This window comes from Arenimonas alkanexedens (genome assembly GCF_054781355.1).
Window position 1 is genome coordinate 55,982 of record NZ_BAAGUO010000004.1, and the last position, 52,829, is coordinate 108,810.

At 66.7% G+C, this 52,829-nt stretch carries 59 protein-coding genes and 2 pseudogenes (1 of these 61 cut by a window edge); 40 read left to right on the forward strand and 21 right to left on the reverse strand.

The genetic code is table 11. The features are described 5' to 3' along the window. On the forward strand, positions 1-128 hold the final stretch of the coding sequence (locus ACYVGY_RS09980) for a hypothetical protein (protein WP_460457347.1). Its footprint begins 994 nt before the window's first position; 128 of the gene's 1,122 nt are visible here — the last part of the coding sequence; its start codon lies beyond the left edge, outside the window; the stop codon is at positions 126-128. Between the two features lie 80 nt (positions 129-208). Here ACYVGY_RS09980 and ACYVGY_RS09985 read toward each other — a convergent pair whose 3' ends face one another. Genes ACYVGY_RS09985 through ACYVGY_RS09995 form a run of 3 tightly spaced genes read right to left on the reverse strand, consistent with a single transcriptional unit; the run spans position 209 to position 2,967 of the window. Then, the gene (locus ACYVGY_RS09985; RefSeq protein WP_460457348.1) at positions 209-487 is read right to left on the reverse strand and encodes a hypothetical protein; all 279 of its coding nucleotides are present in this window, start codon (positions 485-487) and stop codon (positions 209-211) included. Then, positions 487-1,803, reverse strand: a complete 1,317-nt coding sequence (locus tag ACYVGY_RS09990; RefSeq protein WP_460457349.1) for a TFIIB-type zinc ribbon-containing protein — start codon at positions 1,801-1,803, stop codon at positions 487-489. Before ACYVGY_RS09990 ends, ACYVGY_RS09985 begins: the two co-directional genes overlap by 1 nt. A gap of 15 nt (positions 1,804-1,818) precedes the next feature. Further along, positions 1,819-2,967 carry an SPFH domain-containing protein gene (locus ACYVGY_RS09995; protein ID WP_460457350.1) on the reverse strand — a complete coding sequence of 383 codons (1,149 nt, stop codon included), beginning with the start codon at positions 2,965-2,967 and terminating at the stop codon, positions 1,819-1,821. A 114-nt stretch (positions 2,968-3,081) separates the two neighbouring features. Between ACYVGY_RS09995 and ACYVGY_RS10000 the strand changes: the two genes are divergently transcribed. After that, complete coding sequence (locus tag ACYVGY_RS10000; RefSeq protein ID WP_460457351.1) at positions 3,082-4,323, forward strand: cation:proton antiporter; 1,242 nt, start codon at positions 3,082-3,084, stop codon at positions 4,321-4,323. Between the two features lie 107 nt (positions 4,324-4,430). After that, entirely contained in the window at positions 4,431-5,024 is a 594-nt protein-coding gene (gene trmY / locus ACYVGY_RS10005) for a tRNA (pseudouridine(54)-N(1))-methyltransferase TrmY (protein ID WP_460457352.1), read from the forward strand. 29 nt (positions 5,025-5,053) lie between these two features. Here trmY and ACYVGY_RS10010 read toward each other — a convergent pair. After that, a pseudogene (locus ACYVGY_RS10010) lies at positions 5,054-5,155 on the reverse strand (DUF1428 domain-containing protein); the annotation flags it as partial. 197 nt (positions 5,156-5,352) lie between these two features. On the opposite strand from ACYVGY_RS10010, the gene ACYVGY_RS10015 reads away from it, so the two are divergent. The 12 genes from ACYVGY_RS10015 to ACYVGY_RS10070 all read left to right on the forward strand — a co-directional run bounded on the left by ACYVGY_RS10015 (position 5,353) and on the right by ACYVGY_RS10070 (position 17,215). Then, positions 5,353-6,777, forward strand: coding sequence for a circularly permuted type 2 ATP-grasp protein (locus ACYVGY_RS10015; RefSeq protein ID WP_460457353.1), 1,425 nt, complete (start codon positions 5,353-5,355; stop codon positions 6,775-6,777). Further along, on the forward strand, positions 6,777-7,718 hold the full coding sequence (locus ACYVGY_RS10020) for an alpha-E domain-containing protein (RefSeq protein ID WP_460457354.1): 942 nt from the start codon (positions 6,777-6,779) through the stop codon (positions 7,716-7,718). Before ACYVGY_RS10015 ends, ACYVGY_RS10020 begins: the two co-directional genes overlap by 1 nt. Beyond that, positions 7,718-8,533, forward strand: a complete 816-nt coding sequence (locus ACYVGY_RS10025) for a transglutaminase family protein (RefSeq protein ID WP_460457355.1) — start codon at positions 7,718-7,720, stop codon at positions 8,531-8,533. The genes ACYVGY_RS10020 and ACYVGY_RS10025 overlap by 1 nt, the downstream gene beginning before the upstream one ends. A gap of 25 nt (positions 8,534-8,558) precedes the next feature. Further along, positions 8,559-9,302, forward strand: coding sequence for a peptidase (locus ACYVGY_RS10030; RefSeq protein ID WP_460457356.1), 744 nt, complete (start codon positions 8,559-8,561; stop codon positions 9,300-9,302). 8 nt (positions 9,303-9,310) lie between these two features. Further along, entirely contained in the window at positions 9,311-10,072 is a 762-nt protein-coding gene (locus ACYVGY_RS10035) for a hypothetical protein (protein WP_460457357.1), read from the forward strand. Between the two features lie 85 nt (positions 10,073-10,157). Further along, complete coding sequence (locus ACYVGY_RS10040; RefSeq protein ID WP_460457358.1) at positions 10,158-11,585, forward strand: SPFH domain-containing protein; 1,428 nt, start codon at positions 10,158-10,160, stop codon at positions 11,583-11,585. 12 nt (positions 11,586-11,597) lie between these two features. Continuing rightward, positions 11,598-11,918 carry a quaternary ammonium compound efflux SMR transporter SugE gene (sugE, locus tag ACYVGY_RS10045; RefSeq protein ID WP_460457359.1) on the forward strand — a complete coding sequence of 107 codons (321 nt, stop codon included), beginning with the start codon at positions 11,598-11,600 and terminating at the stop codon, positions 11,916-11,918. 94 nt (positions 11,919-12,012) lie between these two features. Continuing rightward, positions 12,013-12,945, forward strand: coding sequence for an alpha/beta fold hydrolase (locus ACYVGY_RS10050; RefSeq protein ID WP_460457360.1), 933 nt, complete (start codon positions 12,013-12,015; stop codon positions 12,943-12,945). Positions 12,946-13,092: 147 nt separating this feature from the next. Then, positions 13,093-13,587: a CIA30 family protein gene (locus ACYVGY_RS10055; RefSeq protein WP_460457361.1), complete on the forward strand. Its 495-nt coding sequence runs from the start codon at positions 13,093-13,095 to the stop codon at positions 13,585-13,587. 56 nt (positions 13,588-13,643) lie between these two features. After that, on the forward strand, positions 13,644-14,570 hold the full coding sequence (locus ACYVGY_RS10060) for a M14 family metallopeptidase (protein WP_460457362.1): 927 nt from the start codon (positions 13,644-13,646) through the stop codon (positions 14,568-14,570). A gap of 1 nt (position 14,571) precedes the next feature. After that, on the forward strand, positions 14,572-15,651 hold the full coding sequence (locus ACYVGY_RS10065) for a DUF1615 domain-containing protein (protein WP_460457363.1): 1,080 nt from the start codon (positions 14,572-14,574) through the stop codon (positions 15,649-15,651). A gap of 31 nt (positions 15,652-15,682) precedes the next feature. Then, complete coding sequence (locus tag ACYVGY_RS10070; RefSeq protein WP_460457364.1) at positions 15,683-17,215, forward strand: serine hydrolase; 1,533 nt, start codon at positions 15,683-15,685, stop codon at positions 17,213-17,215. A 46-nt stretch (positions 17,216-17,261) separates the two neighbouring features. On the opposite strand, the gene ACYVGY_RS10075 is transcribed toward ACYVGY_RS10070, so the two are convergent. After that, complete coding sequence (locus tag ACYVGY_RS10075) at positions 17,262-19,370, reverse strand: hypothetical protein (RefSeq protein ID WP_460457365.1); 2,109 nt, start codon at positions 19,368-19,370, stop codon at positions 17,262-17,264. 329 nt (positions 19,371-19,699) lie between these two features. On the opposite strand from ACYVGY_RS10075, the gene ACYVGY_RS10080 reads away from it, so the two are divergent. The 4 genes from ACYVGY_RS10080 to ACYVGY_RS10095 all read left to right on the forward strand — a co-directional run bounded on the left by ACYVGY_RS10080 (position 19,700) and on the right by ACYVGY_RS10095 (position 22,059). Continuing rightward, positions 19,700-20,335 (forward strand): alpha/beta fold hydrolase, encoded by a 636-nt coding sequence (locus ACYVGY_RS10080; protein WP_460457366.1) that lies wholly within the window; start codon positions 19,700-19,702, stop codon positions 20,333-20,335. 200 nt (positions 20,336-20,535) lie between these two features. After that, on the forward strand, positions 20,536-20,775 hold the full coding sequence (locus tag ACYVGY_RS10085) for a hypothetical protein (protein ID WP_460457367.1): 240 nt from the start codon (positions 20,536-20,538) through the stop codon (positions 20,773-20,775). A gap of 102 nt (positions 20,776-20,877) precedes the next feature. Then, positions 20,878-21,144, forward strand: coding sequence for a DksA/TraR family C4-type zinc finger protein (locus ACYVGY_RS10090; protein ID WP_460457368.1), 267 nt, complete (start codon positions 20,878-20,880; stop codon positions 21,142-21,144). A 45-nt stretch (positions 21,145-21,189) separates the two neighbouring features. Then, positions 21,190-22,059, forward strand: coding sequence for a transporter substrate-binding domain-containing protein (locus ACYVGY_RS10095; RefSeq protein WP_460457369.1), 870 nt, complete (start codon positions 21,190-21,192; stop codon positions 22,057-22,059). A gap of 12 nt (positions 22,060-22,071) precedes the next feature. On the opposite strand, the gene ACYVGY_RS10100 is transcribed toward ACYVGY_RS10095, so the two are convergent. From ACYVGY_RS10100 to ACYVGY_RS10110, 3 genes are all read right to left on the reverse strand, one after another. Next, entirely contained in the window at positions 22,072-23,157 is a 1,086-nt protein-coding gene (locus ACYVGY_RS10100; protein WP_460457370.1) for a diguanylate cyclase, read from the reverse strand. 84 nt (positions 23,158-23,241) lie between these two features. Continuing rightward, a complete protein-coding gene (locus ACYVGY_RS10105; protein ID WP_460457371.1) occupies positions 23,242-23,802 on the reverse strand; it encodes a BLUF domain-containing protein in 561 nt (186 codons plus the stop codon). A gap of 88 nt (positions 23,803-23,890) precedes the next feature. After that, entirely contained in the window at positions 23,891-24,226 is a 336-nt protein-coding gene (locus tag ACYVGY_RS10110) for a YkgJ family cysteine cluster protein (protein WP_460457372.1), read from the reverse strand. A 195-nt stretch (positions 24,227-24,421) separates the two neighbouring features. Between ACYVGY_RS10110 and ACYVGY_RS10115 the strand changes: the two genes are divergently transcribed. The 3 genes from ACYVGY_RS10115 (at position 24,422) to ACYVGY_RS10125 (ending at position 27,975) form a co-directional block, all read left to right on the forward strand. Further along, complete coding sequence (locus ACYVGY_RS10115) at positions 24,422-25,279, forward strand: PA4780 family RIO1-like protein kinase (protein WP_460457373.1); 858 nt, start codon at positions 24,422-24,424, stop codon at positions 25,277-25,279. 101 nt (positions 25,280-25,380) lie between these two features. Further along, on the forward strand, positions 25,381-26,574 hold the full coding sequence (locus ACYVGY_RS10120; protein ID WP_460457374.1) for a GGDEF domain-containing response regulator: 1,194 nt from the start codon (positions 25,381-25,383) through the stop codon (positions 26,572-26,574). A 51-nt stretch (positions 26,575-26,625) separates the two neighbouring features. Next, positions 26,626-27,975: a M24 family metallopeptidase gene (locus ACYVGY_RS10125; RefSeq protein ID WP_460457375.1), complete on the forward strand. Its 1,350-nt coding sequence runs from the start codon at positions 26,626-26,628 to the stop codon at positions 27,973-27,975. Between the two features lie 9 nt (positions 27,976-27,984). Here ACYVGY_RS10125 and ACYVGY_RS10130 read toward each other — a convergent pair whose 3' ends face one another. Next, entirely contained in the window at positions 27,985-28,635 is a 651-nt protein-coding gene (locus tag ACYVGY_RS10130; RefSeq protein WP_460457376.1) for a class I SAM-dependent methyltransferase, read from the reverse strand. 136 nt (positions 28,636-28,771) lie between these two features. Then, a complete protein-coding gene (locus ACYVGY_RS10135) occupies positions 28,772-29,731 on the reverse strand; it encodes a DUF808 domain-containing protein (protein WP_460457377.1) in 960 nt (319 codons plus the stop codon). A 137-nt stretch (positions 29,732-29,868) separates the two neighbouring features. Here ACYVGY_RS10135 and ACYVGY_RS10140 point away from each other — a divergent pair, with 137 nt between their 5' ends. Then, positions 29,869-30,435, forward strand: a complete 567-nt coding sequence (locus ACYVGY_RS10140; RefSeq protein ID WP_460457378.1) for a hypothetical protein — start codon at positions 29,869-29,871, stop codon at positions 30,433-30,435. 80 nt (positions 30,436-30,515) lie between these two features. Further along, positions 30,516-31,052, forward strand: a complete 537-nt coding sequence (locus ACYVGY_RS10145) for an SRPBCC family protein (RefSeq protein WP_460457379.1) — start codon at positions 30,516-30,518, stop codon at positions 31,050-31,052. Between the two features lies 1 nt (position 31,053). Here ACYVGY_RS10145 and ACYVGY_RS10150 read toward each other — a convergent pair whose 3' ends face one another. After that, on the reverse strand, positions 31,054-31,764 hold the full coding sequence (locus ACYVGY_RS10150; protein ID WP_460457380.1) for an rRNA pseudouridine synthase: 711 nt from the start codon (positions 31,762-31,764) through the stop codon (positions 31,054-31,056). Positions 31,765-32,071: 307 nt separating this feature from the next. On the opposite strand from ACYVGY_RS10150, the gene ACYVGY_RS10155 reads away from it, so the two are divergent. Continuing rightward, entirely contained in the window at positions 32,072-32,932 is an 861-nt protein-coding gene (locus ACYVGY_RS10155) for a pseudouridine synthase (RefSeq protein ID WP_460457381.1), read from the forward strand. Here ACYVGY_RS10155 and ACYVGY_RS10160 read toward each other — a convergent pair. After that, positions 32,929-33,789 (reverse strand): DMT family transporter, encoded by an 861-nt coding sequence (locus tag ACYVGY_RS10160; protein ID WP_460457382.1) that lies wholly within the window; start codon positions 33,787-33,789, stop codon positions 32,929-32,931. The genes ACYVGY_RS10155 and ACYVGY_RS10160 overlap by 4 nt on opposite strands. A gap of 49 nt (positions 33,790-33,838) precedes the next feature. On the opposite strand from ACYVGY_RS10160, the gene ACYVGY_RS10165 reads away from it, so the two are divergent. After that, positions 33,839-34,204, forward strand: a complete 366-nt coding sequence (locus ACYVGY_RS10165) for a DUF6164 family protein (RefSeq protein ID WP_460457383.1) — start codon at positions 33,839-33,841, stop codon at positions 34,202-34,204. On the opposite strand, the gene ACYVGY_RS10170 is transcribed toward ACYVGY_RS10165, so the two are convergent. Further along, on the reverse strand, positions 34,205-34,642 hold the full coding sequence (locus ACYVGY_RS10170) for a barstar family protein (RefSeq protein ID WP_460457384.1): 438 nt from the start codon (positions 34,640-34,642) through the stop codon (positions 34,205-34,207). Further along, a complete protein-coding gene (locus ACYVGY_RS10175) occupies positions 34,639-35,073 on the reverse strand; it encodes a guanyl-specific ribonuclease (RefSeq protein ID WP_460457385.1) in 435 nt (144 codons plus the stop codon). Before ACYVGY_RS10175 ends, ACYVGY_RS10170 begins: the two co-directional genes overlap by 4 nt. Positions 35,074-35,213: 140 nt before the next feature. Between ACYVGY_RS10175 and ACYVGY_RS10180 the strand changes: the two genes are divergently transcribed. Continuing rightward, positions 35,214-35,774, forward strand: a complete 561-nt coding sequence (locus tag ACYVGY_RS10180) for an NADPH-dependent FMN reductase (protein WP_460457386.1) — start codon at positions 35,214-35,216, stop codon at positions 35,772-35,774. A gap of 8 nt (positions 35,775-35,782) precedes the next feature. Further along, the gene (locus tag ACYVGY_RS10185) at positions 35,783-36,688 is read left to right on the forward strand and encodes an acyltransferase (RefSeq protein ID WP_460457387.1); all 906 of its coding nucleotides are present in this window, start codon (positions 35,783-35,785) and stop codon (positions 36,686-36,688) included. A gap of 3 nt (positions 36,689-36,691) precedes the next feature. Here ACYVGY_RS10185 and ypfJ read toward each other — a convergent pair whose 3' ends face one another. Next, the gene (ypfJ, locus tag ACYVGY_RS10190; protein ID WP_460457388.1) at positions 36,692-37,570 is read right to left on the reverse strand and encodes a KPN_02809 family neutral zinc metallopeptidase; all 879 of its coding nucleotides are present in this window, start codon (positions 37,568-37,570) and stop codon (positions 36,692-36,694) included. Between the two features lie 86 nt (positions 37,571-37,656). Further along, positions 37,657-38,832 (reverse strand): annotated as a pseudogene (locus ACYVGY_RS10195) (lytic murein transglycosylase); the annotation flags it as partial. Between the two features lie 78 nt (positions 38,833-38,910). On the opposite strand from ACYVGY_RS10195, the gene ACYVGY_RS10200 reads away from it, so the two are divergent. From ACYVGY_RS10200 to dbpA, 3 genes are read left to right on the forward strand one after another with little or no spacing between them, the layout of a single operon-like run. Further along, positions 38,911-39,582, forward strand: coding sequence for a glutathione S-transferase family protein (locus tag ACYVGY_RS10200; RefSeq protein WP_460457389.1), 672 nt, complete (start codon positions 38,911-38,913; stop codon positions 39,580-39,582). A 36-nt stretch (positions 39,583-39,618) separates the two neighbouring features. Next, positions 39,619-40,230 carry a rhomboid family intramembrane serine protease gene (locus ACYVGY_RS10205; protein WP_460457390.1) on the forward strand — a complete coding sequence of 204 codons (612 nt, stop codon included), beginning with the start codon at positions 39,619-39,621 and terminating at the stop codon, positions 40,228-40,230. A 34-nt stretch (positions 40,231-40,264) separates the two neighbouring features. Then, entirely contained in the window at positions 40,265-41,635 is a 1,371-nt protein-coding gene (dbpA, locus tag ACYVGY_RS10210; protein WP_460457391.1) for an ATP-dependent RNA helicase DbpA, read from the forward strand. Between the two features lie 72 nt (positions 41,636-41,707). On the opposite strand, the gene ACYVGY_RS10215 is transcribed toward dbpA, so the two are convergent. After that, positions 41,708-41,896, reverse strand: coding sequence for a hypothetical protein (locus ACYVGY_RS10215; RefSeq protein ID WP_460457392.1), 189 nt, complete (start codon positions 41,894-41,896; stop codon positions 41,708-41,710). Between the two features lie 229 nt (positions 41,897-42,125). Between ACYVGY_RS10215 and ACYVGY_RS10220 the strand changes: the two genes are divergently transcribed. Continuing rightward, entirely contained in the window at positions 42,126-42,839 is a 714-nt protein-coding gene (locus ACYVGY_RS10220; RefSeq protein ID WP_460457393.1) for a pseudouridine synthase, read from the forward strand. Positions 42,840-42,898: 59 nt separating this feature from the next. After that, the gene (locus tag ACYVGY_RS10225) at positions 42,899-43,726 is read left to right on the forward strand and encodes an FKBP-type peptidyl-prolyl cis-trans isomerase (RefSeq protein WP_460457394.1); all 828 of its coding nucleotides are present in this window, start codon (positions 42,899-42,901) and stop codon (positions 43,724-43,726) included. On the opposite strand, the gene ACYVGY_RS10230 is transcribed toward ACYVGY_RS10225, so the two are convergent. Further along, complete coding sequence (locus tag ACYVGY_RS10230) at positions 43,704-44,957, reverse strand: TIGR03862 family flavoprotein (protein ID WP_460457395.1); 1,254 nt, start codon at positions 44,955-44,957, stop codon at positions 43,704-43,706. The genes ACYVGY_RS10225 and ACYVGY_RS10230 overlap by 23 nt on opposite strands. Before the next feature lie 116 nt (positions 44,958-45,073). Between ACYVGY_RS10230 and ACYVGY_RS10235 the strand changes: the two genes are divergently transcribed. Both ACYVGY_RS10235 and ACYVGY_RS10240 read left to right on the forward strand, forming a co-directional pair. Further along, positions 45,074-45,559 carry an NUDIX hydrolase gene (locus ACYVGY_RS10235; RefSeq protein WP_460457396.1) on the forward strand — a complete coding sequence of 162 codons (486 nt, stop codon included), beginning with the start codon at positions 45,074-45,076 and terminating at the stop codon, positions 45,557-45,559. Between the two features lie 253 nt (positions 45,560-45,812). Then, a complete protein-coding gene (locus ACYVGY_RS10240; RefSeq protein ID WP_460457397.1) occupies positions 45,813-46,256 on the forward strand; it encodes a PA2169 family four-helix-bundle protein in 444 nt (147 codons plus the stop codon). A 190-nt stretch (positions 46,257-46,446) separates the two neighbouring features. On the opposite strand, the gene ACYVGY_RS10245 is transcribed toward ACYVGY_RS10240, so the two are convergent. Beyond that, positions 46,447-48,609 carry a M3 family metallopeptidase gene (locus ACYVGY_RS10245; RefSeq protein ID WP_460457398.1) on the reverse strand — a complete coding sequence of 721 codons (2,163 nt, stop codon included), beginning with the start codon at positions 48,607-48,609 and terminating at the stop codon, positions 46,447-46,449. A gap of 202 nt (positions 48,610-48,811) precedes the next feature. On the opposite strand from ACYVGY_RS10245, the gene ACYVGY_RS10250 reads away from it, so the two are divergent. Continuing rightward, a complete protein-coding gene (locus ACYVGY_RS10250) occupies positions 48,812-49,294 on the forward strand; it encodes a glutathione peroxidase (RefSeq protein WP_460457399.1) in 483 nt (160 codons plus the stop codon). Positions 49,295-49,312: 18 nt separating this feature from the next. On the opposite strand, the gene ACYVGY_RS10255 is transcribed toward ACYVGY_RS10250, so the two are convergent. Next, positions 49,313-50,074 (reverse strand): alpha/beta fold hydrolase, encoded by a 762-nt coding sequence (locus tag ACYVGY_RS10255; protein WP_460457400.1) that lies wholly within the window; start codon positions 50,072-50,074, stop codon positions 49,313-49,315. Between the two features lie 60 nt (positions 50,075-50,134). Continuing rightward, on the reverse strand, positions 50,135-50,911 hold the full coding sequence (locus tag ACYVGY_RS10260) for a ferredoxin--NADP reductase (RefSeq protein ID WP_460457401.1): 777 nt from the start codon (positions 50,909-50,911) through the stop codon (positions 50,135-50,137). A 150-nt stretch (positions 50,912-51,061) separates the two neighbouring features. Here ACYVGY_RS10260 and ACYVGY_RS10265 point away from each other — a divergent pair, with 150 nt between their 5' ends. From ACYVGY_RS10265 to ACYVGY_RS10280, 4 genes are all read left to right on the forward strand, one after another. Then, positions 51,062-51,271 carry a cold-shock protein gene (locus tag ACYVGY_RS10265; RefSeq protein ID WP_290778779.1) on the forward strand — a complete coding sequence of 70 codons (210 nt, stop codon included), beginning with the start codon at positions 51,062-51,064 and terminating at the stop codon, positions 51,269-51,271. A gap of 169 nt (positions 51,272-51,440) precedes the next feature. After that, positions 51,441-51,923 carry an FKBP-type peptidyl-prolyl cis-trans isomerase gene (locus ACYVGY_RS10270; RefSeq protein ID WP_460457402.1) on the forward strand — a complete coding sequence of 161 codons (483 nt, stop codon included), beginning with the start codon at positions 51,441-51,443 and terminating at the stop codon, positions 51,921-51,923. Between the two features lie 80 nt (positions 51,924-52,003). Then, complete coding sequence (locus tag ACYVGY_RS10275; protein ID WP_460457403.1) at positions 52,004-52,372, forward strand: CoA-binding protein; 369 nt, start codon at positions 52,004-52,006, stop codon at positions 52,370-52,372. Positions 52,373-52,436: 64 nt separating this feature from the next. Further along, positions 52,437-52,826 carry a hypothetical protein gene (locus ACYVGY_RS10280; protein WP_460457404.1) on the forward strand — a complete coding sequence of 130 codons (390 nt, stop codon included), beginning with the start codon at positions 52,437-52,439 and terminating at the stop codon, positions 52,824-52,826. Positions 52,827-52,829 lie beyond the last annotated feature (3 nt).

Here is a 52,829-nt window from a genome sequence, read left to right on the forward strand (position 1 = left end):
ATGACCAGCTCAACGGTACCCGCGGCCTGGACCGTTCGGTGGCCGGCGCTGGCTATAAGCTGCGCGCACGTGTCGCCGATGCGCGTGGCGGTGAGGCCCTGGGAATTGCGGTGATCGATCCCGGCTGAGGAATGCTGGCGGGTTTGCTGGGTGGGCGCTGCAATTTACCCAGGCGGGTGCGGGGGATCCCCTCCGCACCGCGCTGAAATCAAGAAGGCGGAGGCTGGCCCGATCCCGGGCTGCCTACGCGCTTCACGCGTGTGCGGTAGGCACTGACGTTGTCGCCGGGGACCCGCTTCTTCTGCGTCCCCTTGATCTCACTCACCTTGTGCTCCGACCCGGTCACGGGCTTGGCATCCACCGTGGTCTCACGCTCGAACGCGTGCGACTTGTCGGTATTCCGGTAGTGCCGATACAGGGCCCAATACAGCGCCGTGGCCCCAGCCGGGCCCAGCGCGAGCAGCCACATTCCACCGTCTTCGCTCATCAGGTTGCTCCTATCAGCATGGCGATGACGATCGCTTCAATGAAGGTGCCGGCCGTCAGCGCCGCCAGCAGCAGCTTCCAGTGTTGCACCGGCACGCTGCCCATGGTTTCGCCGGTGCGGCCGTTCACGGCGATGTAGTGGATCATGCTGCCTTTGCCGCCGGGCTCCTGGTAGGAGTACAGCCACACCGGCAGGTACATCGCCACCCAGCGGGTGCCGTGCACGTCCAGGCTTTCCTCTTCCCAGCGCACGCCGCGGTCGAACTTGCTGACCGAGCCCTGCACCTGGGCGCGGGCGATGGAAAGCAGCTGGTCCTCCAGGCGCGGGAGCAGGTGTTCCACGTCGCTGTCGCGCTTCTCCGAAGTGAAGCCCGACAGGTAGCTGGCGTTCCACTTAACCGCGTTCTTGGTGTCGAAGGGCAGGATGGTGTTGATGATGTTGTTGGTATTGACCTTGATGTCGAGCTTGCCGCGCTCGCGGGAGGACTCCAGCGGCAGGTCGTCGACGGTGAAGTCCACGTGCCGGTCCACCTGGTATACGTCGGCGTCGTAGTAGGTCTTCTTCTTGTCGCCGGTGCCGCGGGTGTAGCGGCGCGTCTGGATCTCGCCCTGGCCGGCCACGTCGGCGCTCGCCTTGCCGTCCACGATCATGTACGGCAGGTACACGCCCACGACGTTCTCGGGCGTGAACTGTTCCTTGAATTCCTTGAGCGCGAACATCCGCCGCTTGTCCACGAACTGGCGGATGCGCGCCACCGCGTCGTCCTTCTTGATGCGGAAGGGCAGCACGGCATCGGGCACCGCGCCATTCGCCACCTGTTCGTTCACGCCGAAGACGTGGCGACACCAGTGGCAGCGCGCGGTCATGGCGGTTTCGGTATTGACGGTGACCTCGGCGCCGCAGCCGGTGCACTTGAAGGTCATCAGGTGCGAGGTGTCGGCGGCGATGCCCTGCGCGCCGGACGAGATAATGGTGCCCGTCAGCTCGTCCAAACCTTCGCCCAGCCCAAAGGCTTCCTCCACGCCCTCGCCATGCCATTCGTTGCGGCAGTACAGGCAAATCAGCATGTCGGTGCCGGGCCGCTGCTTGATGTCAGTGGCGCCGCACTTGGGGCAGTGGTTCTGGCCGTCCTTGAGTTCTTCGGACGAGGTATTGATGGCGACCGGGTCGGGCGCCAGCACTTCATCACGAATAGGACCCGGCAACGTAGCCGGGTCGACCGGGAACGTGCCTGGCTCCGGCGGCACGTCCTGCGGTGAACCCGGTCCGTGACCGGGCGGCAAGGGCGGCGGGGTGGAACCCGGGGTCTTCGACATCGAGGGGGTCCCGGCTTACAGGCCCAGGGCCTTGGCCTTGAGCGCGTCGTAGTCGCCCTGCGTGATCAGGCCCAGGTCCAGCATTTCCTTGGCCTTGGTGAGCTTGGCGATCGGGTCGTCGGCGGCCGGCGCGGCCGGGGCCACCGGCTGCTGCAGTCCGCCCACGCCCATCATGCCCGTGGCCATGCCCACGCCCACCAGGCCCGCCGCGCCGCCGTTCTCGCCGGCCGACTGGATGCCCGCCGCAACGCTGGCCTGCAGGTTGGAATTGCCGCGCGACCCGGCCAGCGCATCGGCGCGCTGCACGGTCTTGAGCAGTTCCTTGGTGTTGGCGTCGTACTCGATGGAAATGATGGCGGTCTTGACGATGGCCAGGCCGCGATCCGAACTCCACTGGTAGGCGCCCTCGACCGCCGCCGACAGGCTCTTGGCGAAGCCGATCGAGTCCTGCTGCAGCTTGGTGATCCGGTTGCCCTTGCTCGGGTCGTTCGTATACATGCTGAAAGCAGGGGCCAGCGAGCCCACCACTTCATTGAACAGCTGGCTGGCGGCGGCGTTGTCAATGTCGGTGAAGTCGAACACCTGGCCGGGCTGCAGGTACTTGGCCGGCACGAAGTTCTTCACGAACAGGATCGGGTCGGTGATTTTCAGCGTGTACGAGCCGCGCGTGACCGCGCCAACCTGCGTATTGAGGAAGCCGTCGTCCCAGTAGATTTCCGACTGGGTGCCGAAGCGGTTGTCGGGCAGTTCCTTGAGCGAGACGAAGAAGGCCAGCTGCTGGCCGCCCGGCTGGCCGCCGAACTTGAAGCGCTCCCAGCTCTGCTTGATCAGCGGGCTGACGATGCCGTCGCCGGCGAAGACCGACTGCGAATTGATGTCGTCCGAACGCCATTCATAGCCGCCGGCCTCGGCCGCGAAGCCGGTGATCTTGCCGTCCTGCATCAGCAGCAGGCCATAGCCCTCGGGCACGACGATCTTCGAGCCGTTGCTGATGATGTTCGAGGAGGCCTGGGTGTTCGAACCGCGCCCGGCATTGGTGCCCTGCGGTACGGCTGCGAACAGCGCCGCCGTGGCCGGCAGCCCGGCCGGAACCGTGTAGAAGTCCTTCCACTGGTCGGCCAGAACGCCGCCGACCGCACCCACCACCGCCTGTACAAGACCCATGACATCTCTCCGCGATTCGAGGCCGGTACGGTACCGGCCATGCCCGTCAAACTATACCAACGCAGGGCGGCGCGAGGGCCTGCCGGTGGCGCGGCATGCGATTACACTCAGCCGATGGACAGCTACGAACTTGCATTGACCCTGGTGGGCCTGGCCCTGCTCGGCGCCGCCTGGCTCCCGTACTTGGTTAAAAGCAGCCCCCTTACCTTCCCGCTGATTTACGTTGGCCTGGGTGCGCTGGTTTATTCGTTGCCGCTGCCGCTGCCACCGGCCGATCCGGTCCGCTTCCCGCTGGTCACCGAGCGCCTGTCCGAACTCGCCGTCCTGGTCGCGCTTGTCAGCGTAGGGCTGCGTATCGACACCCGCTTCGGTTGGCGGCGGTGGAGCCTCACCTGGCGGCTGCTCGCCATCACCATGCCGCTCACCATTCTGGCCGGCCTGTGGCTGGGGCAGGCCTGGCTCGGCTATAGCCTGGCAACGGCGATGTTGCTGGGGGCGGTGCTGGCGCCCACCGACCCGGTGCTGGCTTCGGACGTTCAGGTGCACGGGCCGGGCGAGGGTGGGGAAGACCCGGTGCGGTTCGCGCTTACGTCCGAAGCCGGGCTCAACGATGGCCTGGCCTTTCCTTTCGTGGGGCTGGCAATCGCTCTGGCCCTGGCAACCTCCGGCGAGCCGATGGACTGGGGTCGCTGGCTGGCGCTGGACGTGCTGTGGAAAGTACTGGGTGGCGCGGTCATCGGCCTCGGCGTGGGCTATGTGCTGATGCACCTTATATTTCGCACCGAACGCCAGCCGACCTTGTCCGCCACCGGTGACGGGCTGACGGCACTGGCCATCATGCTGATCGTCTACGGCGTGGCCGAGCTATGCCACACCTATGGCTTCCTGGCGGTATTCGTCGGCGCCCTGGTGGTGCGGCAGAAGGAGCGCGACCACGACTACCATGGCGTGCTCGACACCTTTGCCCAGCAGTGCGAAAAATTGCTGATGGCGCTGATGCTGCTGTTGCTGGGCGGTGCCCTGGCCGGCGGCATCCTCAACGCCCTGTCCTGGCGCGAGGTGTTGTTTGCCTTCGTGTTCGTGCTGGTTGTTCGCCCGGTGGCCGGCTGGCTGGGCTTGCTCGGCACCGACCTGACGCGCGGCGACCGCTGGGCCATCGCCGTGTTCGGCGTGCGCGGCATTGGCTCGATCTACTATCTGGCCTTCGCCGTCAACCACGCCGACTTCCGGCGCGATGACGAACTCTGGGCCCTGGTCGCCCTGGTGGTGGTTATTTCCATCCTGCTGCACGGGCTTAGCGCGCGCCCCGTGATGCGCTGGCTGGACCGGCAGCGGCAGGGCAGCGCAAGGCGCTAAGACCGCGCTCCGTGCCCGGGAGGCGCGTCGCCCAAGGCAAGGGATGACGCGCGCAAAGGCCCACCGCATACTGCCGCCCAACGTGCCCCGTTACGGCCAGGACTTGAATGCGAACGTTTGTACTCAGAGCCAGGGCGGCGCCTACCGACAGCCAGAAACTGCTGGCGGCCGTCGGCCAGGACGCCCACACCGAGATTTTGGCGCACACGCTGATGAACGCCATTTTCGTGGCGCAGTCGCATCGGCCGGACGTCGTGGTGTATCTGGTGCTGGAAAGTACCCAGGATTTCTCGCGCAGCATCCGGTTTGAAGCGAGCGCGATGCATGACATCGGCGGCTTCGACGAAAGGTCGCTGCTGGGCAAGGTGGCCGCCGCGCTGGACGCTTCGCGCGGCATGGGCAAGGAGGAATCGCGGCCGGTGGCCTCAGGCGTGACGGTGCGCACCGTGGCCTTCGAGCGGCTGGTGCAGGAGTTGGCCGCCGATCACCAGCTGTTCGTGATGGACCGCAAAGGCAGCGCCATTCGCGAGCAGGCCTTCGAAGGCAATCCCTGCTTCCTGCTCACCGACCACATTCCGATGCCAAAAAAGACCTTCCACAGCCTCGAACGCCTCGGCGCCAAGAAGATAACCCTGGGCTCGCGGATGCTGTTCGCCTCGCAATGTGTCGTGTTGATCCACCACGCGCTGGACGAGCGCTAGCCGCTCGTGCCGGCAGCGCGACGCGGTGCCTAGCGGAGTTCTACCAAGGGTGTGAAGCCGCCATAGATCATCCGCGCACCGTCGAAGAGCATGGGGTTGAGCTTGGGATCCATGCGCGGGTCTTCCATCATTGGGCACCGCGATGACGAAGCCGTCTACGTAGTTCATGAATGCGTCCTTCGGGCGGGAATCGCGCTGTTTGGCCTGTGGCCAGGTGCTCACATCTTACGTCGGGTGAAATCTGCCCGCCGGCCGACCGGAAATCGACTGGTTTGACATCGCGGGGCAGGAGGGTCACCGTAAAAGCTCGTCAAATTCAGGAGATTCGATGCCGAGCGTGACGCCTCCATTCGATGAAATGGGCTGGCCGGACCAGATCAGGCCGCCATATTCGTTGATCGACGCCTGGCTCAAGTCCGCCACGGCCGACCAGCTGGCGCTCAAGCGCCGCGAGGCCGAGGTGCTGTTTCGCCGCATCGGCATCACGTTCGCGGTCTATACCGAAGGCGGCGACGCCGAGCGCTTGATCCCGTTTGACTTGATTCCCCGCGTGATGGCCCAGGCCGAATGGCAGCGATTGCGCCGCGGTCTCGAGCAGCGCGCCAAGGCGCTCAATGCCTTCCTGCACGACGTCTACCACGATCGCGACATCATCCGCGCCGGCCGTATCCCTGAGCGGCTGATCCTGCACAACGCCGAGTTCCGGCCCGAAATGAACGGGCTGGATCTGCCGGGTCGTATTTACTCGCATGTCTCGGGCATCGACATGGTGCGCACCGGGCCCGACGACTACTACGTGCTCGAGGACAACTGCCGCACGCCCTCGGGCGTGTCGTACATGGTGGAAAACCGCGAGGTGATGCAGCGCCTGTTCCCCGACCTGTTCCGGCAGGCGCGGGTGGCGCCGGTGGCGCACTACGCCGATGAACTGCTGGAAACGCTGCGCTCCGTGGCCCCGCCCAACTGCCAGGGCGAGCCGACCGTGGTGCTGCTCACCCCGGGTATTCACAACAGCGCCTACTACGAGCACGCCTTCCTGGCCGACGAGATGGGCATCGACCTGGTGGAAGGCGCCGACCTGCTGGTGCGCAACGACGTCTGCTACATGCGCACCACGGCCGGCCTGGCGCGCGTGGACGTCATCTACCGGCGCATAGACGACGATTACCTGGATCCGCTGGTATTCCGCGCTGATTCGGCGCTCGGCGCTGCCGGCCTGCACTTTGCCAATCGCGCCGGCAACCTCACCATCACCAATGCGGTGGGCGCGGGTATCGCCGACGACAAGGCGGTCTATATCCACGTGCCGGAAATGGTCCGCTTCTATCTGGGCGAAGAGCCGCTGTTGTCGAACGTGCCGACCCACGACTGCAGCAAGCCCCATGAGCTCAAGTACGTGCTCGAGCACCTCGACGAACTGGTGGTGAAGGCGGTGCACGGCTCCGGCGGCTACGGGATGCTGGTCGGGCCGCACGCCAGCAAGCGCGAGCTCGAAGACTTCCGGGCGCTGTTAAAGGCAAAACCCGAAACTTATATCGCCCAGCCCACCTTGGCGCTGTCCACCGTGCCCACCTTCGTGGAGTCGGGGGTGGCGCCGCGGCACGTGGACCTGCGGCCCTTCGTTCTTTCCGGCAGCGACAAGGTGCGCGTGGTGCCCGGCGGCCTGACCCGGGTGGCGCTGCGCGAGGGCTCGCTGGTGGTCAATTCGTCTCAGGGCGGTGGCACCAAGGACACCTGGGTCTTGGAGGAGTGATGCTCGCACGCACTGCCGGTGATCTGTTCTGGCTGGCCCGCTACATGGAACGGGCCGACTACGTGGCGCGCCTGCTGCAGGTGGCTGGCCACATGAATGCTGTGCGCGTGGACGCCAACCGCAGTAGCGAATGGCAGTCGGCGCTGGTGGCGGCGGGCTGCGAGGAGAGCTTCGCGGCCACGGGCGAGGCGGCGGACGAAGCCAGCGTCATCCGCTTCCTGGCCTTCGATCGCGCCAATCCCTCGTCCATCGTCAACTGCATCGAGACGGCGCGCCGCAACGCCCGTTCGGTGCGCACCTCGCTGACCACGGAAATGTGGGAGGCGGTGAACCAGAGCTCGCAGGAGCTGACGGGTTTCAATGACGGCCCGCTGGATGCAGATCGCCTGGCCGAATTCCTGGATTGGGTGAAGGCCCGCGTCAGCCTGTTCCACGGGGTGTGTTCGAACGGCATGCTGCGCCGCGACAGTTTCTGTTTCATCCGCACCGGGCAGTTCCTGGAGCGCGCTGACAACACTGCCCGCCTGCTCGACGTGAAATACCACGTGGAGCTGCCTGCGGTCAGCGACGTTGGCGGCGTGGTGGACTACTACCAGTGGCTGGCGATCCTGCGCGTAGTCGGTGCCCGGCGTGCCTACCGGGTGCTGTTCAAGGGCAGGGTGCAGCCGGCGCACGTGGCCGAGCTGCTGATCTCGCGCGACGTGTTTCCGCGCTCGCTGGCGTTTTGCTACGAGCAGATCACCACCCACCTGGACGCCATCAAGGCCCAGGACCCGATCCTGGCCGCCGACGCCTGCCGCCAGGCGCATGTGATGTATGCGCAGCTGCGCTTCGCCAGCATCGATCAAGTGATCGAGGATGGCCTGCACGAATACCTCACCGACGTGATCGACCGCACCGGCGAGCTCGGCGCCGAAATCGCCAAGGGGCACCTTTTCTGATGCAGCTTACGATCGCCCACGACACCCGCTACCACTACGCCCAGCCGGCCTGGCTGGTGGTTCAGGCCCTGCGTCTTTGGCCGGCGCCCAGCGCCAGCCAACAGGTGAAATCCTGGCGCGTGGAGGTCAACGGCCGGGTACTGCCGCCCACCAGCGTGGATGGGTTCGGCAATCCGGTGGCCACCCACGCCATCGACCACAAGGTCAGCCAGCTGCATCTGGCGGTGCACGCGGTAGTGATCACCCACGATCGCAGCGGGGTGCACGGCGACGATGCCGGCGGGCTGCCGCCCATGTTCTTCCTCAAGCCCACGCCGCTGACCCTGCCGTCGCCGGGCATCATCGCCCTGGCCGATGCCGTGGCGGGCGAGGGCGCCGCGCTCGAGCGCCTGCATCGCCTGGTCAACGCCGTGCGCGACCACGTGGACTACATCAGCGACACCACCCATGCCGGCACCAGCGCCGCCGAGGCGTTCGCGGCCGGCTCCGGCGTCTGCCAGGACCACGCCCAGGTGCTGATCGCCGCGGCCCGCCACCTCGGCTTCCCGGCCCGTTACGTCAGCGGCTACCTGTGCCCGATGGACGCGAGTGCGGCGGCGGCCAGCCATGCCTGGACCGAGCTTTTCGTGGATGGGCTGGGCTGGGTGGGCTTCGACCCGGCCAACCGGGTTTCGCCGGACGAACACTACGTGCGCGTGGCCTGTGGGCGCGACTACGCGGACGCGGCCCCGGTGCGCGGCCTGCACCGCGGCGGCGAGGATGAAACGCTGGAAGTGGATGTGCGCATCACCCAATCGGCGCAAACTACCCAATAGCGTTCCCGCTGTCCGGAGACATTGAGTGACTTACTGTGTTGGCTTGCTGCTCGACGAGGGCCTGGTGATGTTGGGCGATACCCGCACCAACGCCGGCTTCGACAATATTTCCTGCTTCTCGAAGCTGCAGAAATTCCACGTGCCGGGCGAACGCCTGCTCACTACCCTTACCGCCGGCAACCTGGCGGTTTCGCAGGCGGTGATGAACCTTGTGCAGGACGGGCTGCCGGATCCGGAAACCGGCCAGGTGGAAACCATCTACACCGTGCCCACCATGTTCCGCGCCGCGGCGCTGGTGGCCGAGGCCGTGCGCCGTGTGCACCGCACCCACGGCGAGGCGATGAAGCTGCAGGACGTGTCCTTCGACGTATCGATCATGCTGGGCGGCCAGATCAAGGGGCGTACCCTTCGGCTGTTCCATATCTACGCCGCCGGCAACTTCATCGAAGCCACCGCCGACACGCCCTACCTTCAAATCGGTGAGCACAAGTACGGCAAGCCCATGCTCGACCGCGCCGTTACCCGCGAAACCAGCCTGGTCGAAGGCGTGAAGCTGGCCCTGATCTCGATGGACTCGACCCTGCGCTCGAACCTGAGCGTGGGCATGCCGCTCGACCTGCTGGTGTATCGCAACGACAGCATGGACGGCGTGGTGCAGCAGCGGATGCAGGAAGACGACGACTACTTCGCGATGGTCCGGGAAAGCTGGTCGAAGGCGCTGAGTTCCGCACACCGGGCCATTCCGGCGCCGGAGTGGCTGTCGCCCTGAGGCCGGCCATGGAAAAGCTCGCCGCCAATTTCTGGAACCTTCGCGGCGTATTCCGCATCGCGGGGGTGGTCAATATCGGCACCCAGATGTCGGTGGTGAAGCGAGGCAAGGGGCGTTTCGTGGTGATCGACGGCTGCGCCCTCGACGACGCCCAGCGCGACGCGCTGCTCAAACTGACCGGGCAGGGGGAGCAGGTGGAGGCGGTCATCCACGTGCATCCCTTCCATACCCTGCACGTGGAAGCGACGCATCGATTGTTTCCCGCCGCGACGCTTTACGGCACGGCCCGCCACCGCGTCAAAGCGCCGGACTTGCCGTGGGCCGCCGCCCCGGTCGAACAGTGGGACAACGAGCATCCGCTGGCCGACCTGTTGGAGCTGTCCGTGCCCGAGGGCGTGGATTTCGCCTCCGCCGACGAACAAGTGCATGTCGGCTCGGTGCTGGTGCGTGATCGGAAGAGTGCCGTCGTGCACGTGGACGATACCTTCAACGTCGTGGCGGCCCCGGGCGTGATCGGGCGTCTGCTGCCGCAGTCCGCCCTGCGGATGCATCCCATGCTGGCGCGGGCCTTGAAGCCGACCGCCGCGTCCGCCGACGCCTACGCCGCCTGGGCGCGCAGCCTGGCGGCCCGGTGGGCGGACACACGCATCGTCTGTGCGGCGCACTCGGCGGTGCGGCGGCTGGACAAGGGTGGGTTCAAGCGGGAGGTGGAGGCGGCCCTGGAAAAGGTGTCCGGGACCCTGGAACGCCACCGCGAGCGCTACCGCTGACGGCGATCTGCCGCGCTTCCGGGCGCTATTGGGACTGCGGGAGCCGCCGTATACTGGCCGTCCTTGCCCGTCCCCGGAAACGTCCATGATCGTTGGCACCTCGCTGATCCTCATTGCCATCGCCGCCACTGTCGGCGTCGCCTTTATCGGTGTGTTTTTCTGGATCATCGCCCTGCGCCGGGTCGTGCCGGTGAACGAGGTGCACATCGTCCAGACCCGCAAGGACACGGTGTCCTACGGCAAGGGCTTCGCCAGCAATACCTATTACGAATGGCCTTCGCGGCTGCCGCTGGTGGGCCTGACCCGGGTCACGCTGCCGGTGTCGAACTTCTCCATTGACCTGCCGGACTACGCCGCCTACGACAAGGAGCGCGTGCCGTTCCTGGTGCATGTGATGGCTTTCTTCCGCATCAACGACTCGAACACGGCCGCGCAGCGCGTGGCCTCCTTCGACGAGCTAAAGGGCCAGCTCACCGCCATCGTGCAGGGCTCGGTGCGCACGGTGCTGGCCGGGCACGAGATCGACCAGATCATGCTCGACCGCAGCCGCTTCGGCGAGGCCTTCACCAAGGAAGTCCAGCCGCAGCTGGGTGGCTGGGGCGTGGAAGCGATCAAGAACATCGAGCTGATGGATATCCGCGACAGCAAGGACAGCGACGTCATCCACAACATCATGGCCAAGCGCACCTCGGGCATCGAGCGCGAGTCGCGCCTGGTGGTGGCCGACAACAGCCGCCAGGCCGAGATGGCCGAGATCGCCGCCAAGCGCGAAATCGAGATGTCGCGGCAGCTGGCGGCCGAGCAGGTGGGCCTGCGCACCGCCGAGAAGGACAAGAATGTCGGCGTGGCCAATGAGCAGGCCTCGCAGCAGGTGAAAGTGCAGCAGCGCGAAACCGCGGCCAAGGAAATGGACGTGGTGCAGGTCAACAACGTGCGCGGCGCCGAGATCGCCCGCGAGGTCGCCGTCATTACCGCGGCCCAGGCCAAGGAAGTCGCCATCGTCGAAGCCGATGCCGCCAAGCAGGTGGCCGTGGTTTCGGCCGAGGCCAAGAAGCAGGTCTCGATCGTGGTGGCCGAAGGCACCAAACAGCAGACCGTGCTGACCGCCGAAGGCCAGCTCGAATCCGCTCGCCGCAATGCCGAGGGCATCACGCTTGAGGGTAACGCCAAGGGTTCGGCCGAGACCGCCATCCTGATGGCGCCGGTGGACGCGCAGATCAAGCTGGCCGAGAAGATCGGCAGCGACCAGGGCTACCAGACCTACCTGTTGGGCATCCGCAACATCGAGGCGGCGCAGGCCGTGGGCACGGCCCAGGCCGAAGCCCTGAAGTCCGCGGACGTGAAGGTTATTTCCAATGCCGGCACCCCGGGCAAGGGCCTGTCGGGCGTGATGGACCTGTTCTCGGCGGACGGCGGCACGGCCGTGGCCAGCATGCTCGAAGGCCTGGCGCAGTCGCCGGAAGGCAAGAAGCTGCTGGAGAAGTTCGTCAACAAGCCGGATCCGAAAGCCTGACGAGGTGCCCCCATGAGTTGGTTCATCCTGATCCTGGCTGGCCTGTTTGAAGTGGCCTGGGCCGTGGGCCTGAAGTACACCGAAGGCTTCACGCGCCTGTGGCCGACGGTGGGTACCGCGGCCGCAATGCTGGTCAGCTTGTGGCTCCTGGGCATTGCCATGAAAGACCTGCCGCTGGGCACCGCCTATGCCGTGTGGGTCGGCGTGGGCGCGGTGGGTACGGCCATTCTTGGCATCGTTCTGCTGGGCGAGCCGGCCAATGCCGGGCGCTTGGTCAGCCTGGGGCTGATCCTCGCCGGCATCATCGGCCTCAAGCTCGCTACGCCGGGCTGAGGGCGTCAGCGCCGGCCCGGCAAGCGCTGAATTTCCCCGCCATCGCGTCGGCGCGTCATAATTCGCCCGGCCGAAGCTTACCCAGAGTGTGTAGATGACGAGTTCCACCGCCGCCCGCCCGATGGCGCATCTGGCGGCAGCCGCATGGATGCAGGACCTGGAAGCCCGGAATCGCGTGACGAGCTACGAGCAAGCGGCCACCTTCGTGCTGCCGTTCCAGGGCCATCGCCTGCAGGCCAGGCGTGGCGGGGTCGGTCCGGCCCTGTGGCTGATCCATGGCTTTCCGACCTCCAGCCGCGACTGGCGCGGTACCTGGCCGGGATTGGCGGAGGACCATGAGCTGTTCGCGCTCGACATGCTGGGCTTCGGCGCGTCGGCGAAACCGCGCGGTTTCAACTATTCCATCGCAGCCTCGGCCGACCAGTGGGTCGCCTTGGCCGAGGCCACTGGCGTGCGCGAGGTTGCGATCGTTGCCCACGACTACGGCAATACCGTCGCCCAGGAGCTGCTGGCCCGGCAGCGCGAGGGCCGACTCGGCGTCCGCATCCGGTCGATCGTGTTCCTAAACGGCGGCCTGTTCCCCGAAGCCACGCACCCGCTGCGCATCCAGCGGCTGCTGGCGGGGCCGCTGGGACCGCTGGTCGCACGCCTGTCTAGCGAACGCCGGTTCAAGTCCAGCCTGCAGCACATCTGCGCCCAGCCCTGGCCCGAAGCCGAGCTTTATGAAGCCTGGCAGGGTCTCGTCCGCGCGGGCGGCAAGGCCGTGATGCCGCGCCTGCTCCGCTACATCGCCGAGCGCAGCCAGCACCGGGAGCGATGGGTCGGCGCGTTGCAACAGGCAGACCTGCCGATTGCCCTGATCAATGGCCTGGAGGACCCAATTTCGGGCCGCAGCATCGTGGCACGCTGGCGTGAGCTGTTGCCGACCGCACCGGTATTCGAGCTGCCGCAGGTTGGGCACTACCCGCAGGTGGAGGCGCCCGATCAGGTGCTGGCCGCGGTCCGGGCATTTCTCGCGGGCGGATAATTCCATCTCATCACGCATGCACCACGCCTCGAGGCGTGAAATGGAAGCCTATTCCATCCGGGCACTGTGATGCCGCACTTCCGAATTGCCGCCTTATTCCTGCTGTTGGCTGCAGCGACACCGAGCCTGGGTGCTCCGGAGCCGACCATGAAACCACTCTTCACCTTCGATGCCGATGCCGACGAACCGCGCTGGGTGGCGGTCAACGACGGCGTGATGGGCGGTCTTTCGCGCGGGGGGCCTGAGGTGGCGGACGGGCAGCTTCGCTTTAGCGGCGTGCTTTCGATGCAGAACAATGGCGGTTTCTCCTCGGTGCGCACGCTGGGCCGCGACTTTGATATGCGCGACGCCAGTGCGGTGGTGATGCGTGTTCGCGGCGACGGCCGCGTCTACCAGCTGCGCCTGGCCACCGACGCGCAGTTCCGCGGCATCACCGTGTCTTACGGCAGCGAATTCCAGACCGTGGCCGGCGAATGGATCGAAGTGCGCTTGCCGCTGGCGGACCTCAAGCCGAGCGCGCACGGCTTCGCGCTGCGCGGCCCGCCGCTGGATGCCGCTAACGTTCGCGAGATCGGCCTGCTGATTGGCGACAAGCGCGAAGCGCCGTTCGCGCTGGCCGTGGATTGGATCGCGCTGGAGTAGGGCGGTCGGGCCGGGTGTTAAAGTCAGCGGCCCCGACCATTTCAGGAAGCGCCGCCGTGACCTCTCCCGAAACCTATCCCATCGGCACCCCCGGCCAGGCCTGGGGCCCCGCGGAGCGCGCCGCCTGGCGCGCCCGGCAGGCGCGGCAGCGCAGCTATGCCGACGACGTGTTGGTACCCATTGACCGGCTTCGTGACCGCTTCGAGGTCGTGGAGTACGGCCAGCTTGATGCCGGCGACGACGGACGTTTCCCGCTGTATGCACTGCGCAGCCGCGACTGGCGGGACGAACTGCCCAGCGCCCTGGTCACCGGCGGCATCCATGGCTACGAGACCAGCGGCGTGCACGGCGCGCTGCAGTTCGCCGCCGGCCCCGCGGCCGACTACGCCGGCCGCATCAATCTGATGATCGTGCCCTGCGTCAGTCCCTGGGGCTACGAGCGGATCCAGCGCTGGAACGTCGGCGCGGTGGATCCGAACCGCTCGTTCGGCGGCGACGGGCTGGCGCCGGAGTCGGACGCGCTCAAGCGTTTGGTAGCGCCCTTGCGGGACGTGTTCCTGGTGCACATGGACCTGCACGAGACCACCGACTCGGACGAGTCCGAGTTCCGGCCGGCCAAGGCCGCGCGGGACGGCGAGGTCTTCGAGCCGGGCGAGGTCCCCGACGGGTTCTACACCGTGGGCGACAGCGAGGATCCGCAGTCGGCTTTCCAGCAGGCCATCATTGCCGGCGTGGAGCGGGTGACCCATATCGCACCGGCCGACGCCAAGGGCGAGATCATTGGTTCGCCGGTGGTCGGGAAAGGGATCATCAACTATCCCTGCCGCGAGCTGGGGCTTTGTGCCAGCGTCACTCTGGCGCGTTACCGCAGCACCACCGAGGTCTACCCCGACAGTCCACGCGCCACCCCGGCCCAGTGCAATGACGCGCAGGTGGCGGCGGTGAGCGCGGCGCTCGATTTCGCACTGGCGCAAGGCCGCTAAGTTGTCGCCGCTCCGGCTGCTCGCGCTGGCGCTGCTGGCGGCTCTGGTCGTGGGCTGTGCCACCACGCCGCCCGGCCCGTCTCCCGAGGCGGTCAGGCGCGATATCGAGCGACGGATGCCGGCCAGCCTTGCCGACAGCATCGGCTGGGCCACCGACATCGAGGTGGCGCTTCGCACCCAAGGCATCGAGCCCACGCCGGAGAACATCTGCGCGGTGCTTGCGGTGACTGAACAGGAGTCCGGCTATCAGGCCGACCCGGCGGTCGCCAACCTTCCGGCGATTGCCCGCGGTGAACTCGAGCGGCGTGCAGCTGCGCTGCGGATACCGAGATTCGCGCTCAATACTGCGCTGAAAGTCCAATCCACCGACGGCCGCAGCTACGGCGAGCGTCTCGACAGCGTTCGCACCGAGCGCGAGCTGAGCGAGATCTACGAAGACCTGACCGGCCGGGTGCCCTTGGGCGGGCGACTTCTCAAGGGCCGGAACCCGGTGCAGACCGGCGGGCCGATGCAGGTCTCGATCCCCTTCGCCGAGGCGCGGGCCGAAGGCTATCCCTATGCCGTCGAAACCAGCATCCGCCGGGAAGTCTTCACTCGCCGCGGCGGGATGTATTTCGGCATCGCCCACCTGCTGGGCTATACCTCGCCCTACGCGCGCAAGGTGCATCGCTTTGCCGACTTCAACGCCGGCTGGTACGCCAGCCGCAATGCCGCCTTCCAGCAGGCTACGGCGCTGGCGTCGGGGCGCGAGCTGGCGCTGGACGGCGACCTGCTGGCGCCGGGGGCGCCATTGAACCGGCCCGGCGAAACCGAGCGTGCCGTGCGCAGCCTTGCCGCGTCGCTGGCCATGGACGACCGGGAAATACGCCGCCAGCTGGCGCAGGGGAGTGAGCTCGAATTCAACGACACGGCGCTGTTTCGCCGCATGTTCGAACTGGCCGAACGCCGGGCCGGAAAGGCGCTTCCGCGGGCCATCATTCCAGGCATCAAGCTCGAAAGCCCCAAGATCACCCGGGACCTGAATACGGCCTGGTTCGCCACCCGGGTCAACGACCGCTACCGCCGCTGCATGGCGAAGTAGTGTCGCCATGACTTACGACTTAGGAACTCCCATGAAATGTTCTGCGGCCATGCTTGGCCTGAGCCTGATCCTGATGACGCCGGTGAACGCCAGCGACGATGGTCGCGCCGACGAGGCGCTGGCGGCGACCATTGCTGCGCTGGACGAGGCGGCTTTTGACGCCTTCAATCACTGCGACCAGGCCGGCCAGCTGGAAAAATACGCCAGCTACTTCGCGCCCGAAGTGGAGTTCTACCACGACCAAGGCGGCGTCACTTGGACGCGCGATGAGATGATCGCCAACACCGAGAAGTTCGTTTGCGGAAACTTTCGACGCGAACGGGTGCCGGGCAGCCTGCGCGTCTATCCCATCAAGGATTTCGGCGCGATTGAGCAGGGCGCACACACGTTCTGTCAGTTCGACAGCGGCAAGTGCGAGGGAATCGCCGACTTCCTCATCGTCTGGCGCCTGCGCGATGACCGCTGGGAAGCGACGCGCGTACTGAGCTACGGGCATCGCGAGAACGTGAGGCCGGCGGAAGATGCCGCGGCAGCAACGTCAACCCGGGGTGGTGAGCTGAAAGCCCTTCTGGACGGCATGGTTCCAGCCTTGCTCCGGGAACAGCGCGTCGCCAGCGTTTCTATTGCGCGCATCGAGCAGGGCAAGCTCCTCCTCGCCGCCGCCTACGGCAGCCAGGAGAGGGGAGTGCCCGCAACGCCGGAGACGCTTTACAACATTGCGTCGATGACCAAGCCCATTTCGGCCGAGGTCGTCCTGCGGTTGGCGGCCGCCCGTCGCCTGAGTCTGGACGAAGCCATGGCGCCAACATGGATCGATCCAGATGTTGCGGGCGATGCGCGTCACGAACAACTGACGCCGCGATTGGCGCTCAGTCACCGCACCGGCTTTCCGAACTGGCGCTATGAAACCGACAACGTCCTGCGCTTCATTCGCTCGCCTGACACAGCGTTTGGCTATTCCGGGGAGGGCTTCGAGTACCTGGCGCGGTTTGTAGAGAACAAAACCGGCGAGTCCTTCGAAACGCTCGCGCAAGCATTGGTTTTCGATCCGGTGGCCATGCACGACAGTTCTTATACGCGCCGCCCGTGGTTTGAGGGGCGTATCGCTCTGCCAACGGACAAGGACGGCGCGGCCCTTGCGCCGCAGATCGCAGACGAGTTCGTTGCGTCAGATGACATCTACAGCACGCCGTCCGACTACGCCAGGTTCATCGTGAGCGTGATCAAGCAGGAGGGTGTCGACGATGCCCTTGCCAGCGAGCGTCAACGTGTCCAGACCGACCGAAAGGCCGAGCTTTGTACTCCCTCACGACAGGCAGTCTGCCCGGACGCCGTCGGCATGGGCCTTGGTTGGGAGGTGTTCCAGTTCGGCGCGGAAACCTACTTGATGCACACCGGTATGGACAACGGTGTATTCGCTCTCGGCTACTTCAGTCCCCGAGCCGGCAGCGGCACGGTGATTTTCACCAATAGCGCCAACGGGCCGAGTGTCGTGCTGCCGATCCTCGACATCATCGACCGGGATCAGGAATTCGTTTCTTTCCTGAGGGAACTGGCCAAATAGACGCAGCAGGCCCACATTTCGTCGGCCTCTGCATTTCTAAAGTCGATTACAACTTCCCGGCCACCAGGCAGTCCGAACCCAAGGGGTCCTGCTCGAGTTTGGAATCCAGGATGGCCGCGATGCGGCGATTCGGGTCGCGAACCGTAGCGGTGAAGACGGCCTCGATCGCCAGGGCATCGGGGCCGCCGACTCTCTTCCGACGGGACCGAACCTCGATACCTGCTCGTTCGCCCATGATCCGGCCGATGCCGCTGACCACGCCCGAGCGGGTGATCTCGGACAGGACGAGTTGGCCGCTGACGCCGCGGAACTCAAGCATCTCGCCGGCCGGTCCGGCACGCACGGCAAAGTGGGTGACGGCCTGGCCAGGCACGTCTTGGCCGGCGTCTGCGTCGACAATGTCGTAGCGGCCGGTCGTGATCGGGCCACGATGGGTGAGGAGCAGCGTGACCATCTCCTGGGTGCTGCGCTTCTTGGCGTGCAGCACGAAGGTGCAGGCGTTTTCGCCGGCGTTTTCAAGTGCTCGCGGCGTGCGGTCGACGGAGGCCTGGGCGACGTTGACCCGGTCCAGTTCGATCCGCACCGGCGCATCGACGGCCGCGGCGGTCTTGCCCATGGCGGCATGATCCATCAGCAGCCCGACATGGAACCGCATCGGGCGTGACGCTTCGTTGCTGGCATCCGAACCCGGTGCGCGGTAGGTCTGGGTGATGACCAGCGTGTTCTCGAACGAGGTGCCGGCGCTTCGCTGCGAGAGCGTTCGAAACATGTTCTGGCGACGGGGGCCGCCCGTGGTCGCGCCCGGTTCCGTGCGGGGATGCCCTTGGACGAGGCAGGTGTCATCGCCCGATCCGGCGATGGCGCGCACCTCGAAGCAGTTGAGCGGCTTGATCGGTTCGTCCAGCGCAGCGCCATAGTCGGCGACGCCGAGTCGCGTGCCGTCGACCCAGGTCGGCGAACCCGCATCGCTGGCATCCTCGGCGATCACCTCCATCGCGACCACGTCGCCTGCAGGCACGCCGTCCACGGCCACCGTGAAGCAGGTGGCGGCGTACATGGACGCCTCGACCTCGAATGAAGCCTCAAGCTGGTCGGGCGACAGGGCCAAGGGCCGGCAGCCATTGAAGCCGGTTTGACGCCAGCGCTTCTCGTCGAGGTTCAAAAAACGCCGGGGCGCCCAGGTGGCGAACTCGGTCAGGAACTCTGGCAGCAATTCCTGGAGCGGACGTCCAATGGCAGCATCGGCCTTCAGGCGGGCATCGAGCCAGCCAAGCCAGGCGGCATTGGACCGGCAGTCGGCCTGCGTCAGGTTGCCTGCACCGCAGCGGCCCGGCAGCGTAGCCAGGTAGCGCGCCAGGTAGCCGGGCGAACCGTCATGGAAGCGCTCGCCCAGATAGCGCCAAAGCGAGCTCGTGTAGTACGCGAGCGAAGTGCTGGCGGTCTGGTTTGCGTAGGGGTAGTCGCCGTGCTCGAGCGTGAGCGGCAGCTGGTAGGGGCGGATGCCGTAGTAGCTGCGCGCCATCTTGTCGTCGAAGCCTGGCTGCAGCACGCCGGCGCCATAGCGCTGTTCGGTGGCCCAGTAGCCACCGAACACGGCGATGCCTTCGGTCACCCACATGGGTACCGTGTCCTCGCAAAGGTGACGGCCGGCGACCGTGGCCCGCATGCTGAACAGGTGGAACACCTCGTGTGCGAGCAGGTAGTAGGCGAGCGGGTCGGTGTTGCTGATCAGCTCCTTGCCGATCACGATGGTCGTGCTGTCCGCCTGCCAGCTCTGGTCGCTGGTGCACTCGCTCGTGTGGGCGTAAGCCAGGAAATCCGCCTCATTGCTGCGGCAGTTGTCGCTCGACGCGTCGGCCTGGGGATCGCAAAACTCGATAAACACCGTGGGCGGACCGCTGGCGTCTCTGCGGCGTTTCATGTGCGAAGTCGGCAGCGGAAAGCCCAGGGCCGCGAAGCGCTGCCAAGCGTCGCCCGTCATGGTTTCGATGCGTCGCCGCGCCGCGGCGTCGGGACAATGGGCGCCTGCGGTGCAGGTCACTTCAAACGAAGGCGTTGGCTCGGCGGCCTGCGCTGAAAACGAGGCGGCGCTGAGCGCGAGCAACAGCAGCCCGGCGCGAAGAAACGGCGGCCCATGCTTCTTTCGATTATCCATGGCACATCCTTTCGAGAGAATGCGGATAGGACTTTCAACCGCAGGGGGCCGAGTATGCCTTGACCGCACTGGTGTTGCGCTGCGCGCCGATTGGAAGTCCAATCACGCCTGACCGAAAAACTTCAGGGGAGTCTATGCGAGCGCGGGTACACCGCACGGCGGCACTACTGTTCCTGGCGTGCGTGCTGTCGACAGCCCCGCTATCGGCAACGACGCCACTGGGAACGTCCAGCGTGCTGGTGGACAAAGACCGTGGCCGGCCGGTTCCCGTGCAAACCTACCTTCCAGCCGCTGGAAGCCCGTGTGTCGCGGAGGCATCTTGTCCTGTCGTGCTCCTGAGTCCGGGCTACGGCATCCCGCATACTGGCTACGGCTTCCTCGCCACGCATCTTTCGCGGCAGGGATACGTAGTCATAGCGGTTCAGCATGATTTACCTTCCGATCCTCCGCTGGCCGGCAAGGGCGATTTGATTACCCTGCGGACGCCGGCTTGGGAACGTGGCGCAGACAATCTCCGATTCGTGAAGAACGAAATGTCGGAAGCGTTTCCCGACAATGACTGGTCGGATCTGACGCTGATCGGCCACTCGAATGGCGGAGATATTTCGTCGTTTCTTCTGCAGGCCTCGCCGGATTTCGCGACGACCTTGATTACGCTTGATCACCGCCGTGTCCCGCTTCCGCGCGATCCGGCGCTTGCCGTGCTTTCGATCCGAGCCAGTGATTTTCCGGCAGACCCGGGGGTCCTTCCCTCCGAAACCGAGGACAGGCCCGGGAATGCCTGCGTGGTCGAGATACCGAACTCCCGGCACAACGAGATGCACGACGGCGGGCCGGCGGAACTCAAGTCGCAGATCAAGGACCTCATCGACCAGTTTCTCCGGTCAGAGGCAAAAGAAAAGGGCCGGAAGCCGGCCCTTTTTCTTGTTCATGCGCTTGTGGCGCGACTCAGCGGATGCTCTTGAGTCGGGCGACGCGGCGGCGGGCGCGGGCTTTCTTAGCCATGGTGGGAGCCTTGGTGGGTGGAATGGGGGCGCAGTGTCCCACAAATCGCGGCCTGGGGTCGGATTCGTGCTGGCTTGATCCGGGTCAGGGCAAGGCCCCGGCCGCTCTGTGAGCCTATGCCGGCCGCACCTTTCACGGGTGCCCATCCCCTGGAGTTGATATGCAGTACGACATCCACCTTGCCTCGACCCCGGCTGACCTCTCGGCCATCCGCGATGCGCTCTGCCGCGTCGACCCGGCCGCGATTGCCGACCTGGACCCGGCGACCGGCCTGCTGCGCGTGTCCGCAAGCCTGAGTTCGCTGGAGGTAGGCGACGTGCTGGCGACCACCGATCCCAGCCTGGTTCCGGCCCAAATCATGGCCCTGCCGTCCACCTGCTGCGGCGGCTGCGGCGGCTGAACCGGCGCATCGGTCAGGGCAGGCGCACCCGCACCTGGCCCTTGGCATCGCGCCCTGGCGACCACATCATTTGGGTTAGCCCACGATGAAGGGAGCAAGACGATGGCCACCGGCTGGGCCGGCGACGGCGCCGTGCAAGACCAGATAGATGCGACCGTGAAGGACGGTATCAAGCGCGCGCGCAGCCAGCTGCCGACTGGCCCGAGCCTGTCGCGCTGCGAGGAATGTGACGATCCGATCCCCGAAGCTCGCCGTCAGGCGCTTCCCGGCGTGCGTCTATGCGTTCCCTGCCAGTCGGCACGGGACCAGCAGCAGGCCGGTACCGGCGCCTTCAATCGCCGGGGCAGCAAGGACAGCCAGCTGCGTTGACCGCTTGCGGCTGGACTCGGGCGAGACAATGGGTATGCTCGCCCCATGTCGACCCTCACAATTTCCGACTATTTCCGCGCGGCCGGTTTGCTGCTGGTGCTGGCCGGGCTGGCCTCGCCTCTGGCTGCTGCCGAGCGGGCGCTGGTGGGCGGTGATCCCAACTACCCTCCGTATCACTACCTTGACGCGACCGGCCAGGCCGCTGGGCGCGACGTTGATCTGCTTCGCGCCATTGCTCGCGACCAGGATCTGCAGGTGGAGTTCAGTCTGTTTGAATGGGGCCGGGCCCTGACCCTGCTCGAGCGCGGTTCGGTGGACGTGGTGCCGATGTTCATCAGCGAAGACCGGCAGCGTCGGTTCAATTTCAGCCAGCCTTTCGCGCGACGTCATCATCAAGTGTTTGGCCATTCCAGGTCCGGCCGTATCGAGACGCTGGAACAGCTCGAGGGTCGGCGGGTTGCCGTGCAGTTCTCGGGCATGGCCTGGGAATGGCTGTCAAACCAGAACGCCGGGGTGGTCATTTATCCGGTCAACGTCGAGGACAGTGCGGTCTTGGCCGTGATGCGCGGCGAAGCTGACTTTGCCTTGGTTCCAAGCGACATCGGAGAGCGCGCCATTGCGGTGCACCGCCTCACCGAAATCGTGGCGTTGAGCCCGCCCGTTATCGAACGGGACTATGCCTTCGGGGTAAGCCGCAGCCGGCCAGCGCTGCTGGAGAAGCTCGATGCCGGCCTGGCGAACTTGCGCGCCAGCGGCGAACTGGCGCGCATCATGTCGGCAGAGGCCCCCGGGCGGCCATCGCGGACGGCCGATTATTCCGACAGGCCGCGAATATCCTGGTGGATAGCGGGCTTGATTGTATTGGGGCTGCTGGCCTGGATAGGCACGCGGCGACTGCGAAAACCGTCCAGCTGAGCCGATCTGGCGTCAGGCCACCGGCTCGTCCGCCGTGCTGTCAATCACCGCGACACGGTTCCTGCCGGCGCGCTTGGCGTCATAAAGCGCCCTATCCGCCGCCTCCATCCACTGGCGCAGGTTCAGGTCGTCATCGCCGGCCGTGGCCAGGCCGATGCTGATCGAGACCCGCAGTTCGGGCGCCGCGGCCAGCCGCAGGCTTTGGATATCCCGGCGCAGCGTTTCGGCAATCGACGCCGCTTCGATCGCGCTGACTGGCAGCGCACACGCAAATTCGTCGCCGCCCAGTCGGCCGGCATGACCGCTGGGCTGGCAGGCGCGTCCTATCCGCAGGCCGATTTCACGCAGCACATCATCACCTACCGCGTGACCGAGGCGATCGTTGACATCCTTAAACGCGTCTACGTCCACCAGCATCAGCGTCGCCGCATGCGCCTTGGCATGGCGGCGGTGCAGCAGGTGTTCGGCCTGGGACTGCCAGTAGCTGCGGCTGTCGAGGCGCGTTAGCGAGTCCGTGCGATTGAGCTCCTCCAGCTGCAGATTCTGCCGCTGAACGCGGCGCACCAGGCGATAGCTCGACAAGCTCACTGCCAGCGAGTGGATGACCATGATCGGCAGTGATGCGAGCAGTACCGACATGCTGGTGGTGGGCGAGAACTGGAAGCCCGTCAGCAGCCCCGCGCCAAGGAGGCCCAGCGCCATCGCCGGCAGCGATCGCAGCCACAGTCCACGGATGCCTGAGTTGACCTTGTCAGCCAATGCCATGGTCAGTAACAGCACCGAAGGCAACAGGTTGAAGTGCAGCACCGCCACGTAGGTGCCGGCCAGCAGGGAATCGAATACGAAGTTGCCCAGCTCGGTTTGCTTGGGATCGCCGCTGCGCACGGCCCTTAGATAGGCCACGTGCGGCCAGATCAAGCTGGCGAATGCCACCCAAGCCCAATAGGCCCAGGGAGCCTGCTGCTCACTGAGAACGACGATTACCGGTACCGCCGCCAAGCCCATACCCAGGATGCGGAAGCGATAAGTGCGGCGCGGCAGGCTGATCAGATGCCCGGAGCGGCGTTCACCGGCTTCCGATGAAGTTGTATTACGCACGCGTTAGCTCACCCCTTTTTTCACGGGGCAAGCATAGCCGAGTCGGCCGGTCGAGAACCGCGGATTATCCCCGCTGGAAGCTAATCAGCGCGCGACAGCGACGGTCGCAACCACGCCCAGCAAGACAACGCCCATCGCAGCGAAGGCGAACCTAAGGCCAAGCGCCGGCTCGGCCGCCCCGGGCGAAGGCGTCAACACCTCCGCCGCCAGTTTTGCGTCCGGGCCCTCGAGCAAGAGCTTGGTGGTCGCGGCCACCAGTTTGTCGTCGAAGCTGTAGGGGTCGAAGCTTGCACGGCCGTGGCGCGCCATCAGCCGTCGAACTTCGCTGGCGTTGGGCACCAGCTTCATGGACCAGCCGGAAAAGCTTGGGCGCAGGACAACCTCGCGCGCCAACACCCTGATGTCATGGTGGCGGGGGTCGTCGTGCAGACGCTGGTAGAGCGCCTCGACCTCGGCGGTCGGGCCTTCGAGACACTGGAAGAAACAGCCGTCGCCGAAATACAGCGCGCCCACCAGGCCGCGGCGCGGATTGTTGCGGCGCGACTGGATCAGGATGCGCGCGACTTCCGGATGGATGCCGGCGCTACCGTTCACGTTGTCAAAACGCGCGCGGCTGGCGTAGGTCAGTCGGAGCAGGGGAGCCATGGGCGGAACCTCGTAGCGGAACGCCAGCATGATTCCACGAGAGGCTTCATGGACACCGTGAATTCCGGGGTTTCGGGAGCCAGGTGAATCAGGCCGCGGGTTTTGCCGGCAGCGGGGCCGGATTGCGCGCGTGGGTGGCGCGCTCATCGCGGCAGTAGGCACCGCCCATGGCGAACTTGCGGCAGATACTGGGCCGGGTTTCGTAAATGCCGCAGCGCATGTGCTCGCGGTCGAGCGCCGCGCACCAGCCGTCGGCACTGCGGCGCATGACGTCAAGGCCGCGGTGGTCCACGTCGACCAGGTGCGGCGGCTGGACCTCGTCGGGCATCAGTACCACGGTCAGGCGGCAGCACACGGCCGCGCAGCGGTCGCAGGAAACACTGGGGTCGACGAGTTGGTCGTCGTCGCGGAATACGATGGACATGGGCGGCTTCGGAAAGGCGGACCGGCCCGCGGGGCGGGGCGGTGGCGCGTGGAAAAGGGGCGAAGCGGAGTCCGGGATCCGGAACGGCGGGACGCGCAGGCGGTTCAGCGGGCCGGCGCAGTCTACACCCTGCCGGGCACCGGGGCCGGGCCTGGGCCATAATGTGGGCCCATATCCGGCCAATGCCCTGCACCGATGAAAACCCCGAAGGGCCTTCAGCCGTTGATTGACGACGGCATGATTGATGAAGTGCTGCGCCCGCTCAAGAGCGGCAAAGAGGCCTCGGTCTACGTGGTCCGGGCCGGGGACGAGGTGCTGTGCGCCAAGGTCTACAAGGACATGGGCCAGCGCAGCTTCCAGGCCCGCGTTCAATATCAGGAAGGCCGCAAGGTCCGCGGCAGCCGCCAGCAGCGGGCCATGGGCAAGGCCAGCAAGTTCGGAAAACGCGAGCTCGAGACCGCCTGGAAAAATACCGAGGTGGACGCGCTGTATCAGTTGGTGGATGCCGGCGTCAGCGCGCCGCGACCGCACGGCTACCACCACGGCGTGCTGTTGATGGCCTTGGTGACGGACGAAGAAGGCCACAGCGCGCCGCGCCTGGGTGAAGTCGAATTCGAGGCGGCCGAGGCCGTCCGCTACCACCAGGCCCTGATCCGCGATGTGGTGCGGATGCTCTGCCTGGGCCTTATTCACGGCGATTTGTCGGAGTACAACGTGCTGGTTTCGCCGCACGGCCCGGTGATCATTGATTTCCCGCAGGTGGTCAGTGCCGCCGGCAACAACGCTGCGCGGGAAATGCTGCTGCGCGACGTCCACAACTTGCGCGACAGCCTGGGACGGTTCGAGCCTGCGCTGTGCCTGACCCACTTCGGTGAGGAAATGTGGGCCCTGTACGAGCGCGGTGAGCTGCGTCCGGACACCGAGCTGACCGGTCACTTCACCTTCGACGAGCACGAGGCCGACCTGGGCGCGGTGATGATGAGCATCGAGGATGCCCGCCAGGAGGCGATCATCCGCCAGCAGGGCCGTGAGGCGGCGGCCGAGCAGGACTGAGGCCGTACACACCCGGTGTTGCGTTCTGTGACCGCCGTGGTGGGCAGGCCGGGCGCCATGGTCTAGATTGGACGGGGATTTCTTGGCCGCAGGGGGCGCGGATGAGCGGGGACACGAGCGCCAAGGCGCGCATCCTGGTGGTTGACGATTCCAAGCTGATGCGCAAAGCCGCGCACAAGATGCTGGGCGACGAGTTCGACGTGGTCACCGCCGACGACGGTGAGCAGGCCTGGACCATGGTCGGCGAAGACCAGACCATCCAAGTGGTCTTCAGCGACCTGAACATGCCGGTCGCCGACGGTTACGAGCTGCTGCGCCGGGTGCGTGCCTCCGACGATCCCGGCGTGCAGTCGCTGCCGCTGATCATCGTCACCGGCGCCGAGAACGACGAGGCCGCCCGCCTGCGTGCGCTCGAGATGGGCGCCACCGACTTCATCACCAAGCCGTTCTCGACCATTGACCTGGTGGCGCGCGCCCGCGCCCACGCCAGCAACCAGCGCATCACCCGGCAACTGCAGGCCCAGTCCACGCTCGACGGGCTGACCGGGCTGAGCAACAAGGCCGGTTTCGTTGATCGACTGCAGCAGGACATCGCCTACGCGCGCCGGCATCAGCAGCCGCTATGCCTGGTGCGGCTTGAAATGACCGATTTCCGTCGCGTCTTCCTCTACTACGGCCGCGAGGCCGCCGAAGGGCTGGTGCTGCAGGTTGCCCGGCTTCTGCGCGCCAGGATCCGCAAGGAAGACACCGCGGCGCGGATCGGACTGGGCGGCTTCGCGCTGTCGCTGCCGGGCGGCGATCCGGCCGGCATCGAGGGCATGATCGGCCGGCTGCGGCTGGAACTCGCCGGTCAGCCGCCGATGGACGAGAACGGGGAGCCGATCTCGGTGGAGCTGGGTTCGGCGGTGCTCTGTCCGGACCTGACGCTGGGGCAGGATGCACCGACCGTTCTGGAGCAGTGCCAGCAACTGCTCGAGGCAGCGCCCGTGCCGGTCGCGACAGGTGCTGCGGGCCAGGCACCCGTGGTCCACGTGGAAACCAGCATCGTGCCTTTGGCCGCGCCGGCAGCCACCCCCGCATCGGTTACGCCCGCGCTTCGCGCGCCAGCCATGCCGGCGGAAGCCGTCGAGGTTCCGATCAGGATTGATCCGCTGCTCGACCAGCTCGCGGTCGGGAATACGGGCGCGGTGACCGGAAAGATGCCGCAGATTATTGGCCGGCTGCTGCCGATCCTGCGGCTGCTGGGCCCAGGCCAGCGCGCCCAGCTGATCGAGTTCCTGCAGCGGCTTGGCTGAAAACCATCTGGCTTGGCTATGATCGGGGAACCTTCCCCGCCGGACCACGCCATGCGCCCCAGCCTTCGATTCGCCTGCCTGTGTCTCGCCGCCGTCCTGCCGCTGCCGCTCGCTGCTTTCGAACAGGGCCGCCGTGTCCAGGACGAACCAGCGGTGCTGGCGCCACGCGAGCGCGTCGCGGTCGAGAACCGGATACTTGCCGAACGGCTTGAGACCCTGCTGCCGCGCCTGATGGCCGAGACCGACATTGACCTGTGGCTGGTGCTGTCGCGGGAATATGCCGAGGACCCGATCTATTTCACCCTGGTGCCGCAGCCGACGTTTGCGGCCCGGCGGACGACCCTGCTGGCGTTCCACCGCAAGCCCGATGGCACGGTGGACCGACTGGCGGTCAATCGTTACCCACTGGGCGAACCCTACACCTCGGCCTGGTCAGGTGGCGACCTGGACGCGCAGTGGCAGGCCCTGGGCGAGCTGATCGCCGCGCGCGACCCCAAGCGGATCGGCATCAACGTCTCGCGCCAGTGGCCGATCGCCGATGGCCTGAGCAAAGGTCTGCACGAACGCCTGCTCGACGTACTGCCCGCCGGCTTCGCGCCGCGCCTGGTGTCGGCCGAAGATCTGGTCGTTCGCTGGACCGAGACCCGTATCGAAAGCGAGCAAGCGATCTACCCGCACATCGTCGCCATCGCCCGCAGCGTGGTCGCGGACGCGTTTTCATCCAAGGTGATCACGCCCGGCGCCACCCACACCGACGATGTCGCCTGGTACATCCGCGGCCGCTACGAGGCGCTGGGACTGCCGGTGTGGTTCATGCCCGACGTGAACTTCCAGCGGGCCGGCGTTGACTGCGATCGCGAAGCGCCGTTCTGCGGTGGCGAAGGCATCATCCAACCGGGCGACGTGCTGCATACCGATGTCGGCCTGTGTTATTTGAAGCTGTGCACCGATACCCAGGAAATGGGCTACGTGCTTCGTCCCGGTGAAACCGATGTGCCCAAGGGCCTGGCGGCCGCGCTGGCCGACGGCAACCGCTGGCAGGACCTGTTGACCGCCAGTTTCCGGAGTGGCCGCAGCGGCAGCGAGATCCTGGCTGCCACCCGCCGCGATGCCGACAAGGCCGGCCTGGTCTCGAGCACCTATACCCACCCCATCGGTTTCTTCGGCCACGCGGCCGGCCCGACCATCGGCATGTGGGACGACCAGAGCGGCGGCGCCGACGGCGGCCAGTGGCCGCTGCATCCCGATACCGCCTACGCCATCGAGGGCAATATCAAGGCGCGCGTACCGGAGTGGGGCGGGCAGTGGGTACAGGTGAAGCTAGAGCAAAGCGCGCTGTTCGACGGCAGCAAGGTGACCTACCTCGCCGGTCGACAGACCCAGTGGCACCTGGTGCGCTGAACGCCCGGCTCAGCGGCGGTAGCTGAGCAGCCGCCCGCGGAAGGGCGGCACTTCGCCATCTTCGAAGGCGCTGCGCACTTCTTCGACCGCATAGCCCTGCTTCTTGAGAGCGGTGGTGAAGGCGCCGCTGTTGCCGCGGCCCGGGTCGGTGATCAGGACTTCAGCGCTCGGGCGCATGTGCCGGGCCAGAAGCTGGGCCAGTTGCTCGGCGTGGCCGCGCTCGTAGAGCACGTCGCTGGCGATGATCAGGTCGAACTCGCCCAGCATGGGCTGCGGCTGGTCCCAGGCCAGGTCCAGGAAGTTGGGTGGCGGCAGGCCGTTGAGGCCCGCGTTGTAGACCAGGAACTCCTCGGCCAGCGGGTGATGGTCGCTGGCGGTGACGTCGGCTTTGCGCCGCTGCAGCACCAGGCTCGCCAGGCCCAGGCCACAGCCGAGCTCGAGGATGCGTTTTCCGGCGACGTCGAACTGGCTCATGGCCTGTGCCAGCACGCGACCGGCCGGCCAGACCTGGCCAAACAGGCACCAAGTCGCCGAGGAAATGCCGGCGCGCTCGGCCAGGCCCTGCGGGTCGGAAAACTGCTGGAGGTCACTCAGGGCGCGGATGCGGTAGTCGTGTCCGCCGATTCGCAGGGTAAGCAAACGCGTGCTGTAGCCCGACATGGATGCTCCCGATGGGGCGTCGTCCCGGAGCCCGGGACGGTGTCGCGAGGGAGGCGCGTCGGCGAGGGAGGGGGCCCGGGCGTGGCGTGAGGAGGAGCCCGGTCAGTCTACGCCCTATCTCTGGATGGCAATGCGCTCAGGCCGGGGACACGTCGCGCTTGCCGCGAAGCTTGCCCCAGGCCGTGACCGCCAGCACCACCACGATGCCCGCCAGGATGCCGAAGCTGGCTTCGGCCAGCATCGTCACCGGCGTCGCCCAGCCGCCGGCTGGCGTAATTGCCTGCACCGCGTGGTGCACGAACGGGATCGAGTGCACCAGGATGCTGCCGCCGACCAGGAACATCGCGGCCGTGCCGGCCACGGCCAGGAACTTCATCAGCCAGGGCGCGGCGGTGAGGATGCCGCGGCCCAGCGCACGCTTGGCGCGACGCGCGGCGCCTGCACCCGGCAGCCGGCTCAGGAACAGACCGGCGTCGTCGAGTTTGACGATGCCGGCGACCAGGCCGTAAACGCCGGCCGTCATGATCGCAGCGATGGCCGTCAGCACGCCGACCTGTGTGATGAAATCCTTACTGGCGACGGTGCCCAGGGTGATCACGATGATCTCGGCCGACAGGATGAAGTCGGTCCGGATGGCGCCTTTGATCTTGTCCTTCTCGCGCTCGACCAGGTCCACGCGCTCGTCGGCCACGGCTTCGAGCAAGGCGACAACTTCTTTCTCCTTCTCCTCGGGGCGGTGCAGGAACTTGTGCACCAGCTTCTCCACGCCTTCGTAGCAGAGGAAGGCGCCACCGAGCATCATCAGGATAGTGACGAGCGGGATGCCGATACCGCGACTGGCCAGCCATTGTTCGAAGGCGCTGATCGCGAGCGCCGCCGGCACCAGGATCACTTTATTAACCGCCGAGCCCTTGGCGACCGCCCAGACCACGGGCAGCTCGCGGTCGGGCTTTACGCCCGAGACCTGCTGCGCGTTCAAGGCCAGGTCGTCGCCGAGCACGCCAGCCGTCTTCTTGGTGGCGACCTTGGTCATCACCGACACGTCGTCGAGAATGGTGGCGATGTCGTCGAGGAGGGCGAGAAGGCTGGAGGCCATGGGCGGTCCGGTGGGGGTCAGGACGGTGATTCTCGCATCCGTCCGCCGCCGAAGGGGAGGGGAACGCCGCCGGGCGGCGCGATGCCGGGGGCGAACGCTGGCTAAACTCGCGGCAGGAACACGAACCGGAGTCGAGCGTGAGCAAATCAAATGGCGTGGGGCGGGGTTGGGTCATCGCGCTGTCGGCGATGCTGGCGGCGGCGGGCTGCGGCCAGCGGGGTGACGCCGGGGATGCGCCGGAAGGCGAGTCGTCCGAGCGGGCGGCGCTGGAGGCGCGGCAGGCCGAGGTCGAGGCCGACCAGGTCGTGATCGGCGCGTTCCGGGTTGCCAGCACCCGCTACCGTTTTGAGGTCCAGGACAACGGCTGGTCGCGGCCCTACCTGGACCTGGTGATGGAAAATGGCACGCCGCTTGAGATCACCGCGTTCACGGTGCTGGCGAGCTTGACGTCCCCGGGACGCAAGGATGCGTGGATGCAACAGGAGTTGATGGTGCCGGTGGCCGGCAACGTGGCGCCTGGGGCTGCGTTCGAGATTACGCTTACGCCCAGCCCGGACTCACCCTGGGCGCTGGCCAACGCCACACCCGACGCCCGCATGACCGTGGAGGTGCTGACGGTCACGGCGGGGGACGGCGAACGCTTCCTGGGTGCGGGCTCGTTCCGGGCCGAGGACGCGCTGCGTCTCGAGCAACTTCAGCGGTAAGTGTGGCACCCAAGGGCGCCGGCTACCCTTTCGTAAGGCCAAGCAGGAGAGGTCGTGGCATGAAGCATGGATTGACGAAAATGGGAGCGCTCGCGCTGGCGTTGAGCTTGGCGTCGGGCGTCAGCGCCGAGGTCAAGGACAGCCGGCCCGAGGGTTTCACCCTGGAAAACACCGTGCGAGTGGCGGCCTCGGCCGAGCTTGCCTGGGCCGCTTTGGTAGACGACGTGGACATCTGGTGGCCGCGCGACCATACCTGGTGGGGCCAGGCGTCCACCCTGGTGATTGAGCCACGCGTTGGGGGGTGTTTTTGCGAAACTGCGGGGAAGCGACAGGCCGAACACATGGCGGTGACCTTCGTCGATCCGGAGCGACTGCTGCGAATGACCGGCGGGCTGGGACCGCTTCAGGGTATGGGACTGAACGGGGCGCTCGAGTTCCGGCTGACGCCCGCCGATGGCGGCGCAACGCAGATTACGCTCTGGTATCGGGTCGGCGGCTATACGCCCGACGATCTGTCCAAGTTCGCGCCGGTGGTCGACGGCGTCCAAGCGCGTCAGCTGGCCGCGCTGGCGGAACACCTGGCGCGCCGCGCGCGGCCGATTGAAGAAGAATTCTGACTCAGAATCGCTCGCTGGGCGGCAGGTAGCGCCACTGCCCCGGCGGCATCTTGGCCAGCGGCACCCGGCCCAGCCGGATGCGCCGCATCGAAACGGCCGTCAGTCCGACCTGCTGGCACAGGTGCTGCAGCAAGCCAGGGCGCACCGCCTTGATGGCGAAGCGCAGCCGCTGTTCGCTCTGCCAGCTGACCTTGAACGCCGCCACCGGCCAGCCGTTGAACTCGGTGCCATGGGTCAGGCGGTTCCAGCCGTAGGGCGCCAGCTCGCCCTCTACGTCCACGATGAATTCCTGCTCGAGCTTGCCGGCGTCCTCGGTGAGGCGGCGCAGCACCCGCCCGTCCTGGCTGAGCACGAGCAGGCCGCTGGCTTCGTCTTCCAGCGGCATCGCTGGCGCCTGGTGGGCGAAATGGCGCTTGTGCACGCGCCAGCCCGAGCTGTCGCCTTCCCAGCGATTGGCGGGCGTGACCAGGGCCACGGCCTCGGCCGAGGACAGACCGGCGGGTTTGTGCAGGATGAAGGTGGCGGGTTCGGCGGGCTCAAGCCGGGCCTCCGGATCCAGCGCGACCGTCTGGTCGGTGATCTTGAACTGCGGCTCTTCGATGACGACACCGTCCACGCGCACCCAGCCGCCCTGGACGTACTGCTCGGCTTCGCTGCGCGAGCAGCCGGCGATCTCGGCGAGGCGTTTGGATAGTCGGACGGGTTCGGTCATCGGTACGGAGCCTTGGAAACGGGCCCCATTGTAGGCGCCCCGGCACAGGCACGGGGCGCCAGGGGCGGACGCCAGCCGGCGTCCGTCGCCAGAATCAGGCCTTGCCGGCCTTCTTGGTCTGCTTTTCGGCGCGCTTTTCCTTCAGCGTCTTCTCCGGCTTCTTCTTCTCGGTCTTCTTCTGGTTCAGGCCTTTGGCCATGACGAACTCCGTGGATGGTGGTTCCAGTCGACCCATGTCGACCGGTGCGCGAAGCATGCGCCGAGGCCGCCGCTTTTTCCACAGGCCCGCGAAGGCGACAATGCCGCGGTGAACGACGCCTTCGCCAGCCGCCTGCAGTTGCCGCCCGGACCTTGGGCAACCGTGCTCGACGCGCTGTGCGCGCGGTTTCCGTCGGTGTCGCGCGCTCGGTGGCTCGAACGCATGCAGGGCGGTCGCGTGCGGGACGCGGCCGGCCAGCCGCTGGGGCCCGAGGCGCGGTACCGGGCGGGGCTGGCCTTGAGCTACCAGCGCGAGGTCGCGGACGAGGTGCCGGTGCCGTTCGAGGAAGCGCTGGTGTACGAGGACGCGCACCTGGTGGTGGCGGACAAACCGCACTTCCTGCCAGTCACGCCGGCGGGAAATTATCTCGAGCACACCCTGCTGCGGCGGCTGCAGCGGCGCCTGGACGCGCCGGCGCTGGTGCCGCTGCACCGGATTGATCGCGCCACCGCCGGCCTGGTGCTGTTTTCGCGCGAGCCGAGGTCGCGCGGGGCCTATCAGGCGCTGTTCCGCGAGCGGCGGATCGAAAAAGGGTATGAGGCGCTGGCGCCGGCCTTGCCAGACCTCGCGCTGCCGCATCTGCGCCGCAGCCGGATCGTGCCGGGCGAACCCTTCTTTCGCATGTGCGAGATCGAGGGTGACGCCAATTCCGAAACGCGCATAGACGTGCTTGAGCGGGGTCCGGGAGACTGGCGCTATGCCTTGTCACCGGTCACCGGTCGCAAGCATCAGTTGCGTCTGCACCTGGCGGGTCTCGGCGCGCCGATTCGCAACGACCCGCTCTATCCCTCGCTGTCGTCGGAGCCGGAAAGCTTTTCGCGCCCGCTGAAACTGTTGGCGCGACGCCTGGCGTTCAAGGACCCGCTGAGCGGCGAATGGCGTGTCTTCGAGAGCGCGCGCAGTCTCTAGGCCCGCCGCCAGTCCAGCGTCAGCGCGATGCCGCCCAGCACGGCCAGTGAACCCAAGGCCAAACGCAGGTCGATTGCTTCGCCGAGCACCACCACACCGGCCAGCGCGGTGATCACCGGTACGCTGAGTTGGGCGCTGCCCGCCGCCTGCGGCGACAGATTGCGCAGGGCGCGGTACCAGATCGCGTAGCCGAGCCCGGAGGTGATCGCGCCCGAGGCGAGCGCGAGCAGTGCGCCCTCCACGTCCGGTTTGAGCCAAGCCCAGGCCGCGCCCGCAGCGAGCACTGCCAGCGGCGCCGCCCGCATGAAGTTACCGGTGGTGGCCGCCAGGGCATCGGGCAGGCCGCGTCCGCGCAGGGTGTAAACGCCCCAGGCCACGCCCGCGAGCAGCATCAAGGCCGCCGGCTGCAGCCTTGGTGCGCTAATGCCGGGCCAAAGCAGACCCACCAGCCCGGCCAGTGCCAGGGCCAGCCCAAGGCTTTGCCATATCCGCCAGCGCACGCCAGTGAACAGCCCGATCACGAGCATCGTGGCCTGCACCGCGCCAAACAGCAGCAGCGCGCCAGTGCCTGCGCTTAAGCCCGTGTAGGCATAGGAGAAGGCGATCGCATAGATAAACAGTGCCGTCGCCGAGCGCCAGCTGCCGGCGGCCGGCAGCGGGCCCGCGCGCAGCGCCAGCAACAGCACCAGCGTCATCGCGCCGGAAAGAATGCGGATGGCGGTGAAGCTGGCGGGATCAATATCGGTATGCGCCAGCGCCGCCCGGCAGAGCAGTGAATTGCCGGCGAAGGCCAGCAGGGCAAGCGTGGTCAGGCTCGCGGTGCCAAGGCGGGTAGGGGCGCGGGATGCATCTGACATGGGTGGCGCCGTTCCGGAATCCTGTCGTAGGGGGCGCTATCATCGCCTGATGGCCAAGCTCCTGCTCAATCTTCGCAATGTCCCGGACGATGAAGCCGACGAGGTTCGTGCGTTGCTGCACGCACGCGAGATCGATTTCTACGAAACCCCGCCCAGTTTCTGGGGCGTCTCGGCCGGCGGTTTTTGGTTGGCGGATCCGGGACAACTCGAGCTCGCCCGCAGCCATTTGGCGCAGTACCAAGCCGAACGCGGCGAACGGATGCGGGCCGAGCGCGAGGCCGCGCTGCGCGAAGGCCGTGCCCCGGGAACCTGGGCCGGCATCCGCTCGCACCCCCGCCAGGCCATCGGCGCCATTATCGGCATCGTGCTGATGTTGGCCGTGGCGACGCTGCCTTTCCTGCTGCTGGCTCGCTGATCAGGGCGCCAGCGCCGCGAAATCATCGTCTGGCAGGGCAATGAACGCCCAGAACGGCCGGCCGATCTCGCGCCATGCCTCGGCGGCGCCCTCAAGCACGGCCACCAGGTTCGCGAATTCCTCCGGCGCGGTGGCACGCAGTGCCTCCGCCGTAGCCAGACCCAGCACATACCCTTCGGCCGGCAGCCAGGACAGGTCGGACAGGGCGTCCGCCAGCGCATCCCAATTGCCGCCGATGCCTGGCGGGAAGGCGAAGCCTGCAGCCAAGCGCTGCAGCAGGGCCGCCTTGTCGCGGCAGTCGGCCAGGTCGATTGCCACGCAGCGCAGGCCCAGTCCGTCGGCGGCTTCCAGCAGCGGCGGCAAGTCGGCCTCGGTCAGGTAGAACGCGCCCGCCTGATCCGGCTGCACCAGCAGTGACTGCAGCGCCTGCAGGCTCATGAACGCGGCTCGAAGCGGCGGAACGACTCGTAATGATCGTCGGTGTACCAGTACTCGACCGGCGGTTGGCCGCCGGTGACGATGCGGCGCGCTCCGCGGTGCGACAGCCCCGGCGTGCGCACGGTGAACTCGCGGTAGTAGCCGCGCGGGCGCGCGGGCAGGCGGCGTTCGAAATTGCTGAAAACGCCCCCGTCCTGACGGTGCGGGTAGGGGCCGTCGCGGGCGATCAGGGCCAGCGTGTCGAGCACCTCGGACGGGAGTCCGGGGAGGGTTTTGGCGGAGCGGTCGGCATCCGCGACGCCGGACGAGGCGGGCGTCGTCGCGCTGCCGATCGACGGCGCATCGGGAACGCCGACGCTGGACGGGTCCTGCCAGAACCACAGCAGGGCCAGCACGATGATCAGGCTAAGCAGGGGCCGCAGCTTGCGCATGGTCAGTCCGATAGTGAAGGCCTGAGTCTAGCAAGCAGGCGCGTCGCGTCAGCCAGCCAAGGCCTGAGGCGCTTGGATCCTGTCGGCCTCGTAACATGGCCGCTTGCTACTCTATGCGCCCCACACGTCGGAACCCGCTCATGTCCAAGCCCTATGATGTCGCCGTCCTGGTTGGCAGCCTCCGCGCCGACTCGCTCAATCGCCTCGTGGCCCTGGCCCTTGCCGATATGGCGCCGGCCAGCCTGACCTTGGACCAGGTTGAGATCGGCGACCTGCCGTTCTACAACCCGGACCTCGAGACCGACACACCGCCGGCCGCCTGGACTCGGTTCCGGGAGCGCGTGGCGCGCGCCGATGCGCTGTTGTTCGTCACCCCGGAGTACAACCGTTCGGTGCCGGCGGCACTCAAGAACGCACTCGACGTAGGCTCGCGGCCCTACGGCAAAGGTGTCTTCGGCGGCAAGCCGGGCGCCGTGGTTACGGTCTCGCCGGGCGCCATCGGCGGCTTTGGCGCCAATCACCACCTGCGCCAGTCACTGGTGTTCCTGGACGTGCCGGTGATGCAGCAGCCGGAGGCCTACCTGGGCGGCGCGGACAAGCTGTTCGGTGATGACGGCAAGATCGCGAACGAAGGTACGGGCAAGTTCCTGGGCAAGATCATCCACGCCTACGCCGACTGGGTCGCGCGTATCAAAGCCTGAGGTTGCCCATGTCCTGGTTGCGCGGGGCCAAGGCCCTGTTCGCCGGCCTTCTGGTCGGCCTCAATACCCTGCTGCACGTCCCGGTGCTACTGCTTGTAGCCCTGTTCAAGGCCCTGCTGCCGCTGCGCGCGGTGCGCCCGGCGCTGGACCGGGCGCTGATGCTGATCGCTGAAAGCTGGATCGCGGTCAACAGCGCCTTGATCGGGGTAATCACCACCGCCCGGTTCGTGGTCGAGGGCGAGGATTCGCTGCGTTACGGCGGCCACTACCTGGTGCTGGCCAACCACCAGAGTTGGGTGGACATCCCTGTGCTGCAGAAGGTGTTCAACCGGCGTATCCCGCTGCTGCGATTCTTCCTCAAAAGCCAGCTGTTCTGGGTGCCGCTGCTGGGCCTGGCCTGGTGGGCGCTGGATTTCCCTTTCATGAAGCGCTACTCGCGCCAGCAGCTGGCCAAGCGGCCGGAACTGGCCGGTCGCGACGTGGCTGCTACGCGCAAGGCCTGCGAGAAGTTCCGGCACATTCCGGTGTCAATCATGAACTTCGTGGAAGGCACGCGGTTTACGCCGGCCAAGCATGCCCGCCAGGCCTCGCCGTTCCAGCATCTGCTCAAACCCAAGGCCGGTGGCGTGGCCTTCGTGGTCGGCGCAATGGGTGAGGCCATCGATACCGTGCTCGACGTCACCCTGCATTACACGCCGGCGCGGCCCACGCTGGCCGACCTGTTTTCCGACCGGGTCCAAGAGATCCGCGTGCACATCCAGGCCAGGCCGGTGCCGGCGGATCTGGCGGCGGCTGACTACGAGAGCGACCGCGCACACCGCGTGCGCTTCCAGGGCTGGATCAACGAGATGTGGCTGGCGAAGGACGCGCGCCTGGCCGACTGGAACGCCCCGGCAGGTGGCCGGGGCGACTGAGCCTCAGAGCCGCTGGGCGGCGAAGGTGTCGCACTGGCGGTAATCGCCGCTGTCGAAACCAATCCGGAACCAGCGCATGCGCTGCGCGGCGCTGCCGTGGGTGAAGGAGTCGGGCACCACCTGGCCCTGCGACTGGCGCTGCAGGGTGTCGTCGCCGATCGCCGTGGCGGTAGCCATGGCCTCCTCGAGGTCGCCGGCTTCAAGCCAGGCGTGACGCTTCTGGGCGTGGTGGGCCCAGAGGCCGGCGTAGCAGTCGGCCTGCAGCTCCTGGCGGACCAGCGGACCCTCGGCGCCTTCGACATTGCCGCCGCGACGACGGACATCGTTCACCTTCGCCGAAACCCCGGTGATCGTTTGCACGTGGTGGCCGACTTCGTGGGCGATGACATAAGCCTCGGCGAAGTCGCCGCCGCCGCCGAGTCGCTGATCCATCTGGTCGAAGAAGCTCAGGTCAATGTAGACCTGCTGGTCGCCCGGGCAATAGAACGGGCCCACCGCGGCGGTGGCGCCGCCGCAGGCCGACTGCACCTGGCCACTGAACAGCACGAGGGTGGGCGCCGGATAGCGCTGCCCGCTGGCCTGGAATATCTCGGTCCAGACGTCTTCGGTCTCGCCCAGGATGCTGGCGACGAACTGCGAGGCTTCATCGTTGGCCGGTGGCGCCGTAGGCGTGCCGCCCGGCGCTGACTGGGCCGGCGCCTGTTGCTGTACCTGGGCCAGCATGCCCAGCATTTCCATCGGGCTCTTGCCCATCAGGAAGCCCACGACGAGCACGACGGCGATGCCGCCGATGCCAAGTTTCATACCGCCGCCACCGCCTCGGCCACCGCGTCCGCGTCGGTCATCGACATTGCTGCTGCGTCTTGCGCTGCGCCATTTCATCGGTGGTTCTCCAGAGGGGACGTCGGGATTGTTGCCCAAACACCCGCCGGGGGCGAGGACCTTGATCAGTTGGCCGCGTCGGCCCGTGCCCGCAGCGCATCCAGGATGGCCTGGCCGGCGCGGCCGTCGGGTTCATGCCCCAGCCGCTGCTGCTCGATCACCAGCGTCGCCCGCGATTTCGCGCCGATCATGCCGTCCACCTCGCCGATGTCGTGGCCCCGCGCGACCAGCAGGGTTTGCAGCGCGCGTCGGTCGATGCGGGACAGGCCGGGGTCGTCGGTGGGCCAGGCGGTCTGCAGGCCAGTGCCGCCGCGCAGGCGATCGGCCAGCAGGGCGATGGCTAGTGCATAACTCTCGGCGGCGTTGTAGGAAAAGATGGCGTCGTAGTTCTTGAACACCAGGAAGGCCGGACCGTCCCGCCCGGCCGGCAGCAACAGGGCGGTCGGGGCGTCGCCGCCGGACAGGGGCACACCGTCACGCCGGGCGACACCTCGTCCCGTCCAGTACGACAGCGGGCGCCGCGAGGCGCGTCCGCTTACCGAGGCATCGAAGCCATCGGGCAGCACCACCTCGTGGCCCCAGCCTTTGCCCGGCTGCCAGCCAGAGCGGCGCAGATAGTTGGCGGTCGATGCCAGCGCATCGGGAATACTGGCGACCAGATCGCGGCGGCCGTCGGCATCGAAATCCACGGCAATGCGGGCGTAGGTGGAAGGCATGAACTGGGTGTGCCCGAACGCGCCCGCCCAGGAGCCGACCAGACCTTCGCTAGCCAGGTCACCGGCCTGAATCAGCTTGAGCGTGGCAAAGAATTCGCCCCGGAAAAACTCCTTTCGGCGCCCTTCGCATGACAGCGTCGCCAGCGAGCCCAACAGCGGCTTCTTGCCGAAGGTGCGGCCGTAGTCGCTTTCCACACCCCACACCGCAACGACCGTGGCGGGATCGACGCCGTATTGCTGTTCCACCCGTGCCAGCAGGTCTGCATGCTCGGCCAGCATCGACTGGCCGTCGGCAACACGCTGTTCATCCACCAGGCCGGCCAAATAATCCCAGATCGCGGTGCGGAACTCGGGCTGGTAGTCGAGCGAGGCGAGCACGCCCGGGTCGTGAATCAGCCCGGCGGTGTGCGTATCCCAGGTCGGGCCGCCAATGCCTTGGGCCAGCGCCTGTGGCCGCAGCCTGGCCAGACAGTCGTCGAGGAGCGGCTCGGTGGCCTGCACGGGAAGGGCCAGGAGGGTAAGCAGGGGGAACAGGGTCAGGCGCATGGGCGAACCTTAGCCCTAATCGGCTGAATCCTTGCCCGCCGGGCTATGCTGCCGCCTGTTCCAGCAGGGAAGTCGCGCATGATCACCGTCCATCACCTCAATAATTCGCGCTCGCAGCGCGTCATCTGGCTGCTCGAAGAGCTGGGTGTTGATTATCAGGTCAAACGCTACGAACGCGACGCCAAGACCATGCTGGCGCCGCCCGAGCTGCGCGCGGTGCATCCGCTAGGCAAGTCACCGGTGATCACCGAGGACGGCGCCGTGGTGGCGGAATCGGGCGCGATCATGGAGTACCTCGCCGACCGCCACGGCCAAGGCCGCCTGCTGCCGCCACCGGGGGATCTCGCGCGGCAAGCCTGCACCTACTGGCTGCACTACGCAGAAGGATCGCTGATGCCGCCGCTGCTGATGACCCTGATCTTCTCCAAGGTGCGCAGCGCGCCCATGCCTTTCTTCGCCAAGCCCATCGCCAAGGGCATTGCCGACAAAGTGATGAACTCGTTCGTGTCGCCACAGGTTGAACTGCACTTCGATTTCCTGGAAGCCACGCTGGCGAAATCGGAATGGTTCGCCGGCCCCGACTTCAGCGTTGCGGACATCCAGCTGAGCTTCCCGATCGAGGCCGCCGCGGCCCGCGGCGCCTTGGGCCCCAAGCGGCCGAAGCTGGCCGCTTATCTGGAACGAATCCATGCGCGGCCGGCCTACCAACGCGCCCTCGCCAAAGGCGGGCCTTACGAGCTGATGCGATAAACTCGCGGGCCGGCGCCGCCACGGACAAGCAAGCCCATGGAATTCTCGATCACCCTCGCGATCATCGTCATCACCAGCCTGGTGTCCTGGCTCGGGTTCAACAACGAAGCCCTCAGGAATGCCCTGGTGCTTTGGCCGCCCGCGGTGACGCGGCGCCACGAGTACCACCGATTCATTGGCTATGGCGTGGTGCACGCGGACTTCATGCACCTGCTTTTCAACATGTTCACCCTGTACTTCTTCGGGCGGCTGATGGAAGGGTTCTACGCCCAGTACCTGGGTTCGCTGGGCTTCCTTTGGTTCTACCTGTCGGCATTGGTGGTGTCAGCCTTGCCGAGCTACCTCAAGCACCGCAATGACCAGAATTACGTAACCCTGGGCGCCTCCGGCGCGGTGTCGGCCGTGCTGTTCGCCTTCATCCTGCTGCGACCCTGGGAAACGCTGCTGATTTACTTCATCCCGGTGCCGGCGATCATCTTCGCCGCGCTGTACACCGGCTATTCGATCTACATGAACCACCGCAAGGGCGACCGCATCAATCACAGCGCCCACCTGGCCGGCGCCGCCTACGGCGTGCTGTTCACGGTGATCATGGAGCCGCGGGTGCTGTCGCACTTCCTGGCAGAACTGATGAATCCGGGCGGCTGAGCCGGGACTCAGCGATGGCATGCGAGAATGCGGCATGACCGACTTCTCGCCACTGCCCCTGCCGCCCGAACTGCTGCAGGCCCTGGAGGTACTCGAGTACCGCCAGATGACCCCCGTACAGGCCGCCAGCCTGCCGCCGATCCTTGCCGGCCGCGACGTGATCGCCCAGGCCCGCACCGGGAGCGGAAAGACCGCGGCCTTCGGCCTGGGCCTGCTGGCGAAGCTGCAGGCCGATTCCGGGCAGGTGCAGGCGCTGGTGATGTGCCCGACCCGCGAGCTGGCCGATCAGGTAGGCAAGGAAATTCGCCGGCTGGCGCGCTTCATGCCCAACATCAAGGTGTCGGTGTTCTGCGGCGGCGTGCCGCTGCGCCCGCACCTGGCCTCGCTGGTGCATCCGCCGCATGTGGTGGTGGGCACGCCCGGCCGCCTGCAGGAACTGATCGACGAGGGCGCCCTGGGCCTGGACCAACTGCGCGTGGTGGTGCTCGACGAAGCCGACCGCATGCTGGACATGGGCTTTGAGCCAGCCATCGCCGGCATTCTGTCGCAGGCGCCGAAGGAGCGGCAGACGCTGCTGTTCTCGGCCACCTTCCCGGAAGAGATTCGTGGCCTGGGCCGCCGCTTCCAGCGCGACCCCGAGGAGCACACGGTCGCCGATGGCGAAGTCGCCGCGATCGTGCAGCGGTTCTACGAGGTAGAAGCCCCCCGAAAGACCGACGCGCTGGCGCTGTTGCTGGCCGACGAAAAGCCGGAATCGGCGCTGGTCTTCTGCAATACCCGACGCGACGTGCAGCAGGTGGCTGACGAGCTGGCCCAGCGCGGCTACTCGGTGCTGGCCCTGCACGGCGACCTGGAACAGCGTGATCGCGACGAAGTGCTGGTGTGCTTCGGCAACCGCAGCGTGCAGGTGCTGGTGGCTACCGACGTGGCTGCGCGCGGGCTGGACATCAAGGACCTGCCGCTGGTGGTCAGCTACGGACTGGCCAGCGACGTGGACACCCATACCCATCGCATCGGCCGCACCGGCCGGGCCGGCGGCGAAGGCTTGGCCCTGTCGCTGGTGGCCTCGGACGAGCGCCGGCGCGTTATCGGCATCGAGGAACAGCTGGGCAAGCCCGTGCGCTGGGAGCGCATTGACCTGTCACGCAAACCCGGCAAGCCGGCGCCGCCGGCGATGACCACCCTGGTGGTGGACGCGGGCCGTCAGGACAAGCTGCGGCCTGGTGATCTGGTCGGAGCCCTGACCGGCGCGGCCGGCCTGCCGGCTTCGGCCATCGGCAAGATCGACGGGTTCGCGACCCGGACCTATGTCGCGATCGAGCGCAGCCAGGCCAGCAAGGCCCTGGACAAGCTCAAGGCCGGGAAGATAAAGGGCCGCAACTTCCGGGTCCGGAAGCTCGGCTGACGTTTCGAACGCGGCGCGGCCCGGCCGCGACGGCTCCATCGGGTGTTGGCAAACACCGTGTGCATTTTCGGCTTAGCGCCAGGGCCGGGCGCCGACCGCTTCCCGGCGCGGGGTGGCCAGGGCCTTGCGGCGGCTGATCTCGGCGTCCAGGCGACGGTACTCCTGGCTGCCGATCTCGCCGGCCATGACCAGTTCCCAAAGCTGGATCGCCAGCTCATCGTCCATGACCTGCTTGGTGGGGAAGGGGATAACGATACCCATGGCATGACTCCGTATGTGGGGGTGGCTGTCATGGAGTGACGTTGCATGTTTCATGCCAGCGGGGGGCGACCGCAAGCTTTTGCATAGTGCATCACGGTTTTGCCCCAACTACCCAAGATCTGCGGGCTGGCGGGGGCAGCGGCCACAAGGCCACGGTGACTTGCCCGGCCCGGCATGACAGGATGCGCGCCACTTCTGACGTCCTGCGGCACCCCGCCGCCCCCACGCCATGCGACTGAACAAACACATCAGCGAGACCGGCTATTGCTCCCGGCGCGAGGCCGACCGTCTGGTTTCCGAGCGCCGGGTCACGGTGAATGGTCTGCCGGCCGGCATCGGCACCCAGGTGGAGGAGGCCGACGAGGTGCGCATCGACGGCCAGGTGCTGGCCAAGCGCTCCGCCAAGCCCGGTGCCCGCCGCCACGTCTATATCGTGCTGAACAAGCCGGTGGGCGTGACCTGCACTACCGACAGCACGGTCAAGGGCAACATTGTTGATTTCGTCGGCCACCAGCAGCGCATCTTCCCGATCGGCCGCTTGGACAAGGACTCCGAGGGCCTGATCCTGCTCACCAGCAACGGCGATATCGTCAATGAGATCCTGCGGGCCGAAAGCCACAAGGAGAAGGAATACCTGGTCGGCGTGAACCAGCCGGTGACCGAGGAATTCCTGCGCGGCATGGCCAAGGGCGTGCGCGTCCACGGCGAGATGACCCTGCCATGCCGCACGCGCAAGATCGCCCGCTTTGGTTTCTCGATCGTGCTTACCCAGGGCCTGAACCGTCAGATCCGCCTGATGGCGGCGGCCTTCGGCTACCGCGTCACCCAGCTGCGGCGGATCCGCATCGCCAACGTCAAGCTGGCGGAAATCAAGCCCGGACGCTGGCGCAACCTCACCGAAGCTGAACTGCGCGGCCTGCTTCCGTCCCGTACCGAGTGGTGACCCGACGCGCGTCTGCTACCCTCCGCGCGGTTCCCCACCGTCCCGTTCGGAGTGTCCTGATGTTGCTGCGATCCCGTCTTTTGGCCCTGCTGCTTTGTGTGCCCGGTTTGGCGCTGGCCCTGGATCCGATCCGCCCGCCGCCGTCGCTCGGCGCGCCCCCTGCGCAGGCCGTTGAGACGGCCAGCGGCATGAGCTTCATCGTGTTGAAGCCGGCCACGGGCCCGGAGCGCTTTTTTTCTGCCGACTGGGTCGAATACCGGGCTGATATCTGGAGTTCGGACGGCGTGACCCGCGCCAGCTCGCGCGAATCCGGCTCCACCGTTACCACCCTGCGCCGGCTGGTGGCGGAGCAGCCCGGCCTGGCCCGCGCCATCCTGAGCACGCCGATCGGTGAGTCGCGGCGCTGGTGGATCCAGCCCGAGCGCCTGTTGCCCGGCTACCCGGGCATGCCCAATCTGCTGCACGTAGTGGACCTGACCGTGCTGGGCGAGAAAAACCCGGTGCAGGTGCCCGCCGACGTCGGCGCGCCGCCTGCGGATGCCGTACGCACCTCGTCCGGTCTGGCCTACAAGGTATTGACCCGCGGCCAGGGCGGCGGCTCGCCGGGCCCGAGCAGTGAGATCGAGATCCACTACAGCGGCTGGACCACCGACGGAAGCCTGTTCGACAGCTCGGTTGCGCGCGACCAGCGTGCCATGTTCCGACTCGATCAACTGATCCAGGGCTGGCAGGAAGGCGTGCGGTTGATGTCACGGGGCGACACGTTCCGCTTCTGGATCCCGGGCCATCTGGCCTACGACATGCAGGCGCCGTCGGCGGGTACGCCACGCGGCATGCTGGTCTTCGACGTGACCCTCTACGACTTCAGCGAGATGCCTGCGCCCTGAGCCGCAGCCATTCGGCGGCGCCGGCGCCGGCGCGTCGGCCCGAGGCAAAACAGGCGGTGAGCAGGTAGCCGCCGGTCGGCGCCTCCCAGTCGAGCATCTCGCCGGCCGCGAACAGCCCGGGATGGCTGCGCAGCATCAGCCCCGGGTCCAGCGCCTCCAGGCGAATGCCGCCGGCGCTGCTGATCGCTTCGGCGATCGGGCGTGGGCGCTGCAGCGGCAGCCGCAGGCATTTGATGATCGCCGCGACGCGTGCCGGATCCTCCAGCCCATCCTTGCCCAGCACCTCGCGCAGCAGGGCGGCCTTTACGCCGTCCAGGCCGGTGCTGCGACGCAGGTGTTCGCCCTGGCTGCGGCCTTTGCGCGGGCGGGACAGCTCGGCCTCCAGGCGCTCGCGTTCGCGGCCCGGCGCCAGGTCCATCAACAAGGTGGCCTCGCCGTGGGTCGCCAGGCGATCGCGCAACGTCGCCGACAGGGCATACACCAGGCTGCCTTCGATGCCGTGTGCACTGGCTACGCATTCGCCCTGACGCCAGGCCGGCGGCGTACGACCATCGTCAACCGCCAGCCGCACGGGCTTGATGGGCGCGCCAGCGAAGTGCTGCCGGAAGAAGGGCGTCCAGTCCACGTCGAAACCGCAGTTCGCGGGCAGCAGCGGCGCGATGTCAACGCCGGCTGCCGCAAGTGGCCCTGCCCAGGCGCCATCGGAGCCCAACTGCGGCCAACTGCCGCCACCCAGGGCCAGTACGGTGGCGTCGGCACGGTACTCGCGCAGGCCGTCCGGGGAATCGAAACGAAGCACGTCGTCATCGGACAGGCCGTGCCAGCGATGCGACACGTGGAATCGCACGCCCTGTTCGCGAAGCCGCCGCACCCAGGCACGCAGCAGCGGCGCCGCTTTCAGGTCGATCGGGAATACGCGGCCGGAGCTGCCGACGAAGGTGGCCACGCCCAGGCCGCTGGCCCAAGCCCGCAGGGCATCGGCGTCGAAGTCGGCCAGCCAGTCGGCCAGTTCGTCTTGGCGTTCCGCGAAGCGGCGCAGGAAATCAGGCTTGGGTTCGCCGTGGGTGAGGTTGAGGCCGCCCTTGCCGGCGATCAGGAACTTGCGTCCGACCGAGCCTTTGGCTTCGAACAGATCCACCTCGCAACCGGCGGCGCGCGCGGTCTCGGCGGCCATGAGTCCGGCGGGGCCGCCACCGATGATGGCGAGTCGAGGAGGGGGGCTTGAAGGCATGCGGCATTCTCTCATGCGCTGAACAGACGCGAGGCAGGCATCGGCTTGCCGGTCCGGCCCTTGAGGGGTGATGCTTTGGCATACGCGCGAGCGCGCACCTTCCTTGAGTCCAGTGAATGCCCTATACCCCGATCGTCGCCACACTCGGCTACGTGCTTTCGCCGGAGCGCGACAAGGTGCTGATGGTGCACCGCAATGCGCGCCCGGGTGACCAGCACTTGGGCAAGTACAACGGACTGGGCGGCAAGCTCGAGCCTGGTGAGGACGTCATGGCCGGCATGCGCCGCGAGATCCACGAAGAAGCCGGCATCGTCTGCGCGGCCATGACGCTGCGGGGAACGATCAATTGGCCGGGGTTTGGCAAGCAGGGGGAGGACTGGCTGGGCTTCGTTTTCCTGATCCAGGACTGGTCCGGCGACGTGCCTGCCCGGAACGAGGAGGGGGACCTGTCCTGGGTCGCGCTGGACGCCCTGGATGGGCTGCCGCTTTGGGAGGGCGACCGGCATTTCCTGCCGCTGGTGTTCGACAAAGACCCGCGAGCGTTCCACGGCGTCATGCCCTACCAAGACGGCGCCATGGTGTCCTGGGATTATTCTCGCTGAAAATCGGCTAAAATGACGCTATCGTTCGCTAAACGGGTTTAATCAATCGTTTGAAATCCAGGTCAGGGCCCGAATAACCGAATTTTCACCTCGTGGAACGTATGATTCACGGGTTGATAACACCCATTGGGTTGTTGCCAGCGTCGTTCGCTTTCCTTCGCGATCGTCTGTGTCCCGGGGTCCGGGACCCTCCGCTGCCTGGTTTGGGCGGCGGGACGACCGCGCTGCCAACCCTCACGCCAAGGAGCGCCGCATGACCGATACCACGAACAGCCTGTCCGACCTGATCGAAATCAGCGAAGACGGGACCGCGTTCTACGAAGAAGCGGCGCAGAAGGTTAAGGACAAGAAACTGAGCACGCTGTTCACGCGCCTTGCCAAGGCCAAGTCAGACCTGGCCCTGGAGCTGTCTGGTGAAGTGAAGCCGGTGGCGGGCAAGAAGAAGCCCGTCAAGAAGGCCGAAAGCGCGCTGGGCGAGCTCAGCAAGGCCTACGCCGGCCTGCGCAAGCAGTGGCCCGACGCCGGCATCGAGCGCTTCGTGCGCATGGCCGAGGTCGAAGGCCAGCTCCAGACCACCTTCCAGAAGGTCGTGCTGGATCGGGACCACAGCTTCGTGGTCCGCGTGCTGGCCAAGCAGTACGTGTCCAAGGCCGAGGTTCTGAACAAGGAGCTCCGCGCCTGCAACCGCAACGCCTGATCGCCCGGGCCCGGCCGCGACACCGCGGCCAGGCACTGGAACGATAGGCGCTGAGGTTCAAGCGTCTGCAGCATGGAACGCCCGGCTTTGGCCGGGCGTTCTGCTTTTGGAGCGCGCTCCCTCACGCGGGAAAAGGGGCCAAAAAAAACCGCCCGGCCGAAGCCGGGCGGTCTGGTGTCAACGCCGTCAGTTACTCGGCGCCGGTCGCGACCTCGAGGCCGCGGCGCTTGAGCAGCGGGCCCACCTGCGGGTCGCGGCCGCGGAAGTCACGGAACAGCTGCATCGCATCGGCGCTGCCGCCGCGCGAGAGCAGGGTCTTGCGGAAGTGGTCGCCATTCTCACGCTTCAGGCCACCGTTCTCCTTGAACCATTCCACCGACTCCGCATCCAGCACTTCCGACCACAGATAGGCGTAGTAGCCGGCCGAATAGCCGCCCATGATGTGCGAGAAGTAGGTGCTGCGGTAACGCGGGGGCACCGGCGCATAGTCCAGACCGGCGGCACGCAGGGCCTGCGCTTCGAAGGCCAAGGCGTCGCTGGAGACTTCGTTGGCCGACAGCTGGTGCCAGCTCTGGTCAAGCATTGCCGCCGCCAGGTACTCGGTGGTGGCGTGGCCCTGGCCGTACTGCTCGGCGGCCAGCACCTTGTCCAGCAGCGCCTGCGGGATCGGTTCACCGGTCTCGTAGTGCTTGGCGTAGTTGGCCAGGATGGACGGCCAGGTGGCCCACATCTCGTTCACCTGCGACGGATACTCGACGAAGTCGCGCGGCACCGAGGTGCCGGCGAACTGCGGGTACTTCACGTTCGAGAACAGGCCGTGCAGCGCGTGGCCGAACTCATGGAACATGGTGGTGACCTCGTCGAAGGTCATCAGCGTCGGCTGGCCTGCGGCCGGCTTCGGAATGTTCTGGTGGTTGGCGACCACCGGCAGGGTGCCGGTCAGGCCGTTCTGCGGCACGTAGGCATTCATCCAGGCGCCGCCGCGCTTGTTCGAGCGGGCGTAGAAGTCGCCCAGGAACAGACCCAGCGGCTTGCCGTCGGCCTCGAACACCTCGTACACCAGCACGTCGGACTGGTAAACCGGCAGGTCGGTGCGGCGCTTGAAGCTCAGGCCGTAGAGTTCACCGGCGGCGTGGAATACGCCGTTCTCAAGCACCGAGCTGAGTTCGAAGTAGGGACGAAGCTGCGATTCGTCGAAGTCGTACTTCTGCTGGCGCACTTTCTCGGCGTAGAAGGACCAGTCGGCGGCTTCGAGCGCGAATCCGCCGTTCTCGGCGTCAATGATGGCCTGCATGTCAGCCGCTTCCTTGCGGGCGTTGGCAACCGCGGGCGGGGCCAGGTCAGACATCAGCTTGTTGACCGCACCGACGGTGCCGGCGGTCTCGTCTTCCAGCACGTAGGTGGCGTGATTTTCGTAGCCCAGCAGCGCCGCGCGCTCGGCGCGAAGCTTGGCGACGCGCGAGACGATGGCGCGGTTGTCGAACTCACCGCCACGGCTGCCGCGGGTAAGCGAGGCGTCCATGATCTTCTTGCGCAGGGCGCGGTTGGTCAGCGAGGACAGCGGCGGCTGGCCGGAGGTGTTCATCAGCGCAATCAGGTACTGGCCTTCCTTGCCGGCGGCCTTGGCGGCTTCGGCGGCGGCCGTGATGGCGTCCGCGGAGAGGCCGTCGAGTTCGGCCACGTCCGACACCAGCACGCCGGAAGCCTGCACTTCCTTGAGGACGTTCTGGCTGAAGGTCGTGGAAAGGGTCGCCAGTTCGGCGTTCATGGCCTTGAGCTTGGATTTGTCGGCATCCGAGAGATTGGCGCCGGCGCGGACGAAATCAGTGTGGTAGCGCTCGAGCAGGCGCAGCGACTCCGCGTCCAGGCCGAGCTCGTCGCGCATTTCATAAAGGCCCTTCACTCGGGCGAAGAGCTTGCCGTCGAGCAGGATCGCGTCGCGATGCGCGGCCAGCTTCGGCGCCATTTCGGCCTGCACTTTCTGCATGGCCGGATTGGTGTTGGCGCCGGCCAGGTTGAAGAACACCGCCGAGGTGCGGCCAAGCAGGTTGCCGGTTTTCTCCATCGCGACGATGCTGTTGTAGAAGCTTGGCGCGGCGGGGTTGTTGGCGATCGCGTCCATCTCGATGCGATGGTCGGCCATGCCTTTCTCGAAGGCCGGCGCGTAGTGCGCGTCCTGGATCTTGTCGAAGGGCGGCAGATGGTAGGGAAGGCTGCTGACGGTGAAGAAGGGGTTGGCTGACACCGGCTCGGCGGCCTGGGTGGCGGCGTCGGTGGACGAGGCCGCGAAGGCGCCGCCGGGTACGGCAACGCAGAGCGCGGCGGCGAGAGCGAGGGATAGCTTGTGGGTCATGGCACGTCCTTGCAGGGTTCTTGGAAGGCGGGTTCGGATCAACCTCCGAAGACTACCGCATGCCGCCATCGCCCCACCCATGACGAAAGACAGGGGCGCGTCGAATCGTCGCGGCATTCGTAAAGAACGCGTGAAACACGCCGGCGTGACGCGGGGTTGATCGGCGTGCGGTACGCTGCCGCCACCCTGTCCGGAGCCCGCCATGACCCGCATTTATGATTTTTCCGCCACCACGCTCGACGGCAAGGAGCAGCCGCTGTCCGACTTCCGCGGCAAGGCCATGCTGATCGTCAACACCGCCTCAAAATGCGGCTTCACCCCGCAGTACGCCGGGCTGGAAAAGCTGTCCCGCGACTACGCCGACAAAGGGTTGGTAGTGCTGGGCTTCCCCTGCGACCAGTTCGGGCATCAGGAGCCCGGCGACGCCGAGGAGATCAAGAACTTCTGCTCGCTCACATATGACGTCAGCTTTCCCATGTTCGCCAAGATAGAGGTCAATGGTGCCAAGGCGCATCCGCTCTATCAGTGGCTGAAGTCGGAGAAGTCCGGTCTGCTCGGGCTGGAGGCTATCAAGTGGAACTTCACCAAGTTCCTGGTCGATGCCGAGGGCCGGGTGGTCAAGCGCTACGCGCCGACCGACAAGCCCGAGAGCATCGGCAAGGACATCGCCAAACTGCTCGGCTGAGGCCGGGCGTCCCGCAGGCTAGCGTGCGGGCTGCCGGGCCCGGATGCGCGCGAAGATTTCCGCGGCCGCCGGGGTCCAGACCACCCAGGCATGGCCGCCAGGCCGGGCCAGGACCTGGTCCGGCGGCAGCGCTGGCGCCAGCACGCCGATGGCCTTGGCCAGGCGATCGTCTTCGCCGTAGGCCAGCCACACCGCCGCGCTGCGGCCGCTGTCCGGCCAGCCCTGCACGTGGCGCCAAACCTCGCGCTGGAAGGTCTTTCGGTTGATCTGCGGGGGCACCGGGCCCGGCGTCCAGTCGGCCAGGCCAGCTTCGCCGATCTCGGCCAGTAGCCGGCGATCGCCCAGATAAGGCGCCAGCAGCACCAGTCCATCGAGTTCACCCGGACGGCTTCGCTCGTAAAGCAGCGTTCCCATGCCGCCCATCGAGGCGCCCGCAAGCCAGACGCCGGCGTAGCCGCGCGTTTTCGCCGGTGCGATGACCTCTGTATGCAGGCGCTCTGGCATTCGACCCTCGTAGTAGTAGCCGAGCCCCACCTCGGCCAGCAACACGTCGGCTTCCGGCCAGGCCTTCTGGATGGCGGCGGCGATGCCACTGTCGGCCAGCCCTTGCAGGTCGTCGCCGCGACCCGGGAGGACGACCACCAGGACCCGCTCACCCTCAGCCGACGGGGACTCGAACAGCTGGGTGGCAATGGTCTCGCGCGTGGCGCCGGGCGACAGGCAGCCGGTCGATATAAGCACCAGGCCAAGCAGGAAAACGCTGCGTGCAAACAGGGGCATGGATGTCTCCGAGGCGATGCCCGCAGCATAGGCGAGCGCGCCGCGCCGCCGCCAGCGCGGCTATTTCTCGACGAAGGCGCGCTCGAACACGTATTCGCCCGCCGTGCCGATCCGCGGCGCGGCGCTGAAGCCGCGGACGTCGAGAAGCGCGCGGAAGTCGGCCAGCATCTGCGGGCTGCCGCAGATCATGGCGCGATCCCGGGCGGCATCGAGCGGCGGCAGGCCCAGGTCGGCCTGCAGGCGACCGGTCTCCATCAGGGTGGTCAGCCGGCCGGAATTCCGGAACGGCTCGCGGCTGACCGCCGGGTAATAGAGCAGCTGGCGGCTGATGATCTCGCCCAGGTGCTCGTGGCGCGGCAGTTCGTTGACGATGTAGTCGTGGTAGGCCAGGTCGTCGATGCCGCGCACCCCGTGGGTCAGGATCACGCGCTCGAAGCGCTCGTAGGTCTCGGGGTCCTTGACCACGCCCAGGAACGGGGCCAGCCCGGTGCCGGTGGCCAGCAGGTAGAGATTGCGCCCCGGGTGCAGGTCGCTGATAAGCAGGGTGCCGGTGGGCTTGCGGCTGACCAGGACGTCATCGCCGGGCTGCAGGTGCTGGAGCCGGGAGGTCAGGGCGCCGTCGGCCACCTTGATGCTGAAGAACTCCAGGTGCTCCTCCCAGTTGGCGCTGGCGATCGAGTAGGCCCGCATCAAGGGCCGGCCCGCCACCTCCAGCCCGATCATTACGAACTGGCCGTTCTCGAACCGCAGGCCGTCGTCCCGGGTGGTGGTGAAACTGAAGTAGGCATCGTTCCAGTGCCGGACGGTGAGCACGCGCTCGGTGGCGAAGGCGGACATGGGTCAGGTCGGGTCTGGGTTGGCCAAAAGGACCCTGGATTGTACGCCAATAGCTTTCTGGCCCATAAGCGAGTAGGGTGCGTGTACTGCGGTTGCCGGTATCACGGTAAATCGTGGTTACCCAACAACTGTTATTTAAGGATTAGAGATATGTCGGATCGTCAGACTGGAACCGTGAAGTGGTTCAACGACGCCAAGGGCTTTGGCTTCATTACCCCGGAAAGCGGCGAGGACGTGTTTGTCCACTTCCGTTCCATCCAGGGCACCGGCTTCAAGTCCCTGCAGGAAGGCCAGAAGGTCTCCTTCAAGGTCGTGAAAGGCCAGAAGGGCATGCAGGCGGACGAAGTGCAGCCGATGTAATCCGGCTGCCTGCCGCCTGGCAGTGCAAATCAAGCCCCGGTCGGAAACGACTGGGGCTTTTTTGTGGGCGGCGCGCCGGATTTGCGTGCGCCCGGCGCATCGCCTAGCCTATGCGCCCTCTCCCAGCCGCCCGGCGATGCCGGTGCTGGCGTACTTTCCAAGGATTCCCATGCAGATCGCCGAGCGCACTGTCGCCACGTTCCACTACACCCTGACCAACGACGCCGGCGCGGTGCTCGACTCGTCCAGCGGTGGCCAGCCGCTGACCTATCTGCACGGCGTCGGCGGCATCGTCCCGGGCCTGGAAAAAGCGATGGAAGGCCGCCAGGCCGGCGACAAGTTCGACGTGGTGGTGTCGCCCGAAGAAGGCTACGGCACCCCGAACGAAATGCTGGTCCAGGTCGTGCCGCGCGAGGCGTTCCAGGGCGTGGACGAAATCGAGGTCGGCATGCAGTTCCAGGCCCAGACCCCGCAGGGCGCGATCTCGGTGGTCATCGCCAAGATCGAAGACGGCATGGTCACGGTTGACGGCAACCATCCGCTCGCCGGCCAGAGCCTGCACTTCGCCATCGAAGTCACCGACGTGCGCGAAGCCAGCGTCGAAGAGGCCCTGCACGGTCACGTGCACGGCGCCGGCGGGCACCAGCACTGAACGCCAACAGCGCCCGCGGCCGGCTGATCGCCACCGACGACGACCTGCGGGCGCTGCTGACCCGAGTGCGGCGGATCGCTGTGCTCGGGATCAAGACCGAGACCCAGCGCGGCCAGCCCGCCATCGAGGTACCTCAGTATCTTGAGCGGGTCGGCTTCGACCTGGTGCCGGTTCCGGTCTACTACCCCGAGGTTGAAATCATCCTGCGTCGCCCGGTGTACCGCCGGCTGGTGGACATTCCGGGCGACATTGACCTGGTGAACGTGTTCCGGAAGTCCAAGGACCTGGCCGCGCATCTCGACGATATTTTGTCCAAGCGACCGTCCGCCGTCTGGCTACAGTCAGGCATTCGCGACGACGTATTCGCCGAAACCTTGGTGGCGGCCGGCATTGATGTTGTGCAGGATCGCTGCGTGATGGTAGAGCACCGGCGTTTGATCGCGGGCTGAACGTCCACACTGGCGCGCGACGTGTTGCGTTAGACTTACGCATCCCCCCGCGTTGATATTTACCTTGATTTCCCTGCCCCCCGACATAAAAATCGTCTTCGAAGACCGCCCCGGCTACCTTTACGCCCGGGTTTCCGGACCGCGTGACAATCGTGAAATTTCCCTCGCTTACTGGGCACTGGTGGCCGAGCAGGTTCGGCTGCGCAAGACGACCCGGCTGATGGTGGTCGAAGCGCTGGGCGAGCGCGAAGGCGAGCACGAGGTCTCCTTCATGATTGACGCCCTGATAGAAATGGGCCTCGACCAGATCCAGGTGGCCTTCGTGGTCGATCGCATCGATATCCTGGGCGCGATGGAGCACGGCGAAATCCTGGCGATTGAACGCGGCGCCAACGGGCGCGTTTTTGGCAGCGCCACGGTGGCCGAGCGCTGGCTGCGCCACGGCGGCCAGTAGGCC

What these genes read in the sequence shown, in the direction of transcription:
- ACYVGY_RS09985 (WP_460457348.1), bottom strand. Translation starts at nt 487, where the DNA reads ATGAGCGAAGACGGTGGAATGTGGCTGCTCGCGCTGGGCCCGGCTGGG.
- ACYVGY_RS09990 (WP_460457349.1), bottom strand. Translation starts at nt 1,803, where the DNA reads ATGTCGAAGACCCCGGGTTCCACCCCGCCGCCCTTGCCGCCCGGTCAC.
- ACYVGY_RS09995 (WP_460457350.1), bottom strand. Translation starts at nt 2,967, where the DNA reads ATGGGTCTTGTACAGGCGGTGGTGGGTGCGGTCGGCGGCGTTCTGGCC.
- ACYVGY_RS10000 (WP_460457351.1), top strand. Translation starts at nt 3,082, where the DNA reads ATGGACAGCTACGAACTTGCATTGACCCTGGTGGGCCTGGCCCTGCTC.
- trmY (WP_460457352.1), top strand. Translation starts at nt 4,431, where the DNA reads ATGCGAACGTTTGTACTCAGAGCCAGGGCGGCGCCTACCGACAGCCAG.
- ACYVGY_RS10015 (WP_460457353.1), top strand. Translation starts at nt 5,353, where the DNA reads ATGCCGAGCGTGACGCCTCCATTCGATGAAATGGGCTGGCCGGACCAG.
- ACYVGY_RS10020 (WP_460457354.1), top strand. Translation starts at nt 6,777, where the DNA reads ATGCTCGCACGCACTGCCGGTGATCTGTTCTGGCTGGCCCGCTACATG.
- ACYVGY_RS10025 (WP_460457355.1), top strand. Translation starts at nt 7,718, where the DNA reads ATGCAGCTTACGATCGCCCACGACACCCGCTACCACTACGCCCAGCCG.
- ACYVGY_RS10035 (WP_460457357.1), top strand. Translation starts at nt 9,311, where the DNA reads ATGGAAAAGCTCGCCGCCAATTTCTGGAACCTTCGCGGCGTATTCCGC.
- ACYVGY_RS10040 (WP_460457358.1), top strand. Translation starts at nt 10,158, where the DNA reads ATGATCGTTGGCACCTCGCTGATCCTCATTGCCATCGCCGCCACTGTC.
- sugE (WP_460457359.1), top strand. Translation starts at nt 11,598, where the DNA reads ATGAGTTGGTTCATCCTGATCCTGGCTGGCCTGTTTGAAGTGGCCTGG.
- ACYVGY_RS10050 (WP_460457360.1), top strand. Translation starts at nt 12,013, where the DNA reads ATGACGAGTTCCACCGCCGCCCGCCCGATGGCGCATCTGGCGGCAGCC.
- ACYVGY_RS10055 (WP_460457361.1), top strand. Translation starts at nt 13,093, where the DNA reads ATGAAACCACTCTTCACCTTCGATGCCGATGCCGACGAACCGCGCTGG.
- ACYVGY_RS10070 (WP_460457364.1), top strand. Translation starts at nt 15,683, where the DNA reads ATGAAATGTTCTGCGGCCATGCTTGGCCTGAGCCTGATCCTGATGACG.
- ACYVGY_RS10075 (WP_460457365.1), bottom strand. Translation starts at nt 19,370, where the DNA reads ATGGATAATCGAAAGAAGCATGGGCCGCCGTTTCTTCGCGCCGGGCTG.
- ACYVGY_RS10085 (WP_460457367.1), top strand. Translation starts at nt 20,536, where the DNA reads ATGCAGTACGACATCCACCTTGCCTCGACCCCGGCTGACCTCTCGGCC.
- ACYVGY_RS10090 (WP_460457368.1), top strand. Translation starts at nt 20,878, where the DNA reads ATGGCCACCGGCTGGGCCGGCGACGGCGCCGTGCAAGACCAGATAGAT.
- ACYVGY_RS10095 (WP_460457369.1), top strand. Translation starts at nt 21,190, where the DNA reads ATGTCGACCCTCACAATTTCCGACTATTTCCGCGCGGCCGGTTTGCTG.
- ACYVGY_RS10105 (WP_460457371.1), bottom strand. Translation starts at nt 23,802, where the DNA reads ATGGCTCCCCTGCTCCGACTGACCTACGCCAGCCGCGCGCGTTTTGAC.
- ACYVGY_RS10110 (WP_460457372.1), bottom strand. Translation starts at nt 24,226, where the DNA reads ATGTCCATCGTATTCCGCGACGACGACCAACTCGTCGACCCCAGTGTT.
- ACYVGY_RS10115 (WP_460457373.1), top strand. Translation starts at nt 24,422, where the DNA reads ATGAAAACCCCGAAGGGCCTTCAGCCGTTGATTGACGACGGCATGATT.
- ACYVGY_RS10120 (WP_460457374.1), top strand. Translation starts at nt 25,381, where the DNA reads ATGAGCGGGGACACGAGCGCCAAGGCGCGCATCCTGGTGGTTGACGAT.
- ACYVGY_RS10125 (WP_460457375.1), top strand. Translation starts at nt 26,626, where the DNA reads ATGCGCCCCAGCCTTCGATTCGCCTGCCTGTGTCTCGCCGCCGTCCTG.
- ACYVGY_RS10130 (WP_460457376.1), bottom strand. Translation starts at nt 28,635, where the DNA reads ATGTCGGGCTACAGCACGCGTTTGCTTACCCTGCGAATCGGCGGACAC.
- ACYVGY_RS10135 (WP_460457377.1), bottom strand. Translation starts at nt 29,731, where the DNA reads ATGGCCTCCAGCCTTCTCGCCCTCCTCGACGACATCGCCACCATTCTC.
- ACYVGY_RS10145 (WP_460457379.1), top strand. Translation starts at nt 30,516, where the DNA reads ATGGGAGCGCTCGCGCTGGCGTTGAGCTTGGCGTCGGGCGTCAGCGCC.
- ACYVGY_RS10150 (WP_460457380.1), bottom strand. Translation starts at nt 31,764, where the DNA reads ATGACCGAACCCGTCCGACTATCCAAACGCCTCGCCGAGATCGCCGGC.
- ACYVGY_RS10160 (WP_460457382.1), bottom strand. Translation starts at nt 33,789, where the DNA reads ATGTCAGATGCATCCCGCGCCCCTACCCGCCTTGGCACCGCGAGCCTG.
- ACYVGY_RS10165 (WP_460457383.1), top strand. Translation starts at nt 33,839, where the DNA reads ATGGCCAAGCTCCTGCTCAATCTTCGCAATGTCCCGGACGATGAAGCC.
- ACYVGY_RS10170 (WP_460457384.1), bottom strand. Translation starts at nt 34,642, where the DNA reads ATGAGCCTGCAGGCGCTGCAGTCACTGCTGGTGCAGCCGGATCAGGCG.
- ACYVGY_RS10175 (WP_460457385.1), bottom strand. Translation starts at nt 35,073, where the DNA reads ATGCGCAAGCTGCGGCCCCTGCTTAGCCTGATCATCGTGCTGGCCCTG.
- ACYVGY_RS10180 (WP_460457386.1), top strand. Translation starts at nt 35,214, where the DNA reads ATGTCCAAGCCCTATGATGTCGCCGTCCTGGTTGGCAGCCTCCGCGCC.
- ACYVGY_RS10185 (WP_460457387.1), top strand. Translation starts at nt 35,783, where the DNA reads ATGTCCTGGTTGCGCGGGGCCAAGGCCCTGTTCGCCGGCCTTCTGGTC.
- ypfJ (WP_460457388.1), bottom strand. Translation starts at nt 37,570, where the DNA reads ATGAAATGGCGCAGCGCAAGACGCAGCAGCAATGTCGATGACCGACGC.
- ACYVGY_RS10200 (WP_460457389.1), top strand. Translation starts at nt 38,911, where the DNA reads ATGATCACCGTCCATCACCTCAATAATTCGCGCTCGCAGCGCGTCATC.
- ACYVGY_RS10205 (WP_460457390.1), top strand. Translation starts at nt 39,619, where the DNA reads ATGGAATTCTCGATCACCCTCGCGATCATCGTCATCACCAGCCTGGTG.
- dbpA (WP_460457391.1), top strand. Translation starts at nt 40,265, where the DNA reads ATGACCGACTTCTCGCCACTGCCCCTGCCGCCCGAACTGCTGCAGGCC.
- ACYVGY_RS10215 (WP_460457392.1), bottom strand. Translation starts at nt 41,896, where the DNA reads ATGGGTATCGTTATCCCCTTCCCCACCAAGCAGGTCATGGACGATGAG.
- ACYVGY_RS10220 (WP_460457393.1), top strand. Translation starts at nt 42,126, where the DNA reads ATGCGACTGAACAAACACATCAGCGAGACCGGCTATTGCTCCCGGCGC.
- ACYVGY_RS10225 (WP_460457394.1), top strand. Translation starts at nt 42,899, where the DNA reads ATGTTGCTGCGATCCCGTCTTTTGGCCCTGCTGCTTTGTGTGCCCGGT.
- ACYVGY_RS10230 (WP_460457395.1), bottom strand. Translation starts at nt 44,957, where the DNA reads ATGCCTTCAAGCCCCCCTCCTCGACTCGCCATCATCGGTGGCGGCCCC.
- ACYVGY_RS10235 (WP_460457396.1), top strand. Translation starts at nt 45,074, where the DNA reads ATGCCCTATACCCCGATCGTCGCCACACTCGGCTACGTGCTTTCGCCG.
- ACYVGY_RS10240 (WP_460457397.1), top strand. Translation starts at nt 45,813, where the DNA reads ATGACCGATACCACGAACAGCCTGTCCGACCTGATCGAAATCAGCGAA.
- ACYVGY_RS10245 (WP_460457398.1), bottom strand. Translation starts at nt 48,609, where the DNA reads ATGACCCACAAGCTATCCCTCGCTCTCGCCGCCGCGCTCTGCGTTGCC.
- ACYVGY_RS10250 (WP_460457399.1), top strand. Translation starts at nt 48,812, where the DNA reads ATGACCCGCATTTATGATTTTTCCGCCACCACGCTCGACGGCAAGGAG.
- ACYVGY_RS10255 (WP_460457400.1), bottom strand. Translation starts at nt 50,074, where the DNA reads ATGCCCCTGTTTGCACGCAGCGTTTTCCTGCTTGGCCTGGTGCTTATA.
- ACYVGY_RS10260 (WP_460457401.1), bottom strand. Translation starts at nt 50,911, where the DNA reads ATGTCCGCCTTCGCCACCGAGCGCGTGCTCACCGTCCGGCACTGGAAC.
- ACYVGY_RS10265 (WP_290778779.1), top strand. Translation starts at nt 51,062, where the DNA reads ATGTCGGATCGTCAGACTGGAACCGTGAAGTGGTTCAACGACGCCAAG.
- ACYVGY_RS10270 (WP_460457402.1), top strand. Translation starts at nt 51,441, where the DNA reads ATGCAGATCGCCGAGCGCACTGTCGCCACGTTCCACTACACCCTGACC.